The sequence below is a fragment of the Kitasatospora sp. NPDC053308 genome (assembly GCF_055585785.1).
Genome location: NZ_JBVJJY010000012.1, coordinates 167,758 through 224,501 on the forward strand (window position 1 = coordinate 167,758; position 56,744 = coordinate 224,501).

Genomic DNA, 56,744 nt, shown 5'->3' on the forward strand with positions numbered 1-56,744 from the left:
GCGCGGGGTGACGGTGCGGCCGTCCTGGGTCTTGGCGTCGTTCTCGAAGGCTGCGGCCAGGGCGATCGCCTTGAAGGTCGAACCGGCCTGGTAGTCGCGCCGGGTCGCGTTGTCCACGTAGTGCTTCACGTAGTCGACGCCGCCGTACAGGGCGACGATCGCGCCGGTCTTCGGGTCCACGGAGACGGCGCCGGCCTGGGCGGCCGCGTCCTTCTTCCGCTTGTCCGGGTTCAGGGTGTCGTGCAGCTGGGCCTGGACCGAGTCCTGCAGGGCCTGCTGGCGGCCCGGGTCGATGCTCAGCTTGATCGTGTAGCCGCCCTTGGCGAGCTCGGTCTCGTTGATGACCCCGTTCGAGGTCAGGTACTGGGTGGCCGCGTTCACCAGGTAGCCGGCCTGGCCGGACAGGCCCGGGTTGGGCTGCGGGTCCCGGACGTCCGGGAAGGCGGTCGCGGCCCGCTCCTCGGCGGAGAGCCAGCCCTCCTTGACCATGCCGTCGAGCACGTAGTTCCAGCGGTTCACGGCGTTCTGCTTGCCCGCCGCGGTGGCGGTGGCCACGTCGTAGGCGCTCGGCGCGTTGAGCAGCGTGGCCAGGTAGGCGCCCTGCGCGGGGGTGAGGGCGGAGGCGTCGACGCCGAAGTACGCCTGGGCGGCGGCCTGGATGCCGTAGGCGCCGCGGCCGTAGTACGAGGTGTTCAGGTAGCCGGAGAGGATGTCGTCCTTGCTCTCGGTGGCGTCCACCTTGATGGCGATGAACAGTTCCTTCACCTTGCGGGTGATCGACTGCTTCTGGTTCAGGTACGTGTTCTTCACGTACTGCTGGGTGATCGTGGAGCCGCCCTGGGTGCCCTCGCCCTTGGCGGTGTTCACCGCGGCCCGGGCCAGACCCTGGAGGTTGACCGCGCCCTCGTTGTAGAAGTTGCGGTCCTCGGCGGCCAGCGCCGCGTGCTGGGCGGCGGGGGAGACCTTGTCCAGGGTGACGTTCTGCCGGTTGGTCTGGCCGGTGCGGGTGATCACCGAGCCGTCCGCGTAGAGCCAGGTGTTGCTCTGCGCGGTCGCGGCCGCGTGCGCGTCCGGCACCTTCACCAGGGCGATCCCCAGGGCGAACAGGCCGACGCCCAGCAGCACCGCCGAGGCGAAGCCGAGCAGGGTCATCCGCCAGGTCGGTATCAGCCGGCGCCAGCCGGTGCGCTTCGGGCGGCGCTGCTTCTTGCCGCCGGGCCCGCCTCCGACGCTGCCGAGGCTTCCGGCGCCGCCGGGCCCGCCGGCCGTACCGGGCGCACCGGTGGGGCGCTTGAACCGCTTCACCGGCCGGAGACTGATCGACGGCGTGCGACGGCCGCTCTGGGCGTTTCGGGACAAAGCGCGGCCTTTCCTGCGGGCGGACCGAAGCGGCCTGCATGGGCGGGGTGGGGGCATCGGGGGCAGGGACCTTCGTCCCTCCTCCGGTTCTACTGGCCTGGACGAGCAGGACGGGCCGGATGGCTCCGCCGGATCGCCGATCGAGACCGACATCACACGCAAATCGGACGTCGAAGGCCAAAAAATCGGGGAGCCCCTCGCTGCTGCGAGAGGCTCCCCAACTGTCTGTGCGCCGCCAGGGACTCGAACCCCGGACCCGCTGATTAAGAGTCAGCTGCTCTAACCAACTGAGCTAGCGGCGCCTGCTGACCTGGAAAACAATACACGGTCCCGAGGGGTGCCTCGAACCGGCCGGGGTGCCGCCGGCGGGAGCGGTGTCCGATCCGTCCGCTTTCCTTCCGGTTGGGGCGGACTTCGCCGCTGGTTAGGGTGGAACCGTGCCCAGCCCCCAGCCAGCACACCGCACGGTGCGGCCGACGGTCGCCGCCCTGCTGCTGCTCAGCGCCGTGGCGTACACCGCCTGGGTGCTGGAGGTCGTCCTGAGCACCGGTCTCGACCCGGTGCAGGCGTACATCAGCGAACTCGCCGCCGAGGACCAGCCGCTGGGCGGCCTGTTCCGGGCCACCGACCTGGTCGCCGGGCTCTGCCTGTTCGCCGCCGCCGTGGCCGCGCTCGGCACCGGCCTCGCCACCGGACGGGCCGGCGGGCGGGTCGGCGGCCGAGTCGCGGGTCGCGGGGGTCGAGTCGGCGCGCGGCCCGCCGAGCGAGCGGGGGCATCGCGGCGCGGGCGCCGTTGGGCGCTCGCCGGATGGTCCGCCCTGGCCCTGTTCGGCGCCGCGACCGTCGCGGACTCCCGGCTCCCGCTCAGCTGCACCCCCACCAGCGACGAGATGTGCGCCGCCCGGGAGACCGCCGGGCTCGTCCCCGCGACCCACACCGCGCACGCCGTCACCAGCAGCCTCGCGATGGCCGGCGCGCTCACCGCGCTGGTCGCGCTCACCGTCGCCGCCCGCCGCTACGGCTGGTGGCCGCCGGTGCGCCGGCTCGGGCCCTGGCTGCTGGGCGCCGAGCTGCTCGCCACCGGATGGAGCCTCGCCGCGATCGGCGCCTTCCAGTCCGGGCGCGGCACCTGGGCGCTCGGGGCCGGTCAGCGCCTGCAGGTCCTGCTGGTCGCGCTCTGGCTGGCCGTCCTGGCGGTGAGCGTCGCCCGGTCCGCCCGGCGGGACGCGGCGGTGGTTCCGGGGCGGCCGGACCGGGCGGAGCCGCGCCCGGAACGGAGGCCGGCATGACCGCACCCGGTGACCCGCTCGGGCCCGGCGACCCACGCGACCCCGCAGGGCCACGCGACCCCGCAGGCCCGCGCGACCCCGCAGGACCCCGGGGCCCCGAGGGCCCGCGCGACCCCGGCGCCCGGGCGTGCTTCCTGCGCGTCGACGGCGTCCCGCTGCACGTCCGCACCGAGGGCAGCGGCCCGGCCTGCCTGCTCAGCGGCGGTCTCGGCAGCAGCTGGTTCGACTGGGACCTGGTCGTCCCCTTCCTCACCCCCTACCGCACCGTGGTCCGCTTCGACCGGCCCGGTTACGGGCTGAGCGCCGCCGAGCCCGCCACCGGGCGGCCCGCCCCGACAGCGGCCGGGGAGGCCGGGCGGATCCGGGCGGTGCTGGACGGCCTGGGGTTGCACGAGCCCTGCACCGTGGTCGGCCACTCGCTGGCGGCCTTCCACGTGGAGGCCTTCGCCCGGCTGCACCCCGAGCGGACCGCCGGGCTGGTCCTGGTCGACGGCAGCACCGAACCGGCGGCCCGGCCGTACCCGGCGCCCGGCGCGCGCGACCTGGCGGCCCGGGCGGCGGCCGGTGCCGCCACCGCCCTGGCCGTGCCCTACCTCCTCGGCCCGACCGCCCGCCGAATGGCCGCCCGGCAGTCCACCGTCCGCCGCGAGGACCTCGCCCCGAGGGCGCTGGTCCGGCACTGCTACCGCACCGGTCGGGCCCTGCGCGCACTGCTGCGGGAGAACGCGCGCTACCTGGACATGGCGGCCGAGCTGGACGGCCTGCGGCGCACCCGCCCGCTTCCCGAGGACCTGCCGGTCACCGTGCTGGCCGCCGACGACGGCTGCCGGACCCGGCGCACCGATACCTGGCTGGCCGAGCAGCGGGAACTCGCGGCCCTGCTCGGCGCCGACTTCCGCACGGCGGCCCCGGCCGGGCACCTGGTGATGTTCGACCGCCCGGACGCGGTGGCCTCGGCCGTCCTCGACACCTGCTGAGCCGTCCTCGACCGCCCTCGACCGCCCGCCCTCGGCGACCGGCTCGGATGCCCGCCCCCGCCGAGCGGTGCGCACGGGCGCCCCGCCCAGCGGTGCGGATGCCCGTTCGCCCGGGCGCGCCGGGCTTCCGTTCCCCGGGCTCAGTCGCTGGAGCTGCTGAGCCTTCGGACCGCCTGCGGGACGGGCAGGTCCCGGGTCAGTGGGTGGGCGCAGAGCACGAGGAGTTCCTCGGGAAGCCGGAGGAGGTCGGAAGGGGGCGCAGGGGTCACAGGGGCCATGCCTACCCCGTCCGTCCGCCCCGGAAAGACCGAGCGGGAGAGACGGAGCGGGAGAGACCGGGGGAAGACCGAGCCGGGAAGACCGCGAAGACCCCAGGAACGCCTCAGGCCGCCCACCGGAGTGGACGGCCTGAGACCTTGCCATGTGCGCCGCCAGGGACTCGAACCCCGGACCCGCTGATTAAGAGTCAGCTGCTCTAACCAACTGAGCTAGCGGCGCCTGCTGACGTCGAAGACATTACACGGCGCGGGCCCGATCCGCCGAATCGTCTCTGAATGGTCACTCTCCGTGACGTGTGCGGGCGGCGGCTCCGGGTGGTGGCAGGCCGCCTGGTGGTCCGCTCCCGGGGTGTCGCCGAGCAGGGCCGGCCGTTCCTGCTCGCAGCGGGCCCGGTCGCCGGGGGCGGTGAGCCCGGCGTAGCGCGGGCAGCGGGTGCGGAAGGGGCAGCCGGTACGCCGTTCGGTGGGGGACGGCGGGTCGCCGGCGAGCAGGACGCGGTCGCGGGCGCGCTCGGCGGCGGGGTCGGGGAGCGGGACGGCGGAGAGCAGGGCGCGGGTGTACGGGTGACGGGGGCGGTCGAAGACGGCGGAGACCTCGCCCTGCTCGACCGTCCGGCCGAGGTACATCACGCTGACCCGGTCCGCGAGGTGCCGGATCACCGAGAGGTCGTGCGAGACGAACAGGTAGGAGAGCCCGAGTTCCGCCTTGAGCGCCTGCAGCAGGTTGAGCACCCCGGCCTGGATGGAGACGTCCAGCGCGGAGACCGGTTCGTCCAGCACCAGGAGCTTGGGGCGGACGGCGAGTGCCCGGGCGATCGAGACGCGTTGGCGCTGGCCGCCGGAGAACTGGTGCGGGTAGCGGGCGGCGTGGTCCGGGTCGAGGCCGACCTGCCGCAGCAGCTCGGGCACCCGTCGGTCGATCTCCGCGCGGGGGGTGCGCTGGGCGAGCAGGGGTTCCGCGACGATGTCGCCGATCGGCATCCGGGGGTCGAGGCTGGCCATCGGGTCCTGGAAGACGATCTGCAGCTCGGCGCGGAGCCGGTGGGCCTCGGCCCGGGTGAGCCGCGCGGTGTCGTGGCCGAGCAGTTCGATCCGGCCGGTCTCCGGGGCGCCGAGCCGGAGCAGTTCGAACAGGGTGGTGGACTTGCCGGAGCCGGACTCGCCGACCAGGCCGAGCGTCTCGCCCTCCCGCAGGTCCAGGTCGACGCCGTCGACCGCGTACACCTCGCCGACCTTGCGCTTGAACACGGTGCCCTTGAGCAGCGGAAACGTTTTTCCGAGCCCGCTCACCGACAGCACCGGCGCCAGCTCGGAGCGGTCGGCGGCAACGGAGACCGGGGGCAGCTCGGGTACCGGGTAGACCTCGGCGGGTGCGGGCCGGCGCTCGGCGAGCTCCGCCGACCGCACGCACGCGGACAGGTGGTCATCCGCCCCCGCCGCGGCGGGCTCCAGGACGGGCTCCGCCGTGGAGCAGCGCTCCTGCGCCAGCGGGCAGCGCGCCGCGAACGGGCAGCCCGGCGGCAGCTCGGCCATCGGGGCCGGGACGCCGGGGATCGGCACCAGTGGACCGCCGCGCCCGTCCAGCCGGGGCAGCGCTCCGATCAGGCCGAGCGAGTACGGGTGGTGCGGGGCCTCGAACAGCTCGTCCACGCGGGCCGTCTCGACCACCCGGCCCGCGTACATCACCGCGACCCGGTCGGCCGTCCCGGCGATCACCCCGAGGTCGTGGCTGACCAGGACGAGCGCCGCGCCGGTCTCCCGCCGGGCGGTGCGCAGCACGTCCAGCACCTGGGCCTGGATGGTGACATCGAGCGCGGTGGTGGGCTCGTCGGCGAGCAGGATGTCGGGCTCGTTGGCGACGGCCATGGCGATCATCGCGCGCTGGCGCATGCCGCCGGAGAACTCGTGCGGGAAGCTGTCCAGGGCGCGGTCGGGCGCCGGGATGCCGACCAGGTCCAGGAGTTCGGCGGCCCGGCGCCGCGCGGTGGCCTTGTCCACCCGCTGGTGGACGCGGACCGCCTCGGCGATCTGGTCGCCGATCCGGTAGACCGGGGTGAAGGCGGAGAGCGGGTCCTGGAAGACCATGGCGACCCGGCGGCCGCGGATCGCCGCGAGCTCCTTGCCCGGCAGCCCGACCAGCTCCCGCCCGTCCAGCCGCACCGAGCCGCTGACCCGTGCCGTCCCGGGCAGCAGCCCGAGCACCGACAGCGCGGTGACGGACTTCCCGGAGCCGGACTCGCCGACGATGCCGAGGGTCTCGCCGCGCCGCAGGGTGAGGTCCACCCCGCGCACGGCGGGGACCGGGCCGTGCGGTCCGGCGAAGTCGACCCGCAGGTCCCGGACGGCGAGCAGCGGGGTTTCGACGGTGGTGGTCACGGGCGCTTCCTACGGCTGTCGGAACGGCTGCTGCTGACGGAACGGGTGCGGCGCGCACGACGGGGCGCGGCCGCGGAGGTGGGGTCGAGGGCGTCGCGCAGCCCGTCCCCGATCAGGTTGACGGCGAGGACGAACAGCACCAGCAGTCCGGCGGCGAAGTAGAACAGCCAGGGGAACACCGGGGCCTCGCTGGTCCCGGCGGCGAGCAGGGTGCCGAGCGAGACGTCCGGCGCCTTGACCCCGAAGCCGAAGTAGGAGAGTGCCGTCTCGCTCATCACGGCGCCGCCGACCGCGATGGTGGCGTCGATGATGAGGAAGGAGGCGACGTTCGGCAGGATGTGCCGGCTGATGATCCGCAGTGGTCGTACTCCCATGAACCGCGCGGCGCGGACGAATTCGCGCTCGCGCAGGGAGATCGTCATCGAGCGGACCACCCGGGCGGTGATCATCCAGTTGAACAGCGCGAGCAGCAGCACGAAGGCGATCCAGCCGGCGCTCTTCAGTCGCGCGGAGACGATGGTGATGATCAGGAAGGACGGGAAGACGAGCAGCAGGTCCACCAGGAACATCAGCGCCCGGTCGGCCCAGCCGCCGAAGTAGCCGGCGCAGGCGCCGACCACGGAGGCCAGCACGGTGGAGAACAGTGCCACCAGCAGGCCGATGACCAGCGACTTCTGGAGCCCGCGGACGGTCTGCGCGAACACGTCCTGGCCGACCCCGTTGGTGCCGAACCAGTGCTCGGCGGACGGGGGTTGGTGCAGGGCGGAGAAGTCGGGCGTGGCGTAGTCCCAGGGCGTGAGGTACGGCCCGCCGAAGGCGAGCGCGAACAGCAGCAGGACGACGACGGCCCCGACGACGGCGCCGCGGGCGGCGAGCAGCCGGGCGAGGACGAGCCGCCCGCGGCCGGCCGCCCGGGACGTGCCGGGAGTGCCGGGCAGCGCGGAGGCGACGGGTTCCGCAGGCCCGGCAGGCCCGGCCGGTTCGGCCGGCTCGGCCGGCTCGACGGAGAGGGTGGTCATCTCGGGTCTCCTCCGGTCAGGACCGCACGCGCGGGTCGAGGGCGGCGTGCAGAGTGTCGGCGAGGAAGCCGGAGGCGAGCACCACGACGGCGGTGAACAGGTTGATCGCCACGACCGAGTTGACGTCCTGTTCGTTGATCGACTGGATCAGCCACTCGCCCATGCCGTGCCAGCCGAAGATCGTCTCGGTGAAGATCGCGCCGGTGAAGATGCCCAGGAAGCTGTAGGCGAACATGGTCGACATCGGGATCACGGCGGTCCGCAGCCCGTGCCGCAGCAGCGCCCGTCCACGGGTGAGGCCCTTGGCCTCGGCGGTGCGCAGGTAGTCGGAGCCGAGCACGTCGAGCATGGTGCCGCGCTGGTAGCGGCTGTAGGTGGCGAGGCCGCCGAGGGCGAGCGAGATGGTGGGCAGCAGCAGGTGCAGCGCCCAGTCGGCCAGGTGGGTGCCGAGTCCGCCGGCCAGCCCGGGGGTCTCGTAGCCGGTGAACGGGATGACCTCGTGGCCGGCCGCGTCCTTGGCGGCGATGGCGCCGTTCTTGAGGAACAGCGCGACCAGGAAGACCGGAGTGGAGAGCAGGACGAAGGACAGCACGGTCAGCAGCCGGTCGGAGATCCGGTACTGGCGGACGGCGCTCCACGCGCCGGCGGCGACGCCGAGGACGATGCCGAGCAGGCTGCCGAGCAGCAGCAGCCGCAGGGAGACCCAGACCCGGCGGCCGAAGTCGTCCGAGACCGGGGTGCCGTGGATGGTCCGGCCGAGGTCGCCGTGCAGCAGGCCGCCGGCCCAGTGGCCGAAGCGCTCGACGACCGGGGTGTGGTCGTTCAGGTTGAGCGCGGTGAGCTGGTGCTCGACCGATGCGACGGAGGGACGCGGGACCTTGGCGTCGAAGTAGGTGCGCGGCTGCAGGGCGGTCGCGGATATCGCGTACGCCAGGAACACGGCGGCGATCAGCAGCGCCGCGTAGTAGCTCAGCCGCTTGGCGAGGTAGCGGAGCATCAACGGCCGCCCGGGGTGGGGGAGGGGCCGACGCGTCTGGTGGGCATCGGGGTGGTGGCTTTCGGTCGGGCCCGGTTCGGGCGTCAGGCGGTGGAGTCGGCAGGGGGGTCGGGAAAGCGCAGGTCAGAGTGAAGCACCCGGGGACGGCGGGCGTGTTGCGGCAGCGTTGCCGCAGGTGACGTTTGGATCAGGCCTGCGTTCCTCCCCCTGGTGGCGGATCTGATCCGCTGTTACGTTCCTCTGGCTCGATGCCGGATTGAGTGCCCACGCTCAACCCGAGTCATGCCTGTCGCGCCGCAACTCCCGTTCCGCAGACTCCACCAGGGGGACCCCCATGGACGCTTCCACCACGGCCCGCCGCCTCGGCCGGGCCACCGCCCTCGCCGTCGCCGTCGCGCTGGCGGTCACCGCGTGCACCTCGGGCGGGGGCGGTTCGGGCGACGCCGTGGCCAAGAGCGAGCCGCCGAGACAGGACTCCCAGGACATCAACGCCAAGCCGCTGGACCAGGTCAAGGACGGCGGCGAGGTGCGCTTCCCGCTGTACCAGTGGATCACCCAGTGGAACCCGTTCCAGGTGGACGGCCGGTACGGCGACGCCGTCGAGATCATGCGCACGCTGGAGCCGGACCTCTTCACCACCGACGCCTCCGGCGACTTCCAGCCCGTCACCGACTACCTGCAGGAGGCCAAGGTCACCTCGACCTCCCCGCAGGTGATCACCTACAAGCTCAACCCCAAGGCGAAGTGGTCGGACGGCAAGCCGCTGAGCTACCTGGACTTCAAGGCGGACTGGGAGGCCGGCAACGGCAAGAAGGACGGCTACAACATCGCCGACTCGGCCGGCTACGAGCTGATCTCCGCCGTCGAGCAGGGGGCGGACCCGACCGAGGTCAAGGTCACCTTCTCCGAGCCGTACGCCGACTGGCAGAACCTGTTCCGCCCGCTGATCCCGGCGGCGGGCATCGGGACCGCGGAGGACTTCAACCAGGGCTGGGTGGAGAAGATCCCGATCACCGCCGGCCCGTTCAAGGTCGGGACGGCGGACAAGACCGCGCAGACCCTCACGCTGGTACCGGACCCGGCCTGGTGGGGGACGAAGCCCAAGGCCGACCGGATCACCTTCCGGGTGATGTCCCAGTCGGCGACCACGCAGGCGTTCCTCAACAACGAGATCGACTACGCCACGGCCGGCACCGCCGCCGCGTACGGGCAGCTCAAGGGCGCCAAGGACGCCGTGATCCGGACCGCCAGCCCCTGGGACGAGGTGCACATCTCGTTCGGCCAGGGCGGCGCGCTGGCGGACCAGAAGGTCCGCCAGGCGCTCGGGAAGGCGCTCGACCGGTCGGCGCTGATCAAGATCGCGAACAACGGTGTGCCGGTGGAGTTCAAGCCCCTCGGCAACCACATCATCATGCCCAACCAGACGGGCTACCAGGACAACTCCGGTGACTGGGCGAAGTTCGACCTGGGCGCCGCCAAGAAGCTGCTCGACGAGGCGGGGTGGAAGGAGGCCGGCGCCGGGCAGCCGCGCACCAAGGACGGGACGCCGCTGGAGCTGCACTGGGTCGTCAACGACGCCACTCCGCAGGCGCAGTTGGACCTGGCCACCGCCGCCACCGCGATGTGGCTGGCGGCCGGGGTGAAGGTCGACCTCGACAAGGTCCCCTCCAACGACTTCTTCACCAAGTACGTGAACCCGGGCAAGTTCGAGATCGCCAGCTGGCGGAACACCGACTCGTTCCCGCTCTCCATGTCGCTGACCAACTTCCGTCTGCCGGTGGGGGACAACGTCTTCGGCAACTACTCGAAGCTCGGCACGCCGGAGATCGACGCGCTGCTGAAGAAGGCGGCCGGTACCCTCGACCCGGCGGAGGCCGCGAAGCTCTACAACCAGGCGGACGCGAAGATCTGGGAGCTCGGTCACACCGTCGAGCTCTACCAGCGGCCGACCGTGGTGGCCGTGCGCAAGGGCCTGGCCAACTACGGCGCGTTCGGTCTGGCCGGCGTGGACTACACCAAGGTCGGCTGGGAGAAGTAGCCGCCGCTGACACGGCGAGGCGGGCCGCACGGCAGGCGCTGGCGAGCAGCGCGGTGATCACGAGGCCGGTGGCGCGGACACGGGAAGTTCGGCTCTGCCGCCCCCGCTGTCCCGCCACCCGCCTTGACCTTCCGCGTTGCCCGCAGGCCGCCCGTGTCATGGGGCCCCGCAGGGCCCGCGCTCTTCCGACCGGGGATGAATCTAGCGGCGCTCCGGCGCCCCGCCGTGCACCGCGCGGGGCGCGCCCGGAAACCCGTCGTGCTGTCACCCGGTTCGCGCACCGATGCGTCAACTAGGGCTGACGGCAAGGAAAAAAGGGACATACGGGGCCATCTGTCGCCGCGGTGGCGGGCTGCCCGACCGTCGGGGGCTCGTCGTCGGCGCGGCGCGGCTCGTCGGCGGCCCGTCGGCGGCCCGGCGCCCGGGCCCGGCGCACAGGGCCGCGCCGGTGCGTGCGCCGGGCCCCGGGCGCTGCCAGGATGCGGGACGACCCGCCCCTCCCGACCCCGGAGCAGCTCCGATGGCCAGTGATCCCCCCGCCGCGGCGGCCTCCCGCGCGCAGCACGTCGACCCGCCGCCGGTGCGTCGGATGGTCCCGCGCGACCGCAACGAGCCGCACCGGGTCGCCACCCCGCTGGAACTCTTCTTCGACCTCTGCTTCGTGGTCGCGGTCGGCCAGGCCGGGCGGGAGCTCGCCCACTCCCTGGCGGCCGGGCACTACGGCGAGGGGCTGCGCGGTTACGCCCTCGCCTTCTTCGCGATCTGGTGGGCGTGGATGAACTTCACCTGGTTCGCCTCCGCCTACGACTGCGACGACGTGCCGTACCGGATCACCACCCTGGTGCAGATCGCCGGCGTGCTGATCCTCGCCGCCGGGGTGCCACGGCTGTTCGCCACCCAGGACATGGCGCTGTCGATCACCGGCTACGTGGTGATGCGCCTCGCGATGGTGACCCAGTGGCTGCGCGCGGCGGCCGGCGAGCAGGGCGAGGCGCGCCGGGTGGCGGTGCGGTACGCGGTGGGGATCACGCTCTGCCAGGTCGGCTGGGTGGTGCTGCTGCTCCTGCCGCACGGCGCCCGCCCGTACGCCATCGCGGTCGGCGTGCTGTGCGAGCTGGCCGTGCCGGTGATCGCCGAGCTGCGGATGCAGACCTCCTGGCACCCGCACCACATCTCCGAGCGCTACGGGCTGTTCACCCTGATCGTGCTCGGCGAGACGGTGGCGGCGGCGACCGTCGCGGTGCAGTCGGCGGTGGACGAGCACGAGGAACTGGGCCGGCTGGTGCCGGTGGCGGTCGGCGGGCTGCTGATCTGCTTCGCCGCCTGGTGGATCTACTTCGCCCGCTCGGTCCACGAGCACCTGCGCTCCAACCGGCAGGCCTTCGCCTGGGGTTACGGGCACTACCTGGTGTTCGGCTCGGCGGCGGCGATCGGCGCCGGGCTGGAGGTGGCGGTGGAGTCGGCCGTGCACAAGGCGGAGATCTCGGAGACCGCCGCCACCGCGACGGTCACCGTGCCCACCGCGGTCTACCTGGTCACCGTCTGGTTCCTGCACTCCCGGCACACCAAGCGCGGCGCGGCCGCCCAGGCGGTGGCGCCGGTCGGGGCCGCGCTGGTGCTGGCCTGCACCGCGCTCGGCGGCTCCGGGGTACTGGCGGCGGGCCTGGTCTGCGCGCTGATGGTCACGGTGGGCGTACTGATCCACGGGCGGGAGAGCCGGGCCGGCACCGGCTCCTGGACGGCTTAGGCGTTGCCCGGCGGATCTCGCCGGACCGGGCCTATGCGGGGCGGCCCAGCAGCACCGGTTCGTGCCGCGCCAGCCAGGCCAGATAGGCCGGATTGACCTTGGCCAGGTCCAGGTAGGCGGCGCGCAGCTCGCCGAACAGCGCGTCCAGGGCGGGCGGGCTGAGTGTGCGCGGGCGCCAGGTGAACAGCAACCGGACGGCCAGCGGGTCCCCGTCCACCGGGCGGACGACCGTGCCGGGCCCCGGCGGTGAGGTCGGCTGGCAGGGGCGGACGGCCTCGCCGGAGGCGACCAGCTCGGCGGCGGTGGCGTTGTCCCGGACCTGCAGCACCCGGGGGTTGAGCCCGGCCTCGCCGAACACCCGGCGCATCGCCGCGTACTCGTGGTCGGCGGTCGGGTCGACCATCCAGGTGTCCTCGGCGAGGTCGGCGAGCCGGACCACCGGACGGGCGGCGGCGGGGTGTCCGGCGGCGAGTTCGACGTACTGCGGTTCGCGGGCCATCAGCACCCGCTGCTCGGCGTCCGGCGGCACGCGCAGCGGGAAGCCCTCGCTCTCGTGCACGAGGGCCACGTCCAGCTGGTCGGCGGCGACCATCCGCAGCAGCGCGCTGGCCGAGACGTCGACGTGGATGGTGGTGTCGGTGTCCGGCAGCCGCTCGTGCACCCGGCGCAGCCAGGCCGCGACCACGCGGCTGCCGACGCTGCCGATGCGCAGCCGGCGCTGTCGGCCGGGCCCGCTCGCGTCGCGGGCCTCCTGGCGGGCGGCGGCGACCAGGGCGGCCATCTCGGTGATCACCGGCCGGGCCCGGGAGAGCACCGAGTGGCCGAGCGGGGTGGGCCGGCTGCCGGTCTGTTCGCGGGTGAACAGGGTGCCGCCGATGGACCGTTCGATGCGGTGCAGTTGGGTCGTGAGGGAGGGCTGGGTCATGCCGAGCTGGAGCGCGGCCTTGCGGAGGCTGCCGCTGTCGGCGATCGCGCACAGCACCCGGAGGTGTCTCACGTCGAGCTCCACGTCGGGAGCATAGACGTCGTCGAGCCATCCCGCCAAGTACATGACAGCGCATCAAAGTCCGCCGGCCCGAACGCGCGAGAGGCTCCGGCCGGTATGCGACGGTGCTATCACCGGTTGACATCATCCGCGACGGGCCCGAGCGGGTCGAAGCTCGGGGGCACCACCCGCCCCGGCTGACGGCCGGGGCGGCCCCCACCGTGCGCCGCCCCCGCATCCGGCCCCCACCGGCTCCGGCGAGGCGGCGCACCGCGAACTCGGAGCCCCCACATGAAGCGTTCCGTGCTGTCCGCCGCCCTCGGCCTCGCCCTCGCGGCCGGCTCGGCGGCCCTGCCCGCCACCGCCGTCGCCGCGCCGAACGCGCCCGCGGCCCCCGCCGTCCGCGCCTACACCCCGGCGGCGCACGCCGGTTCGGCCGAGGAGGCCGCGCACAACCGGGCGTTCTTCCAGGCGGTGGTGGCCTCGGTCAAGGCCAAGCGGGCCGCCGACCCCTGGCTGCGGACCGTCACCGTCACCTACGACACCGCCAACGCGCCGTCCTTCACCGGCCAGATAGCCGCCGCCGCGCGGATCTGGAACGGCTCGGTGCACAACGTCCGGCTCCAGGAGACCGGCGGCACCGGCGACTTCTCGTACTACGAGGGCAGCGACAGCCAGGGCTCGTACGCCAGCACCGACGGGCACGGCCACGGCTACGTGTTCCTCGACTACCAGCAGAACCAGGAGTACGACTCGGTCCGCGTCACCACCCACGAGACCGGGCACGTGCTGGGCCTGCCCGACGACTACTCCGGTCCGTGCAGCGAGCTGATGTCCGGTGGCGGCCCCGGCCCCTCCTGCACCAACCCCTACCCCGACGCCAACGAGCGCGGCGAGGTCGACTACCTCTGGGCGAACGGCCTCGCGGCCGCGAACTGATCTCTCGACCAACGGAGTTCGGGCACGGCGGGCCGCCCGGCCGGAATCGGGCGGCCCGCCGCTCTGGGTACTTCCCCGCCTCGGAGCCTAGCCGCCACCGGAATGGAATGCCAGGGGCACGGTTGGGTCAAGACCAGGGAAAGCCCGCCCAATTGGGCGTCGGCGCGGGGGTATTGCACGGAGCTATCGCGGATTGACATCATCCGCCCGCCCGCCGGGCTGCCCGAAGCTCTGGGACACCACCCGTTGACCAGGTGTCCCCCCGAGCCGATCCCCAACCGGCCACGGCACCCCAGGAATCGGAGACCCCCACATGAAGCGTTCCGTGCTGTCCGCCACCCTCGGCCTCGCCCTCGCGGCCGGCCTCGCCGTGCTGCCCGCCACGGCCGCGGCGGCCGCCCCGGCGGCCCCGGCCGCGCAGGGCTACACCGCCTCGACGTACGCCGGTTCGGCCGCGGAGACCGCGGACAACCAGGCGTTCTTCCACGCCGTGATGGCCTCCGCGAAGGCCAAGCAGGCCGCCAGCCCGGGGCTGGCGACCGTCGTGGTCACCTACGACGCCAGCTCGGCCCCGTCCTTCCGCAACCAGATAGCCCAGGCCGCCCAGATCTGGAACAGCTCGGTCAGCAACGTCCAGCTGCGGTCCGGCTCGGCCGCCGACTTCCGCTACTACGAGGGCAACGACAGCCGCGGCTCGTACGCCAGCACCGACGGGCACGGGCGCGGCTACATCTTCCTCGACTACCAGCAGAACCGGCAGTACAACTCGGTGCGGGTGACCGCGCACGAGACCGGGCACGTGCTCGGCCTGCCGGACCACTACTCCGGTCCGTGCAGCGAGCTGATGTCCGGGGGCGGCCCGGGCACCTCCTGCACCAACCCCTACCCGAACAGCACCGAGCGCAGCCGCGTCAACTCCCTCTGGGCGCGCGGCTGACGGCCCCCGGTCACCCCGGGGCGCCCCCGAACGGCCCTCAGCGGCTCTGAGCGGCCCCGACGCGCCCGGTACCGACCGCCCCGGCGGCCGGTGCCGGGCGCCGTCGCTCCGGCGGGTCGTCGCCGCGGGGCTGTCGTCGGTGCGGGGCGCTGTCGGTGCCGCGTGCGAGCATGCGGGCGAGATCCGTTCACCCCCGACCGCGAGGTGCCGCCATGTCCCGCTCCGTCCCCGACCGCCTCGACGACCTGCCGTACGCCGAGCTGCTGCGCCCGCACACCGGACCGCTGCGCAGCGACGAGCGGTACGACACCGCCCTCTTCGACGGCGGCGAGCACACCGACGAGTCGGGGGCCGGGGCGGCCTTCCTGGAGTGCGCGTTCACCGGGGTCGCGCTCAGCGGGGTCAAGCTGCGCCAGGCCCGGTTCAACGAGGTCTGGGTGCAGGCCGGCCGCTGGGTGGCCTGCGACCTCAGCGACTCCGAGTGGCAGGACAGCGCCGTCGTCGGCGGGGTGCTGGCCGGGGTCGCGGCGTACGGCTCGGCGCTGCGCCGGGTGGTGTTCCGCGGCTGCAAGCTGGAGGCGGTGAACCTGCGGGCGGCCGTGCTGCGGGACGTGGTCTTCGAGGACTGCCTGCTGCGGGACGTGGACTTCGGCGAGGCGAAGCTGACCGGGGTGTCCTTCCCCGGCTCGACGCTGGAGGAGGTCCGGCTGCGCGGCGCGACGCTGAGCGCGACCGATCTGCGCGGCGCCGTCCGGCTCGGGCTGGCCGACGGCCACCAGGGGCTGCGCGGCGCCGTGATCAGTTCCACCCAACTGCTGGAGCTCGCACCGCAGTTCGCGCAGGCGCTGGGGATCGACGTGAAGGATGTCTGAACAACTCGTTCACCGCGCGGTCGTTCGGCGATGCGGCGGTGAACAGTCCGACAAAGCTTGACCGGCCCCCTGTCCTGACCTTCCCGCCTGCGCCAAGATGCTCGCCGTTCGGGGGCGGAGGCGCGACGTGTATGTACACCTCGGGAAAAGGACGGGTCGGTCACGATGGCTGAGCTGAATCGCAGGAAGTTCATGGCACTCTCCGCGGGTGCCGCGGCCGGGGCGGCGGTGACCGGCGGATCCGCCGTCGCCGGCGCCACCCGGGCGGCGGCCGCGACGCCCAGCACCACCGGCACCATCAAGGATGTCCGGCACGTGGTCATCCTGATGCAGGAGAACCGCAGCTTCGACCACTACTTCGGCACCCTCAAGGGCGTCCGGGGCTTCGGCGACAAGGCCACCATCCAGCTCTCCGGCGGCTACAGCGTCTTCAACCAGCCGAACGGCCTGTTCTCCCGCCAGTACCCGTGGGCCTTCAACCCCTCCGGCGCCGGCGGCAACCCGGAGACCCTGGCCCAGTGCAACGGCGACCTCTCGCACGCCTGGTCCGACCAGCACAAGGCCTGGAACGGCGGCAAGATGGACTCCTGGGTGTCCGCCAAGGGCACCGTGCGCACCCTCGGCTACCTGCAGCGCGGCGACATCCCGTTCCACTACGCGCTCGCCGACAACTGGACCATCTGCGACGCGTACCACTGCTCCGTCCTGAGCGCGACCGGCCCCAACCGCACCTACCACTGGTCCGGCTGGATCGACCCGGCCGGCACCGCGGGCGGCGCGGCCTACGACGGCGGGGACGAGAAGGGGCTGCACTGGCAGACCTACGCCGAGGCCCTGGAGAACGCCGGCGTGAGCTGGAAGGTCTACCAGAACGCGAGCGACAACTTCGGCGACAACGCCCTCGCCTACTTCACCCAGTTCTCCGGCGCTCCGGCCGGCAGCCCGCTCGCCGTCAAGGGCATGGGCTCCGTCCCCAAGGTCACCGGCCGCACCCCGGACGACATCGCGCTCGCCATCAAGGGCGACGTGCTCGCCGGCACCCTCCCGCAGGTCTCCTGGATCGTCGCCGACCAGCAGTCCTCCGAGCACCCCTACGCCACGCCCCAGGACGGCGCGCACTTCGTTCACCTGGTGATGGACGCCCTGAACGCGGACCCCGCCGTCTTCGACTCCACGGTGCTGCTGCTCAACTACGACGAGAACGACGGCTTCTTCGACCATGTCCCGCCGCCGGCCGCGCCGAGCGGCACCGCCGACGAGTTCTACAACTCCACCAACATCGGCCTCGGCTTCCGCGTCCCGCTGATCGCCATCTCCCCGTGGAGCCGCGGGGGCTGGGTCAACTCCGAGACCTTCGACCACACCTCGGTGCTGCGCTTCCTGGAGGTCTGGACGGCCGCCCTCGGCCGACCCGCCACCTGCGCCAACATCAGCGCCTGGCGCCGGAAGGTCTGCGGAGACCTCACCTCGGTCTTCGACTTCGCCAACCCGGTGTACGGCATGCCCGCGCTGCCCGACACCTCGAAGACCATCGGCCTGGCCACCTGCGGCCCGCTGCCCAACCCCTCGCCGAGCAACAACGCGCTGCCCGCGCAGGAGCCCGGCACCCGCCCGGCCCGCGCACTGCCGTACCAGCCGAACGCCAATCTGGACCACTGGGACAGCAACGCGAGCGGCGTCATGCACGTCTGGGTGAAGATGTCCAACGACGGCGCCGCCCGGGCCTCGCACTTCGCCGCGTACGCCAACGCCTACCGCAGCGGCGGCCCGTGGCAGTACACCGTGGACTCCGGCAGCCCCGTCACCGACTTCTTCAACTGCGGCACCAACGGCTTCGGCAACGGCAAGTACGACCTGACCGTGGTCGGCCCGAACCGCTTCCTGCGGCGCTTCACCGGCGACCTCACCCAGCCGGGCAAGGACGTCGCCGTCACCTCGTCCTACGCGCCGGCCCCGGACACCGGCAAGCTCGCGGTCCACTTCCAGCTCGCCAACCAGGGCACCTCGCCGGTGACCTTCACCATCACCAGCAACAACTACCGCACCGACGGCCCCTGGACGTACGCCGTCCCGGCCGGCGGCAGCGTCAGCGACTACTTCAACGCCGTCGCCCGCACCGACGGCTGGTACGACTTCACCGTCACGGTGAACACCGACAGCAGCTGGTCGCAGCGGTTCACCGGCCACCTGGAGACCGGCGCGCCCAGCGTCAGCGGCTGAGCCCACGCCCCACGGCCGCTAGTTCACGCCCCACGGCCGACGGCCCACGCCCCACGGCCGACGGCCCACGCCCCACGGCCGGCGCACCGCGGCCGGCGTCACGCGTACGGGCCCCGGGGGAACCACGGATCGTGGACCTCCCGGGGCCCGTACGGCGTCAGCAGGGTGAGGGGCTGCTGCCCGGCCGCGTACTCGGCCAGCAGCACCGAGCCGTGCCGGGTCTCCAGCTCGGCCCGGACCGGCACCGGCAGCTTGGCCAGCGCCCGCCGCAGCTGCAGGGCGTCGCGTCGGCTGACCGGCTGCGGGGCGCGCAGCACCAGCCGCAGCGGGCTCAGCGGCCCGGTCACCGGTACCCCGCTCGCCAGTTCGTAGCCGACCGCGCCGACCGGGCCCCAGGCCATCCGGTGGTCCGCCACCAGCCGGCCGGCCTCCGGCAGCAGGGCCAGCGCCGGGATCCCGGTGAGCCGCTCCGCCGCCAGCCGCCCGCGCCGCTCGGCCAGCTGCTCGGGCCGCAGCGTCCGGGCCACCGCCGCCCAGGGCGCCAGCGCGTCCAGCCGGTGCCCGGGGCGCGGGCCGCGCACGGTCACCGGGAGCCACAGCTCGGGCGCCGCCTCCGGGTCCCGGGTGCAGTGCCGCGGGTGCGGCAGGTCCGTCGGGTGGCCGGCCACGGCGGGTGCCCGGCCGACCGTCACCCACGGGTGCGCCCGCAGCACCGCGCGCGCCCAGTCCGGCAGCGTGCCGCCCGCGAGCGGCCGCAGCGAGCCGGGGCACTGCATCAGCAGCAGGTCGTGCGGGCCGGGCAGCCGTCCGTCCAGCGCGGCCAGCGGCCCGACCCGGCGGCGCGGTCCGTCGTGCAGTTCCTCGATCGGGTTCCTCACACCGCCACCCTCCGCCCGCTCGGGGCCCCCGACTACGGCCCTTCGACGCGTTCCGCCGGGACCAAGGGCTCAACGTGCGCCCCCGGGCCCCCGGTGTGAGAGTGGGGGCAGCCCGGTATTCCGTCATTCCGTCCGCAGGAGGAGGAGTCATGGGCATCTTCGACAGGTTGTTCCACAGGGCGCCGCACGAGGCCGCCCGGGACGACTCCGCGCAGCGGGCCGCGATCGCCCACGACGAGGCGGCCGACGCGTTCGGCGACGACATCGAGCGGACCCGCGAGACCCAGGACCGGCTCGCCCGGGAGCGGCTCTCCCAGGAGGAGGCGGACCGGCTGGCCGCCGAGAACATGACCGCCGAGGGCGACCCCTGGGACTGAGTGCCCCGCGGCCGTGACGGGACGGATCCCGTCGCGGCCGCGGCGCGCCCGCCGGGTCAGCGCGCCCGCGGCGGCAGCGGGGGGCGCCGCAGGTCCGGCCGGGGCGTGGACTCGGGCGGGGGCGCCGCGGCGGGCGCGTCCTCCAACAGCTCCAGGGCCAGCTGGACGGCGGTGACCAGCTCCGGGTGGCGCCCCCGGGCCCAGTCCCGCGGGGTGCGCAGCACGTGCACGTCCGGTTCGACGCCGCGGTTCTCCACCGACCAGCCGAGCCCGCCGCCGAACCAGGAGGCGTTCTTCGGCACCGAGATCTGGGTGCCGTCGCCGAGGGTGTGGCGCCCGGTCATCCCGACCACCCCGCCCCAGGTGCGGCTGCCGATCACCGGGCCGAGCGCGAGCAGCTTGATCGCCGCGATGATCACGTCCCCGTCCGAGCTGGTCGCCTCGTCGGCGAGTGCCACCAACGGGCCGCGCAGCGCGTGCCGCGGCCAGCGGACCGGGTGGCGGTCCCGGGTGAAGTCCCAGGCCAGGACGTGCCGGGTGAGCTTCTCCAGCACCAGCTCGGAGACGTTGCCGCCGGCGTTGCCGCGGACGTCCAGCACCAGTGCGGGCTTGTCCAGCTCGCGCCGCAGGTCCCGGTTGAACTGCGCCCAGCCGGAGCCGCCGAGGTCCGGGATGTGCAGGTAGCCGCACCGGCCGTCGCTGAACTCCCGCACCAGGGACCGGCGTTTGGCCACCCAGTCCTGGTAGCGGATGGGCCGCTCGTCGGTCAGCGGGGTGACCGCGATCCGCCGGTGCGGGCCGTCCGGGCCGCTGCGCAGGGTCAGCTCCACGGTGGTGCCGCCGGTGCCGGCCAGGAGCGGCAGCGGTCCGCGCACCGGGTCCACCGGGCGTCCGCCGACCGCGAGCAGCTCGTCGCCGTCCCGCACGCCCTGGGCGGCCAGCGGGGCGCGGGCGCGCGGGTCGGAGGACTCGCCGGGCAGCACCCGGTCGACCAGCCAGCGCCCGTCGGGGGAGCGGTGGGCGGTGGCGCCGAGCAGGCCGAGCGGCTGCTGGCCGAGCGTGGGCCCCTCGGCGCGCCGGGACGGGGTGACGTAGGCGTGCGAGGTGCCCAGCTCGCCGAGGAGTTCGCGCAGCAGGTCGGCGAAGTCGTCGGGGGAGCAGATCCGGTCCAGCAGCGGTTCGTACTGGGCGACCAGGGCGGGCCAGTCCAGGCCGGACATCCGCTCGTCCCAGAACTGGTCCCGGACGATCCGGGCCGCCTCGTGGTAGGCCTGGCGCCACTCGGCGGCCGGGTGCACGGTGTGGGTGATCCGGCGCAGGTCCACGCTGGTGCCGGCGGAGGGGGCGGAGACCGGGATGACCCGCAGCGTCCCCGCCGAGTAGACGGCGATCGAGCCGCCGTCCCCGGAGACCGCGTAGCCGTCCAGCTTGTCCACCAGCGTGCTGCGGGTGCCGCGGGCCAGGTCGAAGTGTTCCAGCGAGGGGCGGCCCGAGGTGTCCTCCGGGCTGGCGAAGGTCTGCCCGAGGGTGCCGGAGATCGGCCAGCGCAGCCAGACCAGGCCGCCGCGCACCGCGTCGGTGGCCGAGTACTTGGAGGCGATCACCGGGAACTGCAGCAGCCGCTCGCCGATGCCCTCCGGTTCGACCCGGACGGTGCCGTCGCCGCCGCCGTCCCCGAGCGGGGCGCCGTCCTCGACCGGGGCGGCGAAGGGCGAGGGCGTGTCGGCGGTGAGCGGGACGAGGTACGGACGGCAGCCGACCGGGAAGGAGAGGTCGCCGGTGTGCACGTCGTGGACGGGGTCGAAGCCGCGCCAGGACAGGAAGGCCAGGTAGCGGCCGTCCCGGGTGAACACCGGCTGCTCGTCCTCGAAGCGGCCGTCGGTGACCTCGGTGATCGCCGCCGGCTCCTCGGTGCGGGTGAGCCGGATCCGGCGCAGCGAGCGCCCGGCGACCGGCTGGGACCAGGCGATCCAGTGCGAGTCGGGGGAGAACCGGGCGCTGGAGACCGGCCCGTACTCGGAGGCGGCCAGCTCGCGCACCTCGCCGTCGTCGGCGCGGACCAGCAGCAGCCGCCCGTCCGAGGAGACGGCCGCGAGGCGGCTGCCGTCGGGGGAGGCGGAGAGCTCCAGGACACGGCCGAGCCGGCCGGCGGCGAGCACCCGGTGGCGGTGCTTCTCCCCGCCCTCGTTCCCGGGCAGCGGCATCACCTCGATCGCGTCGGCGCCCTGCGCGTCGGTGATCCAGGCCGCCTCGCCGGTGTGCCCGAGCATCACCGGCAGCCGGGTCCGCACCCCCGGGGTGTCGGCGAGCGCGCGGGCCGGGCCGTCCTTGTGCGTGAGCCAGTACTGGCTGCCGCGCACGGTGATCACCCCGGCCCGGCCGGTCCGGTCGCAGGCGAGGTCCTTGACCTGGGCCGCGGCGCCGACCTGGTACGGGCGGCGGCCGGCCCGGGCGCCGCCGAGCGGGACGTGCAGCCGACGCGGGGCGGGGGCGTCCAGGCCGTCCAGCAGCCAGAGGTCACCGGCGTGCTGGTAGACGATCCGGGTGCCGTCGGTGGCGGCCTCCCGGGCGTAGTAGGAGGCGTGGTCGGTGTGCCGGCGCAGGTCGGTGCCGTCGGGGCGGCAGGAGTAGAGGTTGCCGATGCCCTCGTGGTCCGAGAGGAAGGCGATCCGGCCGGCGACCGGCATCGGGGAGGCGAGGTGCCCGGTGTGGTCGGGCAGGATCCGCTCGCCGTCCACCCAGAGCCGGCCGACGGCGCCGCCCCGGTAGCGCTTCCAGGCGGCCGGCTCGTGCGGGGCGGAGCCGGTGAGCAGGACGGTGTGCTCGCGGCTCATCTGGGCGTCGCCGACCGGGCCCCAGGGCATCCGGCGGCCGGGGGAGCCGTCCGGCGGCAGGGCGTGCGCCCAGGTGTAGTGGCCGAAGGGCTCGTGGAAGGAGGTGACGGCCAGCACCTCGCCGTCCGGCAGCCAGCCGCGCACCCGGGTGTCCTGGCTGCCCCAGAAGCTGAGCCGGCTCGCCTCCCCGCCGTCGACCGGGGCGGTCCAGACCTCGGGGGTGATGCTCAGCCAGCTGGTCCAGGCGAGGGTGGTGCCGTCGGGCGAGAGCCGGGGGTGGCTGACCCGGGTGCGGTCGCAGCTGACCCGCCAGGCCCGGCCGGTGACGGAGCCGCCGTCGTCCAGCGGGGCGATCCAGACGTCGTCCTCGGCGGTGAAGGTGAGCAGGCCGCCGTGCAGGTGGGGGTGGCGGAGGTAGCCGGGCGGGGTCACCCCTCCATCCTTCGACGGGGTGTCACACCCGGCAACCCGGACGCGCGGGGGGTGCCCCCCGGACCGGTCTGGACCATTGACATCGCGCGACCGGATCCACTTCAGTGGTCTAGTCCAGCCAGGGTGCCAGGCCGGGCCGTTCCCCCCACCGGCCCGTGCTCCGCGGTGCCCTCGGACGTCCCCCACGACCGCGCCGTCGCAGGAGCCCCCGCATGCGCAGAAACCTCAGAAACGGCCTCGCGGCCGGCACCGCTTCCGCCGTCGCCGCCGCCGCCCTGGTCGGCGTCACCCTCGGCCTCGCCCCAGCCGCGTCGGCCGGCGAGTTCCTGGTCAACGGCGGGTTCGAGTCCGGCTCGCTCGGCCCCTGGAGCTGCACCGGCGGCGCCGGCAGCGTCGTCACCGCCCCGGTGCACTCCGGCAGCCGCGCGCTGGCCGGCGCCGCCTCGGCGAGCGACACCGCCCAGTGCGCCCAGACCGTGACCGTCGCCCCCGCCACCACCTACACGCTCAGCGCCTGGGTCCAGGGCTCGTACGTCTACCTGGGCGTCGACGGCGGCGGCCCCAGCACCTGGACGCCCGGCACCGGCGGCTCGTACCAGAAGCTCAGCCTCAGCTTCACCACCGGCGCCACCCAGACCAGCGCCACCGTCTACACCCACGGCTGGTACGGCCAGGGCACCTACTACGCGGACGACGTCTCGCTGGACGGCCCGGGCGCCCCCAGCCCCACGCCCTCGCCGACCGCCACCGCCTCGCCGACCGCCACCGCCTCGCCGACCGCCACCGCCTCCCCGACCGGAACCCCCAGCGGCACGCCCACCGGAACCCCGACCGGAACCCCCACCGGCACCCCGACCAGCCCGCCCGCCGGCAGCCACGCCCTGGTCGGCTACCTGCACGCGAGCTTCGCCAACGGCGCCGGCTACACCCGGATGGCCGACGTCCCCGACTCCTGGGACTTCATCGACCTCTCCTTCGGCGAGCCCACCTCCGCCACCTCCGGCGACATCCGCTTCAACCGCTGCCCGGTCACCGAGTGCCCGACGGTCGAGTCCGACGCCGACTTCAAGGCGGCCATCGCGGCCAAGCGCGCCCGGGGCAAGAAGGTGCTGATCTCGATCGGCGGCCAGAACGGCCAGGTCCAGCTGACCACCGCCGCCGCCCGGGACGCCTTCGTCAGCTCGGTCTCGGCGATCATCGACAGGTGGGGCCTGGACGGCCTGGACATCGACTTCGAGGGCCACTCGCTCTCCCTGGACACCGGCGACACCGACTTCAGGAACCCCACCAGCCCGGTCATCGTCAACCTGGTCTCCGCCCTGAAGACCCTCAAGGCCAGGTACGGGCCGGGCTTCGTGCTGACCATGGCGCCGGAGACCTTCTTCGTCCAACTCGGCTACCAGTACTACGGATCCGGCCCCTGGGGCGGCCAGGACCCGCGCGCCGGGGCGTACCTGCCGGTCATCCACGCGCTGCGCGACGACCTCACCCTGCTGCACGTCCAGGACTACAACTCGGGCTCCGTCCTGGGCCTGGACAACCAGTACCACGCGATGGGCGGCGCCGACTTCCACGTCGCGATGACCGACCTGCTGCTCAAGGGCTTCCCGGTGGCGGGCAATCCGGCCATGGTGTTCCCGCCGCTGCCCGCCTCGAAGGTCGCCATCGGCATGCCGGCCACCACCAACGCGGGCAACGGCTACGTCGCCCCCGCCGAGGTGGACAAGGCGCTGAACTGCCTCACCAAGCTGACCGACTGCGGTGCGTACGTGCCGCGTTCGGGCGCCCAGCCGAACCTGCGCGGGCTGATGACCTGGTCGATCAACTGGGACCGGTTCGGCGGCCAGGAGTTCTCCAGGAACTTCGACGGCTACTTCGGCCGCTGACCGCACGCCCCCGGGACCGTGCTTGAACCTGACACCCGTGTGAGGTCCAAGCATGGTCCCCATGGCGACCACACGACTCCGCACGCCGGCACCCCACCGGCCCTTCCCGCTCCCCTCCCTGCTCGCCCTGGCCACCGCCGTCTTCGTCACCGCGCTCACCGAGAACCTGCCCGCCGGGGTGCTGCCCGGCATGGGCGACTCCCTCGGCGTCAGCGAGTCGGCGGCCGGGCAGACCGTCACCGTCTACGCGATCGGCTCCGCCGTCACCGCGATCCCGCTCAGCGCGGCCACCGCCGGCGCGGGCCGCAAGCGACTGCTGCTCACCGCGATGGGCGGCTTCGCCCTCGCCAACACGGTGACCGCGGTCTCCGGCGACTACCCGCTCACGCTGGCCGCCCGCTTCCTCGCGGGCGTCGCCGCCGGCCTCGCCTGGGCACTGCTGGCCGGGTACGCCCGCCGACTGGTCCCGATCGAGCAGCAGGGCCGGGCGATGGCCGTCGCGATGGCCGGCATCCCGGTCGCGCTGGCGCTCGGGGTGCCGATCGGCAGCTTCCTCGGCCGGATCCTCGCCTGGTGGGTGCCCTTCCTGGCCATGACGGCACTGGCGGTCGGCGTGGTCGGCTGGATCACGGCGACGCTGCCCGAGCAGCCCGGGCAGCCGCGGGGCGAGCGGATCCCGGTCCGGCAGGCGCTCACCGTGCCCGGCGTACGGCCGGTGCTCACCGCCACCGTCCTCTACGTGCTCGCCCACACCGTCCTGTTCACCTACATCGCGCCCCTGCTCGACCGGGCCGGCCTCGGCGGCGCCACCGGCGGCGTGCTGTCGGTCTTCGGCCTGGCCTCGATGGCGAGCATCTGGCTCACCGGCGCCCACATCCACCGTCGGCTGCGGCAGTTGACGATCGGCGGCGCGCTGCTGGTCGCGCTGACGGCGGGCACCCTCGCGCTGTGGTCCGGCGACGCGCCGCTGGTGTACCTCGCGGCGCTGCTCTGGGGCCTCGGCTGGGGCGGCGCCCCGACCCTGCTGCAGACCGCCCTCGGCGACGCGGGCGGCGAGCGGGCGGACGCCGCCCAGGCCGTGCTGGTGACCCTGTGGAACCTCGCGATGGCGGGCGGCGGGATGCTCGGCGGCCTCGTCCTGAGCGCCCTCGGCACCCGCGCCCTGCCCTGGACGGTCCTCGCCCTGCTGCTCCCCGCCCTCGCGGTGGTCACCGCCGCGCGCCGCCACGGCTTCCCGCCGGTGCGCGGGGGCCGGCCCGGCCGCTGACCGGCCCGGCCCCGGGGTGCGCGTCAGCGCAGCAGCAGCCGGTTCGACAGCAGCTCGGCGACCAGCTCGGGCGGGGCCGTGGCGGTCGAGCCCGTCGAGTACGGCGGCTGCGGGTCGTACTCGATGACCAGCTGGATCGCCTCCGCGGCCGCGTCCCCGGCCAGTCGGCCGGCGAGCGAGAGCGCGAGGTCGATGCCGGCCGAGACGCCGGCCGCGGTCGCGTACTTCCCGTCGACCACGATCCGCTCCGTCCCGGTGGGCTGCGCCCCGAACGTCGAGAGCCGCTCCAGGCAGCACCAGTGCGAGGTGGCCCGGCGCCCCGTGAGCAGCCCGGCGGCGGCCAGGACCAGCGAGCCGGAGCAGACGGAGGTGGTCCAGGTGGTGGTGGCGTCCACCGCGCGCACCCACTCCAGCACCGCCGGGTCCGTCAGCCGGGCCTCCGTCCCGGGCCCGCCGGGCACCAGCAGCACGTCGGCGGCGTCCACCTCGTCCAGCGCGGCGTCCGCGGTGAGCGCGAGGCTCCTCATGTCCGTGCGCACCGGCCCGCGCCGGGCGGCGGTGAACACCACCTCGGCGCCGGGGATCCGGGACAGCACCTCGTAGGGGCCGACCGCGTCCAGGGCGGTGAAGTCGTCGTACAGCAGGATGGCGACGCGCATCAGTGTCCTCCGTCGTGACTGGGGTGGAAGCGGCGGCGGTACTCGGCGGGCGGGGCGGCCAGCGCCCGGACGAAGGCGCGCCGCATCGCCTCCGGGGTGCCGTAGCCGCAGGAGCGCGCGATCTCCTCGACGCCGTCGTCGGTGTCCTCCAGCAGCCGCCGGGCGGCCTCCAGCCGGACCCCGTCCACGTACCGGCCCGGGGTGACCCCGACCTCGGCGGCGAAGGCGCGGGCGAAGTGCCGCGGGGACAGGGCCGAGCGGCGGGCCAGCGCCTCGACCGACAGGTCGGCCTCCGGGTGCTCGGCGATCCACCGCTGCAGCTCGCGCAGCGGCGGCCGGGCCGCGACCTGGGCGGCCAGCTGGGTGCTGAATTGGGCCTGGTTGCCCGGTCGGCGCAGGAAGACCACCAGGTGACGGGCGATCAGCAGGGCGGTCTCCCGCCCCAGGTCCTCCTCGACCAGGGCGAGCGCCAGGTCGATCCCGGCGGTGACCCCGGCGGAGGTGGCGACGCGGCCGTCCCGGACGTGGATCGGATCGGGGTCCACCTCGACGTCCGGGAACCGCCGGGCCAGCTCCTCGCAGTACGCCCAGTGCGTGGTCGCCCGGCGCCCGGCCAGCAGTCCGGCCTCGGCGAGCAGGAAGGCGCCGGTGCACACCGACACCACCCGCTCGGCCCGCCCGGCCAGCTCCCGGATCCGCGCGACCAGCACGCCGTCCGGACGCTCGGTGCGCTCCGTGCCGGGGATCACGCCGCCGGGCACCAGCAGGGTGTGCACCGGCCCGACCTCGGCGAGGTCCGCGTCCGGCAGCAGCCGCAGTCCGCTGGAGCTGCGCACCGGCTCCCCGCCCGGGGAGGCGGTGACCACCCGGTAGGCGTCCGGCCGCTTGCAGGCGCGGCCCGCGCCCGTGAACACCTCCACGGGGCCGGTCACGTCCAGGCTCTGCACGCCCTCGTAGAGGAGGACCAGCACGCTGCGCGCTCTCATGCGGCCAGCCTCCCAGCGGGCCGGGGTGGCAGCAATGACCTGCTTCCCACCTTTCCTGCCACCCGCGCGGGCGTCACGCGCGGCCGCCGGGGCGGGTACGGCGAAACGCCGGAAGGCCCCTCGCTCTCGCGAAGGGCCTTCCGGCTGTCGGTGCGCCGCCAGGGACTCGAACCCCGGACCCGCTGATTAAGAGTCAGCTGCTCTAACCAACTGAGCTAGCGGCGCCTGCTGACGTGGAGAACATTACCTGGTCAGCGGGCGAAACACACAATCGGCCCGGACGGCCCCGGTCCGCTCAGGCGGTCAGCACCACCTTGCCCCGGACGTGCCCGCCGCCGACCAGCCGGTGGGCCTCGGCGGCCTTCCCCAGCGGCAGGGCCTCGGCGGCCTCCAACCGCAGCCCGCCCGCCTCCCAGAGCCGGACCAGCTCGGTCAGCCGGGCGGCCGTGCGCGGTGCCCGCAGCCCCCGGACGCCGAGCCGCTCGGCCGCCGGGTAGTCGACCACCGTGCCGATCCGGTCCCGGTCGGCGACCAGCTCGACCGAGGCCTCCAGCGCGCCCCGCCCGGCGGCGTCGAAGGCCGCGGTCACCCCCTGCGGCGCCACCGCCCGGACCCGCTCGACCAGCCCCTCCCCGTACGCCACCGGCACCGCGCCCAGCTCGCGCAGGTAGGCGTGGTTGCGCTCGCTCGCGGTGCCGATCACGGTGGCGCCCCAGGCCCGGGCCAGCTGGACGGCCACCGTGCCGACCCCGCCGGAGGCGCCGTGCACCAGCACGGTGTCGCCGGGGCCGACGCCGAGCAGGGTGAGCGCCACGTGGGCGGTCTGGCCCGAGGCGGACAGCGAGCCGGCCTGCTCCCAGGGCATCCCGGCCGGCTTGGCCACCAACTGGGCGGCGTCCACGGTGACCAGCTCGGCCTGGCTGTTCAGCAGCCGGAAGCCGATCACCTCGTCGCCGACCGCCCAGTCCCCGCTGTCCGGCCCCAGCCGGTCCACCACCCCGGCGAACTCGTTGCCGAGGACGAACGGCGGCTCGGCCACCATCCCCGGCGGCCGGAAGCCCTCCCGGATCGCGAGGTCCACCGGCTGCACCCCGGCGGCGTACACCCGCACCCGCACCTCGCCCGGGCCCGGCTCCGGCTCCGGCACCTCGGTGACCCGCAGGACCTCGGGACCGCCGGACCCCGTCACGGTGACCGCCTTCATGACCGCTCCCTCCCCCCGGGCCGTTCCGGCCCGGACCACCCGCCCGACGGCTCCCGTCGGCCGGTCCCGATCCTCGGACCTGAAGTGCGCTTGAGGTCAAGTGCCCGTGCGGTGTGTCGTCACCGATGGGTGCATTGTCAGATTTATCCTGGGCGGCGCTCAGCCGTCCGCCGTACGAGAGGATCCTCCCCGTGGGCCAGCTGCCCCTGTTCTTCCTGGTGCTGCTCGCCTCCGTGGTCACCATGCCGCTCGCGCGCCGGACGGGTGTGCCGCAACCGGTCCTGATGACCCTGCTCGGCATCGTCATGGCGCTCGTCCCGCAGATCCCGGACGTCACCATCGAGCCCGAGCTGATCCTCCCGCTGGTGCTGCCGCCACTGATCTTCGCGGTCGCCCGGCGCTCCTCGGTGCGCTACTTCAAGGCCAACATCCGCTCGATCCTGCTGCTGGCCGTCGCCCTGGTGGTGGTGACCACCGTCGCGGTGGCCAGTACGGTGCACTGGCTGCTGCCCGCCCTGCCGCTCGCCGCCGCGATCGCCGTCGGCGCGCTGGTCTCCCCGCCCGACCCGGTCGCCGCCGTCGCGGTGGCCGGCAGTGTCGGCCTGCCCCGCCGCCTGGTGTCGATCCTGGAGAGCGAGGGCCTGTTCAACGACGTCACCGCGATCGTCATCTACTCGCTGGCCATCGAGGCCGTGGTCAGCGGCGACTTCTCGATCGACCACGCGGTGCTGCGCTTCGTGCTGTCCGCGGTGCTGGCCGTGGTCGTCGGCGTGGTGCTCGGCTGGGTCAACGCCAAGCTCGCCGAGCGCCTGGACGACCCGACCCAGCAGGTCGCGCTCAACCTGCTGGTGCCCTTCGCCGCCTACACCGTCGCCGAGGAGATCCACGGCTCCGGCGTGCTCGCCGTCGTGGTCTGCGCGCTCTACCTCGCCGAGCGGGCCTCCGACGCCGACGCCGTCTCCTACCGGCTGGTCGGCAACGCCTTCTGGGAGGTGGTCGAGATCCTGATCACCGGGGTCGCCTTCGGCCTGATCGGCCTGGAGCTGGCCACCGTGCTCAAGGAGGCCGGCCGCGGCTGGCCCGGCTTCCTCGGGGACGCCGCGGTGGTGATCGCCGTCGTCGTGGGGGTCCGGCTGCTCTGGCTGCTGCCGGCCGGCTGGGTGTCGCGCCGGCTGCGCAGCGGCGACGACGAGGACACCCCGTTCAGCTGGAAGGAGAGCGTGGTCCTGTGGTGGTCCGGCATGCGCGGCGTCGCCACCGTCGCCCTCGCGCTCGCCATCCCGCTCACGCTGCACTCCGGCGAGGAGTTCCCCGAGCGCGGGCGGCTGGTCTTCATCGCCTTCAGCGTGGTGCTCTTCACCCTCCTGGTGCAGGGCCTGACCCTGCCCTGGCTGGCCAAGCGGCTGCGGCTGGACGTCGACCAGGACCGGCACGAACAGGCCGTCCGTCAGCTCTGGTGGCGGGCCGCCAAGGCCGGACTCGCCCGGCTCGGCGAGCTGGAGGAGCAGGACCGGCTGCCGGCCGAGGTCGCCGACCGCCTGCGGGACCGTCAGCACGACCGGCTGGCCCGGCTCTGCCCGGAGAAGTACGCCGAGGAGGAGGCCGCCGAGGCCAAGCTCCGGCTGGCCCAGTGGCGGGCCGCCCGGGACGTCGAGCAGGAGATGATCGCCGCCTCCCGCCGGGAGATGCTCGTCGCCCGCAGCGAGCTCGGCGCCGACCCGGAGCTGGTCGACCAGGTGCTGCGCGGGCTCGACCTGCGGTCGGACCGGAAATGACGGCCCGACAGCGGTGGCCGGGCGGAATGTGCGCGACCACCCCCGGGGTTGCATAGGCTGAACCCGGGCAGGCCGTCAACGGAGTCGGCGCACCACCCGTACCCGCACGACCTCGCACGGACCCTCATCGCCGGGTCCCACGCCTGGCCCTGCCGGTTTCTGCACCCAGATGAATCGAGGACCCACCGATGTCGGAGACCCGCGCCGACGCCCGCACCCCGCTGGACCGCACCCCGCAGTGGGCCGCCCTGGCCAAGCACCGGGCCGAGCTGGGCGACACCCACCTGCGCGAGCTGTTCGCCGCCGACCCGGAGCGCGGCCGCCGCCTCACCCTGCAGGTCGGCGACCTGCACGTGGACTACGCCAAGCACCTGGTCACCGACGAGACGCTGGAGCTGCTGCGCGACCTCGCCGCCGCCACCGGCGTCGCCGCGCTGCGGGACGCCATGTTCCGCGGCGAGAAGATCAACAACACCGAGCACCGCGCCGTCCTGCACACCGCCCTGCGCGCCCCGCGCGGCGCCGTGGTCGAGGTCGACGGCGAGAACGTGGTGCCCGCCGTGCACGCCGTCCTCGACAAGATGGCCGCCTTCGCCGAGAAGGTCCGCGGCGGCGAGTGGCGGGGCCACACCGGCAAGCCGATCCGCACCGTCGTCAACATCGGCATCGGCGGCTCCGACCTCGGCCCCGCGATGGCCTACGAGGTGCTCCGCTCGTACACCAAGCGCGACCTCGACGTCCGCTTCGTCTCCAACGTGGACGGCGCCGACCTGCACGAGGCGGTCCGCGACCTCGACCCGGCCGAGACGCTGTTCATCGTCGCCTCGAAGACCTTCACCACCATCGAGACCATCACCAACGCGGTCTCCGCCCGCGACTGGCTGCTCGGCGGCCTCGGCGCCGGCACCGAGGCGGTGGCCAAGCACTTCGTCGCGCTGTCCACCAACGCCCAGGGCGTGCAGGACTTCGGCATCGACACCGCCAACATGTTCGAGTTCTGGGACTGGGTCGGCGGCCGCTACTCCTACGACTCGGCGATCGGCCTCTCGCTGATGATCGCCATCGGGCCGGACGCCTTCCGCGAGATGCTGGACGGCTTCCACCTGGTCGACGAGCACTTCCGCACCGCCCCGCCGGAGCGGAACGTCCCGCTGCTGCTCGGCCTGCTGGGCGTCTGGTACGGCGCGTTCTTCGACGCCCAGGCGCACGCGGTCCTGCCGTACTCCCACTACCTGTCCAAGTTCACCGCCTACCTGCAGCAGCTGGACATGGAGTCCAACGGCAAGTCGGTGACCAGGGACGGCACCCCGGTGGACTGGCAGACCGGCCCGGTGGTCTGGGGCACCCCCGGCACCAACGGCCAGCACGCCTACTACCAGCTGCTGCACCAGGGCACCAAGGTGATCCCGGCCGACTTCATCGGCTTCGCGAAGCCGGTCGCCGACCTGCTCCCCGGCCTGGTCGCCCAGCACGACCTGCTGCTGGCCAACTTCTTCGCCCAGACCCAGGCACTGGCCTTCGGCAAGACCCCGGAGGAGGTCGCCGCCGAGGGCGTGCCCGCCGAGCTCGTCCCGCACAAGACCTTCAAGGGCAACCACCCGACCACCACCATCCTGGCCGGCGAGCTGACCCCGTCGGTGCTCGGCCAGCTGGTCGCGCTCTACGAGCACAAGGTGTTCGTCCAGGGTGCGATCTGGAACATCGACTCCTTCGACCAGTGGGGCGTCGAGCTGGGCAAGGTGCTCGCCAAGCGGATCGAGCCGGTGCTGCTCACCGGCGAGGGCGCCGAGCAGCTGGACAGCTCCACCGCCGAGCTGGTCGCCCGCTACCGCGCGCTGCGCGGCCGCTGAGCCCCGGTCGGGCCGTCCGCTCCGGCGGGCGGCCCGGACCGCTCCACCGCCGGAGCCGGAAACGCCCGAAGGCCCCTCGCTCTCACGAGGGGCCTTACGGCTGTCGGTGCGCCGCCAGGGACTCGAACCCCGGACCCGCTGATTAAGAGTCAGCTGCTCTAACCAACTGAGCTAGCGGCGCCTGCTGACAGAGAAGACTCTAGCAGCGCCGCGCGTCCGGACCAAAATCGAATACCGGTCGCCCCGCGTTCACCCCCCGGCCACGACGGCCGTGCCGACGGGCACCGCCGCGCCCGGCTCCCGCGCCGCCCGGACGCAGGCCCACAGCACCACCGAGGCGCCGGGCAGCCAGGGCTCCCGCTCCTCGGGGGCGACGATCCACCGGCCGGCGCCCTGGCCGGGGGAATCCGGGCTGTCCACCATCCGCTGCAGCGGCGGGACGGTCACGGTGTCGCCCTTGCCGTGGCACAGCAGCGGCGGCACGTCCCGGGCCCACTCCTCCCAGGCCAGCAGCCGGCGCAGCCGGGGCGCCGCGCCGGGCTGCACGAACAGCAGGGTGCGCCCCCGGTGGCTCGCCACCGGACCGCAGCCCGGACCGGAGGACCACAGTTCGTCCAGCACCCGGCGGCCGAACAGGCCCGGTATGCTGATCACGTCGAAGGCGCGCCCGCAGGGCAGTACCGAGGGCGCCCACGGGCGGGCCTCCCAGAGGGCCCGCATGCTGTGCGGGTACTCGCTGGCGGAGGCGAGCCAGGCCTCCCCGGCCACGCTGACGTACTCCACCGACTGATGCGTCCGGATGTCCACGCACAGCAGCGTGCGCCGTGCGCGCCCCCGGCAGGGCGGAAAGCGCCGTTCGCCGGACACGGCGGCGGGACATCGCGTACCCTCCGCCCCCGGCATATGCCGGGGGCCGGGGATCAGTCCTCGTGGCGGCGCGGCTGGAGCAGGGTGCGGCCGTACTCGATCATCTTGGCGGCGTAGTCCGGGGTCCAGTCCGCCCGTACGGCGACATCGGCGTCGGACAGCGCGTCGAACCGGCGCGGGTCGGCGAGCTGGGCGGCGGCGACCGCCTGGAAGTCGGTGGCCCGCTCGGCGGCGGCCCGGAAGGCCAGGGCCAGCTCGGTGGAGCGGCGCAGCAGCTCCGCCGGGTCCTCGATCGACTCCAGGTCGAAGAATCGTTCCGGCTCCGGTTCGGCGGACTGCGGCTCGAACAGCAGCTGCGCCGGACGCAGACGCCTGGTGGGCTCGGTCGACTCTGCAGGGGAGTCGGGCATGGACGGACACCTCCGGGGTCTCGGTGGGGCGGGCGAAGCTGCTCCGGGCTGCGCCGCCCGGGGTGTGGCCGTCGTCCATTGTCTCGCGGCGGGGCCGGGTAACGGAACGGTGCGCGTGCGGGCGCTATTCCCGGGCGCGCGCCGGGGGCGTGCTCCGTGCGCCGCGTATCAGGATCGCGTGCGAACCGGTTGTCCCGGTGTCCGGTCGTCGTACCGAAGGAGACCCCGATGCGTGTCCGCCAGGCCCTGCCGGCCCTCGTCCTCGCCCTGCCGCTGCCGCTCGCGACGGCCCCGGCCGCCACCGCCGCCGAGACGGCGGTGGTGGTGCAGGGCCCGTTGAGCGTCCCGGGCGGCCCGTCGAAGGCGACCTGCCCGGGCGGCACCCACCTCACCGGCGGCGGGTACCAGCTGCCGGCCGGGGCGAACGACACGGTGACCCACAACGGCCCGTCCCCGGACGCGACCGGCTGGTACGCGCAGGCCGACCACACGGCCGTCACGGCCTTCGCGGTCTGCGAGACCGAGGACTGAGCCGGGAGCCGCTACCGCAGGTGGACCCGGTGGCCGCTCAGGTGCTCCAGCACCTGGTGGTTCGCCTCCCAGCCGTCCGGGAAGGCCACCGGGACGCCCAACTGCACCGGCTCGGTGGCCGGGTGCTCGTCCAGCAGCTCGGCGATCCCGGCCCGGGCCACCACGATGCAGGCGTGCCGGTGGCGGGAGGCGAGCACGCAGAGCCGGCCGGTCTCCAGGTGGAAGGCGGTCGCGTCGGGGCGGCCGGAGAGCGGGTGCAGCACCACGGTGACGTCGTACTCGCGGCCCTGCAGCCGGTTGGCGGTGTCCACCGTGACGGCCGGCCCGGCCGTGCCGTCCACCGGGACGCCCGCCTTGAGCAGGGCCGCGCGGACCGCCGCCGCCTGGTCGCGGTGGGCGGTGCCGACGGCGATCCGGTCCGCCGTGAGCGGCGCCTCGCCCTGCTCGGACCGCGCCGTCAGCCCGCGCTCCAGCAGCCGGCGGACGGTGGCCGCGACCGCCGCCACCGCCTGCGGGTCGGTCCGTACGGTGTGCCGGGCGGGCAGCTCCAGCAGCGCCCAGCCGTGCTCGGCGGCCCGGTCGATCGCCGCGTCCAGGGCCGAGCCGTCGGGGCGGACGGCGGCCGTCAGCCGGCGGTCGTCCGGCCCGGTGCCGGAGCGGAACGGCGTGTACGGGTAGAACGCGCGGGAGACCAGCGGCGCCGCGCTGGCGGGCAGCCGCCAGGAGACCGGCAGCCGGTGCGGCTCGATCTGCGGGTTGTGCGCCAGCAGGGTCACCACGGCACTGCTGGACGGGTCGTACGACAGCCCCGCCCACTGCTCGGTGCCGACCACGGTGAACGGGTCCAGCTGGCCCGGGTCGCCGACGAACAGCGCCCGCTCGAACAGCCGGGCCACCGCGAGCAGGGCGTCCGAGCGCATCTGGTACGCCTCGTCGACGATCGCGTGCCGCCACGGCGCCTCGGCCCGCACCCACTGCCACTTGGCCGAGGTGGAGATCACCACGTCGTGCTCGACCAGCTCGGCGACCTTGTCGGAGGGCGTCACGTTGGCGTGCTTCAGCACCTCCGGGCCTGGCCGGGAGTCCGCGGCGTGCAGCCGGCCGATCGTCAGGTCCGGTGCCTTCTCGGCCAGTCGGCCGACCAGGTCGTCCACCTGGCCGTTGGTCTGGGCGACGATCATCAGCCGCTCACCGGCCTGGACCAGCTCGCGGGCGGCCCGCACCACGAGCGTCGACTTCCCGGCGCCGGGCGGGGAGTCCACCACCACGCCGCGCGGGGCACCGGCCTGCGGGCGGACGGTCGCCGCCAGGATCCCGGCCACGGCGGCGTCGGCGGCGGCACCGGGGTCGTGCGCGGGGCCCGGCTCGGGCGACGTTGCGGTCATCACTCCCACTCCTCGGAGGCGGACGGCGCGGGTACGGGCGCGGCACCGGGCGGGCCGCCGTGCGTCCACGGGGTGTCGTCCGGCTCCGGCAGCGGGGCGGACTGGCGGACCGTCAGCTCGAACAAGGTGAAGGTGACCGCCTCGCCGGGCTCGGGCAGGCTGCCCGGATCCGGCTCCTTCTTGCGGCCCATGCCGGACAGCATCCGCAGGGTGACGGTGCCCTCGGCGGCGTCCACCGCGACGATCTCGGCCTTCTGCGCCGACGGGCCGTGCACCCGGTGGGCCTCGCGGCCGAGGTCCGCGTGCGGACGGTCGGCGGTGCGCACGGTCACCAGCGGGCGGGGCTTCGGGGAGCGCCCGGTGGTGTCCCAGTCCGGCACCACCTCGGTCACCACACCGGCGAACGCCTCGCCGGCCAACCGGTGTTCGGCCATCGCCAGCGGGTCGTCCAGCGCCTCCTGGACGTCCAGCCGGGTCTGCTCGCGCTCGCGCTGGGCGAGCTTGCGGGCGGCGGTCACGGCGTCGTCCTGCCGGGGCTGCGGCGGCTCGCCGGCCGCCAGGCGGTCCCGGTGGCCGGTGTAGGACCAGCGGTCGCCGGTCCAGCGCTCCTCCAGGTGCCCGGCCGGCGGCAGGGTGCGCAGCAGGTCCAGGCCCTGCCAGACGTCCCGCCAGGTGGGCAGCAGCACGGCCGTCAGCAGCTCCGCCAGCTCTTCGACCGCCGCCCGTACGGCCGCCCGGGCGCGTTCGGCGGCGGCCTCGTCGCGCTGCTCGGTGCTGTGCCGCAGGGCGCCCGCGGCGGCGTCGTAGCGGCCGATCGCCGGGGCGAGCAGGGCCTCGTCGAAGCGGGGGTCGGTGGTCGGGCCGGCCGGCGGGTGCAGCAACTGGCCCGCGTCGTCCCGGGCGGACTCGGCCAGTTCGGCCGCCTCGGCGCCGGATAGGCCGGGCGGCGGGCGGTGCCAGGCCAGTTGGGCGGCCAGGTGCTGGTCCTCCAGGTGGCTCTGGCCGGTGGCCCAGTGCCGGGCCAGCAGGCCCGTCATCGGCAGCAGCAGGCTGGAGCCGGGCACCTGGGCGCGGTCGGTGAGGTGGGTCAGCCAGCGGCCGAGCAGCGGCACCCGGACCGGCGCCGGGTAGGGGCCGGGATCCGCGTCCTCGACGGTCCGGCGGAAGCGGGTCGAGCGGCCGATCAGGGCGAGGTGGTGCACGCCCGCGCTGTTGGGCACGATCAGCTGCGGGGCGTCCGTGCACAGCTCGCGGAACACCTGGGTCTTCTCGCCCGTCTCCGGGTCCTTCTCGGAACCCTCGATCTGCTCGACGTCCTCGGCGAAGGACTCGAGGTAGGGCAGCAGGTCGGCGGCCAGCTCGGCCAGGAAGTCGGCGCGCAGGGTGCGGTTGAGCGGCTGCGGCACCAGGTGCAGCCGCGGCGCGTCCCGGTCGGTGCCCATCATCACGGCCAGCGGAGCGCCGGACTCGCCGGCCGCGGTCAGCGGGACCAGCACCATCGGGCGGTCGGACAGGTGCCGGTGCCGGACGGTGGCCAGCGGCTGCGCCCGGCCGCTGCGGACGGCCTCCAGCCGGGCCAGGGTGGTGAGCAGGCTCATGCGGTCGTTCCCGGGGCTCCCGCGGTTTCCAGGACCGCCGCGGCCGCGAGGACCGGCGTGCTCGCGAGGAGCGGCACGGCCGCCCGGACGGGCGCGGCTTCCGGGGCCGTCGCGGCCCGCCGGCGGGCGGCGGTCCCCAGGGCCTCCGCGCGCAGGGCGGCCGCGTAGGCCAACCGCTCGGCGGCGTCGTCCGCGGCGTCGTCCCCGGCGGCACAGTCCGGGACGGTGCCGTCCGCCCTGCCGTTCGGCACCGTGCCGTCCGTCGCGGGGCCGCCGCCCGTCGTTCCGGAGGCGGCGGCCAGGGCGCCGGTGACCGTCCGGATGCTGCCCAGCTCGCCGCGCACGCCCCGGCCGAGCTGCTCGACCCGGTCGTCGCGGCGGGCCCGGGCGCGGCAGTGGAAGCCGAGTTCGCAGGTGGAGAGGCAGTCCGGGCTGTACGCGGCGGGCACCGCCTCGACCGAGGCGGCCAGGTGCTCGTCGGTCCGGGCCGGCGTGCCCGTCTCGTCGGAGGCCAGGTCGAAGCCCGCGCCGGCCGGCAGCGCGTCCAGCAGCCGGCCGATCCCGGTCATCCGGCTCAACTGGCGGCGGGTGGTGGCCAGCTCGCGGCGGACGTCGACGGCGACCGCCGTCGGCTGGTTGCCGAAGTCCTTCGGGCAGACCAGCAGCACGCTCGTCCGGGGGCTGCCGGGCAGCCGTTGCTCGGTGTACGGGTCCTCGCCGACGGGCACCCCGGCCGCCGCGGCGGCGGCCTGCTGCAGCGCCAGCACGTACACGGCGGCCTGCCGGGCGGCGGCGCCGACCTTGGCCGGGTCCGCGCTGCCGTCGAGCACCGGGAAGGACTTGATCTCGACCACCGTGCACCGCCCGCCGTGCACCACCAGCGCGTCCGGCTCCAGGTAGGCGGTGCTGCCGGCCACGTCGAGCCGCAGCATCGGGTGGTCCAGCAGCGTCCAGGCCGCGGGGTCGCCGGCGGCCCGGGCCAGCGCCTGGGCCGTCCGTTCGGCGCGGACGGCCGGACCGGAGCGCTGCAGCAGGTCCGGCACCTCCAGCGGGGCGTGGCCGTCCACCGGGAGGTCGAGGTGGCGGCGCAGCGGCTCCAGGAGCGCGGCGTAGTCGTCCGCCTTCAGCCGCGACTCGAAGATCACGCCGCGGGCGATCGCGAAGGGGGACTGCCCGAAGGGGGCGGGGCGGCCGAGCCGGGCGGCCAGCGCCGACTTGTCGATCCCGGCCGCGTCGAGCACCGCGCGGCGGTGGCAGCCCGGATTGGCGGCCAGCGCGGCGAGGGAGCGGGCGTTCAGACTGCGCTGCGGGGCCGGTCCGCGCAGTTCGGCGAGCCGCTGGGCGAGCGGCTCCGCCGACCCGCCGGGCGGGACGTTCGTCGAGACGTTCATGGTGCGGCCCAGTGTCGCATCCGGGTCCGACAACGCGGTCCCGGACCGGCCGCCGGACGCCCGGTGGACGTCCGGTGGATGGCCGGAACCGGTGCCCTCCGGGCCGGCGGCGCGGGCCCGGCCGCCCGGACCGGCCCGCGATCGTGTCCGCCGTCCGGGTGGGGGATCATGGAACCCGGTGCTCAATGGTGAGACCGACCGTTGCCGCCGCCCTGCTGCGAGGAGCCTCCATGCCCGCCCGAATCGTGCTGGTCCGCCACGGCGAGACCGAGTGGTCCGCCACCGGCCGTCACACCGGCCGCACCGACATCCCGCTGACCGAGGAGGGCCGCGCGATGGCCCGGGCCCTCGGCGCCCGCCTGGCGAAGGCTCCCTGGAACGGGCTGCCGGACGCGCTCGTCTACACCAGCCCGCTCGGCCGCGCCAAGGAGACCGGCACGCTGGCCGGCTTCGGCGACCGCGCCGTGGAGCGCCCGGAGCTGATGGAGTGGGACTACGGACAGTACGAGGGCCGCACCGGCGCCGACATCCGGGCCACCGACCACCCCGGCTGGCTGATCTGGCGGGACGGCGTCCCCGGCGGCGAGAAGCTCTCCGAGGTGGCCGCCCGCGTGGACGGCCTCCTCGCCGGCCTCCACCAGGAGCACGGCGTCCCGGAGGCGGACACCACCGTGATGCACTGCGCCGACCAGGACGTCGTGCTGTTCGCGCACGGCCACCTGCTGCGCATCCTGGCCGCCCGCTGGCTGGGCCTGCCGCCCGAGTTCGCCCAGCGGTTCAAGCTCGGTACGGCGGCGCTGTGCGTGCTGTCCTGGGAGTACGGCGCCCCGGCGGTGGAGATCTGGAACGACCTCTCGCACCTGGACGGGCTGACCGCCGGGCACTGACGCCCTCGGCGTCGCGGCGCCGGCGGCGCCCCGCCGCGCGCGGCACCGGGCGGCCGTCGCGCCGCTGCCGCCGCGATCGCCGCTGCTGCCACCGATCGCGGGCCCGGGCGGCCGGCGCGCGGCTAGGCGGCCGTCGCCCGGTCGTACTCGGCCAGGAACCGGCGCACCTCGGGCACCGCGGCGTGCGGGCGCAGCCGTCCGGCGGTGTCCGCCAGCATGCTCCGGATCCGGGCCGAGCGGACGTCGCCGAACAGCGCGACGGCGGACGAGCCGTGGTACGCCGCACCCGGGAGGTCCCCCCGGCCGAGCCGGTCGTGGGCCAGCTCGGCGGTGTACAGCACCCGGTTCCGGACGAAGTGCGGCTCCTGCAGCGTTATGGCCAGCCCGGCCTGTTCGCTGGCGCGGTCCCAGTCGCCGAGCGCGGACCAGCACTGGGACTGCAGCCCGGCGATCTCGGCCTCGCCGAAGAAGGACATCCACTCCGGATCGGCCTCGCTCGGGCCGCGGTCGAACAGCGCGTACGCCCGGCCGAGCGCGCGTTCGCAGGAGGTGCGGTCCTGCAGCAGCGCCCAGGCGCCGGCCTCGCGCATGGCCAGCAGGGCCAGCAGCCGGTCGGAGCCCAGTTCCCCGGCGGCGACCTGCCCGGCCTGGGAGGCGCGCAGCGCCTCGCGCGGCCGGCCCGCGTCCCGGGCCAGGAAGGCGCTGTTGCAGAAGACATGGGCCTCCAGCGCGGAGTCCCCGGCCATCCGGGCGGTGGCCAGCGCCTCGGAGTAGAACGAGCGGGCGTCCGCCAGCCGGTTCGAGTCGTGGGCCAACCAGCCCACCGAGATGGCCAGTTCACCGGCTCCGGCCTGTAGCCGGCGCTCCGTCTCGGCGCTGTACTCGCCCTCGTTGAGCAGCACGTACGCATTGCGCAGCGACTGCCCGGCGAGTTCGTACAGCGCGTCGGCGCCGTGCGCGTCATCGGCCAGCCGGATGTCCCGGACGGCCTGTTCGACCCCGAGCACCTCGGCGGCGCCGACCCGGCGCAGCGCCGGCACCGGGCCCCGACCGGGCACCACGGCGTCGGTCGAGAGCAGTGCCGGTGCGGCGAACTCCGCACCGTGAAGGGCGCCTTGGCCGGTGAGAGCACCGGAGGCGCCATCGGTACCGGCCCGTCGGCCGGCGGCCACGGCCGACCGGTCGATGCCGATCACGGTGGCCAGCGCGGTGGTGCCGCCGGCCAGGAACGTACGGCGACGCACGTCGTCGTTCTCCTCGTCGAAATAGGGCGATCCATCGGGCCCCTGGGGCACCGCTCCGGGCCTCGGCCACGGCGGGCCGTCCGGTCCGGCTGGATCCGCGTACGGCGAGGCAGCGTAGGGGAGTTGGGTGGAGAGTGGGGAGCGCGGGGCGGGCAGGGGCGGGAACGGCGGGTGGAGCGGGGGCGGCTCGGCCCGCCCGGCGCCGCCGTCCGCCCAGCGGCGGCGGACGGCGGCCCGGGGGGCGAAGCCGAGGTCGGTGAGCGTGCGGTCCGGCCACATGTGCCGGAAGACCCGCTCGTAGGCGTAGTTGGGGCAGCGGATCTCACCGGACTCGACCCGCCCGATGTAGCGGGCGTCGCAGGAGACGTGCTCGCCGATCTCGCGGGCGGCCCGGCGCACCGCCATCGCGAACTCGCCGGGCGAGCGGTCGCCGCGCAGCGCGCGCATCACGGTGTTGGGGGACGGTCGGTTCGGCTCGGCCGGTGGGGTGGCTGCCATGGCGCCGAGAGTACTCGGAGTCACCGACCGACCACATGGGGTTCGCGGGATATGTACGGACAATAGCGGGCGAAACGGGCGATGTTGCGGGATATCTGCCATGAAATGCCATGCCTTGCTGTAAGGCGCCCCGTGGCCCGGGGTGCATCCTCGGCGTTGTCCTGATACGAGGAAGCCCAGGCCGTCGCCCCGGCCCGTCCCAGCCCGGTGGCCCCTCCGGGCGGCTGCGCTTCCGGATCCGACGAGGTACAGGAGGGCTCGTGATGGCCACCGGACTGCCGCAGTACCGACCCGTCGCCAGGGGCGGTCTCGCCGGCGCAGCCCCCGCCCTGCTGCCCGAGCCCGTCGACGACCGGATCCCCGGCCGGGGTCCGGTCGAGGGCGGCCGGGCCCCCTGCGGCGGCCCCCGGCGCGAGCGCGCCGTGCCCGACGAGGGCACCCTCCTCACCACCGTCGACACCGTGACCGTCGCCCTGCGGCACGGCCTGGAGGCCGTCGACATCCTGAGACTGCGCCGCGCCTGCGGCGCCGTCCTGCAGAGCCGCAACGGCAGCACCGTCTCCTTCCTCGTCCCGGCCGGCACCTGGGAGACCTGGCACCTGCCCGGCAGCTCCTGTTCGGCGGGCGCGCTCGTCCCCGCCGCCACCGACCTGCGCTGGGTCATCCCGCCCGCGGGCCCGGGCTGCGCCGCCCGCCCCACCGACGCCTGGGTGCTCCGTTCCGCCCTCTGCGAGGCCGCCTGCACGCTCACCGCGGGCGGCCTCGGCCCGTTCTAGCGGGCGTGCCGCGCGGATCCAGCCGGGCCCGCGAGCGCCGCTCGCCCCTCCGGCCGGTTCCCCCCGGTACGCCCCTGACCAGGGCGGCCCGGCGCCCGTGGCGGCAGCCGTGCCCGCGCCCGCGGCGACGGCGAGCTTTGCGCCTACGGCGGCGACGGCGAGCTTTGCGCCTACGGCGGCAGCGGCCTCTGCGCCTACGGCGGCAGCGGTCTTCGCGCCTCCGGCGATAATGGCGGGCATGGGACGAAGCAACAGGGCCGCGCGCGGCAGCGAGACGGCGGCCCCCACCGGCGCGGGCGGACGTACCCACGCCCAGGGCCCGCTCTCCCGTCCCGTCGGCTCCGGCCTGGCCGAACTGCGGCCCGACCGCGACCGTCCGGCCGCATGGTCGCTGCTGATCGACGGCGCCCCGCAGTCGCTGGTCGACCTCGCCGACCCGACCCACCTCGGCTTCGAGTACCAGCGGCGGCTCGGCCACCTGATCGACCTGGTCGCGGCACCGGGCCGCCCGCTCACCGTGCTGCACCTGGGCGGTGGCGCCCTCACCCTGGCCCGCTACACCGCCGCCACGCGGCCCCGCTCCCGCCAGCAGGTCGCCGAGATCGACACCGCGCTCACCGAACTCGTCCGCACCGAACTCCCGTTGGAGCGCGGCTGGCAGATCAAGGTGCGCGGCGGGGACGCCCGCAGCGTGCTGGAACGCACCCCCGAAGGCACCGTCGACCTGGTCATCACCGACGTCTTCTCCGGCGCCCGCACCCCGGCCCACTGCACCACCGTCGAGTTCACCACCCTCGCCGCCCGCGCGCTCGCCCCCGGCGGCTGGTACGCCGCGAACATCGCCGACGGCGGCGCCCTCCCCTTCGCCCGCTCCCAGGTCGCCACCCTCGGTGCGGTCTTCCCCGAACTCTGCCTCATCGCCGACCCCGCCGTCCTGCGCGGCAAGCGCTTCGGCAACCTCGTCCTGGCCGCCGCCCACACCCCCCTCCCGGTCCCCGAACTCACCCGCCGCGCCGCCTCCGACCCCGCCCACGCCCGCGTCGAACACGGCCGTACCCTCACCGACTTCGCCGCCGGAGCCGCCCCGGCCACGGACGCCACCGCCGCCCCCTCCCCGGAACCACCCCCTGGCGTCTTCCGCTGACCCGCGACCATCCGGCCGTCCGCGTACCCGCCCCGGTCCCCCTCTTCCCGGGTCCCACTGACTCGGCCGCTGCTCGGTGACGGCGTGCGGCGTGCCGGACGCCCGCAGGGGGCGGCCCGCCTTCCGCTGACCTGCGGAGACCCCACCGGCGCTGGCCGCCTGCTCGTCGGGGCGCCCGCATTCTTCCGGTGGCCCACGGTGCCGCGTGTCGAACGCTCGCCGGGTGGCCCGGTCCCGGGCGCGTTCCGCCGACCTGCGGCCCGGTCGGGCGCGCGCTCGGCGGTGTGCCGGGTGCCGAACGCTCGCGGGGCCGTTCGCTCCGTACGGCCGTCATGTCGTCCGAGCCGACCCGGGGCGGCTTCCGCGGACGTACGCAGACCCACGAGGGAGTCCGCGCGCAGGCCGGGGCGCCCTTTCTCCGGGGGCCGCGGACGGGCGAGCACCCGTAGCCTCCGCCCGGTCGACTCAGCGACTGGGCCGACCTGCGAAGGAGTCGCCGCCGGCCGGGAGTCCCGGTCCTCCGACGAGCGCCCGAGCTCCCGAGCCCTGCGCCGACCTCCCCGCGTGGACGCCGCGCCTCCGCTGCCTCGGCCCGTACCGGCCTCGGGACAGTCGCCGCTGCGGCCGCCCCGCCGCTGCGGCACCGGGCGGGCCTCCGCCGGTGCCCTGCTTCCCGGTGGCTTTCCCAAAGCCGCTGGCGCGCGGACGAGTTGCCGCCCGAGAATGACCCCTGTCGCACAGTCGTCGACGGTCCGAGGGGATGCCGTGCAGATCAGACCGGCCCGGCCGGAGGAGGCCGCGCTGCTCACCGGGGTCGCGCTGCGGGCCAAGGCGTACTGGGGCTACGACGAGGCGTTCATGGCCGCCTGCCGGGAGGAGCTGACCGTCGACGCCGCCGTGATCGAGCGGGCGTGCACGGTGGTGGCCGAGGAGGGCACCCGGGTGCTGGGGTTCGCCTCGCTGGTCGGTGGGCCGCCCCAGGGGGCACTGGACATGCTCTTCGTCGAGCCGGAGCTGATCGGCCGGGGTGTCGGCCGGGCCTTGTTCGCCCGGATCAGGGAGCTGGCGTCGGGGCTCGGGCTGCGGCGGTTCACGATCGCGTCCGATCCGCATGCCGAGCCGTTCTACCTGGCGATGGGGGCGACCCGGATCGGCGGCGTCCCGTCCGGCTCGGTTCCCGGGCGTGAACTCCCGCTCCTGGCGCTGGAGCTGGGCCGCCCGCCGGTGTAGCCGACCCGTGCCCGTGTCCGGCCCCGCCCGTGGCCCGGTCCCGTGTCCGGCCGGTGCGCGCTCAGTGCCCGCGCGGCAGACCGCGGTGCTTGCACATGGCCGCCCCGGTGAGCAGGAGTCCGGCGGCGATGGGGGCGAGGACGGCGGTCGCGGTGGCGGAGCCGTTGTCCACGGCCGTCACGGTGGCGGTGTCGGCGATCGCGAGGGTCTCGGGTGTCCCGCCGGAGGCGGGCTCGCCGGGGCCGGCGAGGGGGGCCGGGTCGCGGCCGGGCGGGGTGGCGGTCTCGGAGGCCGTCGCCGGGACCGGGGACGCCTCCTGGGCCTCGCGCTGCCGCGGCACGGTGGGGCCGGCGGTGCCGGGGTGCGACCGGTCGGCGTCGGGCAGTGCGGTGGGTTCGCCCTCGCGGGAGGCGCGGGTTTCGGCGGGCCGGTTCCGGTCGGGGGCGGTGTCGAGCAGGCCGGAGGCGATCGCGAAGGCGTCGGGAACGGCCGCCCGCTGGCCGGGCAGCGGCAGTCCGCCGGCCCGGATCCGTTCCTGGAGCGCACCGCCGACCGTCCGCGCCGCTCCTTCGACGGTGCTGGCGCCGGTCAGCTCCCCCACCGGGCCGGGGGGCCGGTCCGTCGCGTCAGCGGCCGACTGTCCCCGTCCGCCGGCAGGTCCGGCTGACGGCCCGTCGAGTGCGGGTCCGCCGAGCGCGGGGCCGCCTAATGCCGGTGCACCCTGCAGGGCCCGGCGGACGGCGGGTTGGGCCGGTTCCGGCAGCGGTTCGCCGCAGGACGTCGAGGCCGCGTACGCGCCGGTGGCGCCGAGGCCCCAGAGTTGTGCGAGCAGGGCCCAGCCGGCCGCGACGGCGCGGGGGCGGGGCAGCCACCGGGCGATCCCGCGCCGGGCTCCGTCGACTCCGCGGGGGGCGGGTTCCTGGGCCTTGCTCGGGTGATTGGCTCGCACGTGAGTCGAGAACGAGCGGACGGGTGGTGAGGTCACGCCCGCCGTCACGCACAGTCATCGCGCGAGTGGCCCCGGGGCCGCCGCCCTCGGGGCCACCGACCGCGCGGCGGTCAGGAGTTGGGACGCAGGGTCCAGGTGACCGTCATCACACCGGTGACGGCGCCGTCGGCGCGGGTGATCTCGACGGTGACAGGGAACTCCGGGCGGCCGCCCTCGTCCAGCTCGGCGACGATCTCGGCGGCCGGGCGGCCGAGCACGGCGGTGGCGGTGACGACGCCCATGGCCAGCTTCTTGTACGCGATCTCGGCGTTCACGGCGAGCGGCACGGCCCGGCCCAGCTGGTCGCCGAAGGCGGCGAGCACGATGCAGCCGCTGGCGGACTCGGCGAGCGTGAACATCGCGCCGGCGTGCGGGCCGCCGACGTGGTTGTGGAACTCGGCCTGGTCGGGCAGCCGGAGCACGGCGCGCTCGGGGGTGGTCTCCAGGTACTCGAGCTTCAGGGTGCGCGCCATCGGCACGGTGGAGTCGAGCATCTGGCCGATCGTAGGTGTGGTCATGGCGACGATGTTACTAGCCGGTAGCTTCCGGCGGCAGAGGTCACCCGGAAAACCCGGTCCACCGGCCGTACTTGAGCGAACGCGAAAACGCCCGAGGGGCCGACCTCTTGAAGAGATCGGCCCCTCGGGCTCTGGGGTGAGTGACGGGACTCGAACCCGCGACCACCTGGACCACAACCAGGTGCTCTACCAACTGAGCTACACCCACCATCTGTCCGGTCCGTTCCCGCTCCCGCGTTCCCGTTCCGACAGGAAGAACTCTACAGGATCCGAGAGGGTGCTCGCGCCAGGGTTTCGTCCCGGCGGACGCGGGCACCCCCGGGGCCCTGCGGCCGGCAGCTCGGCGGGCCCGAGGGGGTGCCCGCCGGGCGGCCCCGGATCAGACCGTCGGCGTCCGGTACTTCCCGGCGATGGCGCGGGCGGTGTCGGCGTCCGGGCCGGGCTGCGGGACGAACACGGCCTCGCGGTAGTACCGCAGTTCGTCGATGCTCTCCCGGATGTCGGCGAGCGCCCGGTGGTTGCCGCCCTTCTGCGGGCTGTTGTAGTACGCCTTCGGGTACCAGCGGCGGGCCAGCTCCTTGATCGAGGACACGTCCACGATCCGGTAGTGCAGGTGCTTCTCCAGGGAGGGCATGTCCCGCGCCAGGAAGCCGCGGTCGGTGGCCACGGAGTTGCCGCACAGCGGCGTCTTCCCGGCCTCCGGCGCGTGCTCGCGCACGTACGCCAGCACCCGCTCCTCGGCCTCGGCCAGGGTCACGCCCTGCTCCAGCTCCTCCAACAGGCCGGAGGCGGTGTGCATCGCGCGCACCACCTCGGGCATGTTCGCCAGCGCCTCGGCCGGCGGCCGGATGATGACGTCCACGCCCTCGCCGAGGACGTTCAGCTCGGAGTCCGTCACCAGCACCGCGACCTCGACCAGGGCGTCCCGGTCGAGGTCGAGGCCGGTCATTTCACAGTCGATCCATACCAAACGGTCATTCACGCAACTCACCCTACGGCGCGATCACGCGCCGCGGGGACCGGTGGAGCCGAGCGGGGTGCCGTCGTGGCCTCGCCCTGGTGCTCCTCCGTCCCGCCGTGCGCGCCGTGGCCGTCCGGGCGCTCGCCCTCCAGGCCGCCCCGGACCGGGTGGCCGTCGCGTCCGGTACGGGCCTCGCGCGCAGCCCGGGCACCCTCGGCCGCGGCACGGCCGCCCTGGGGGCGGACCTGCGGCGCCCGCGCCTGACGGCCGCGGGGGTCGCCCGCCCCGGGCGCCGGTTGCCCGGCGGGGGCGGGCAGCCGTCCGGCCGGGCCGTGGCCGCGTCCGGCCGCGCCCGGTTCCTCGGCGGACCGCTCGACCGCGCTGCGGTGCCCCTGGCCCTGGCCGCGGGCCCCCGGCTGGGGGAGCCCGTCCTCCGCCGCCGCGTGCTCGGCGGTGCGCGGGGGACGTCCCGCCCCGGCGCCCGGTCCGGCCTGCGGCGGCACCAGCGGCGGCCGCGCCGGACCGCGCCCGCCCGCACCCTGCTGCCCGGGGTGCGGCTGCTGCGCGGCCTGCTGGTGCGGGTACGGCTGACCGGTGCGGGCGTGGAAGGCCTGGCCGGGCGACGTCCCGGCCTGTCCCGGACCGTAGCCGACCGGCTGACCGTGCGCTCCCGGCTGGCCGTGGCCGCCCGACTGCCCGTGCGGCACCGGCTGCCCGTGCGGACCGACCGGTCCCGGCATCCCGGCACCGGCCGCGAACGGCTGCGCCGACTGCGCGCCGTGCGGCCCGCCGAACAGCGGCCCGCCCGGCGCTCCGGCCGCCGCGTGCGACAGCGCGCCGGGCAGCCGCAGGTCACCGCCGTGCGCACCGGCCGCCGACGGCGGCTGCTGCCCGGGCCGGCGGGCCCGGTAGCTGGTCCGGTACGCGGCCGGGGAGACCCCGAGCTGGCGGCGGAAGTGCCCGCGCAGCGCCACCGGCGAACGGAACCCGCACCGGCGCGCGACATCGTCCACCGACAGCTCCGAGGTCTCCAGCAGCCGCTGCGCCTGGAGCACCCGCTGGGTGATCAGCCACTGCAGCGGCGCGCTGCCGGTGAGCGTGCGGAACCGCCGGTCGAAGGTGCGCCGGCTCATGTAGGCGCGAGCCGCCAGCACCTCGACGTCGAACTGCTGGTTGAGGTTCTCCAGCGCCCAGGTGACCACCTCGGCCAACGGGTCGTTGCCGATCTCCTCCGGTAAAGACTGATCGATGTACTGGGCCTGTCCTCCGCCGCCGCGGCGGCTGGGCACCACCAGCCGGCGGGCCAGCGCGTTGGCCGCCTCGGCGCCGTGGTCGCTGCGCACCACGTGCAGGCACAGGTCGATGCCGGCGGCGGTGCCGGCCGAGGTGAGCACGTCGCCGTCGTCGACGAACAGCTCGCGCGGGTCGACGTGGACCCGCGGGTAGCGCTTGGCCAGCGTCGGCGCGTACATCCAGTGGGTGGTGGCCGGGCGGCCGTCGAGCAGGCCGGCGGCGGCCAGCACGAAGGCACCGGTGCACAGGCCGATGATCCGCGCGCCCTCGTGGTGGGCCTTGCGCAGGGCGGTGATCGCCTCGACCGGCGGGGGCTGGGAGATCGAGCGCCAGGCCGGTACGACGATCGTGCCAGCCCGGGCGAGGGCCTCCAGGCCGTACGGGGCGGAGAGGGTCAACCCGCCGGTGGTGGCCAGCGGGCCCTCCTCGCCGGCGCAGACCAGCAGGCGGTAGCGCGGCACGCCGGCGTCCTGGCGGTCCACGCCGAAGACCGAGAGCGGGATGGAACTCTCGAAGATCGGGGCGCCGCCGAAGATCAGCACCGCGACGGTCTCCCGGCGGCGCCGGCCGGACAGCTTGCGCGGCGTGGCCGACGTCGCCGGGGCCGGGACGCCGTTCGCACCGGGACCGCCGTGGCCCAGCGGGCCGTGGCCGGGGGCGGTGCCGAGCGCCAGGCCGCCGAGCGGGCCGCCGACGGCCGCGGAGCCGCCGTTCAGGCCCGGAGCGGCGCCGGGGTGGGCGGGGTGGCCCGCGTGGCCGGGATGGCCGGGATGGCCGGGATGGCCGGGGTACTCGCCGCCGTAGGCCGGAGCGTGGCCGAGGAGGCCGCGGCTGACGGGCTGTCCGCCCGTCGACGGCCCACCGGGTCCGCCAGGCCCGCCCATGGCTGACGGCCCGCTGCCCGCCGTAGGACCGCCGTTGACGGGGTGTCCACCGCCGACGCCGTGTCCGCCGGGCGCCGGATGGCCCCCGTACGGCGGCTGGCCCCCGTACGGCGTCGCCGTGCCGTGGTCGGCGGACGGGATCGCGCCCGGACCACCGGCGGGGGAGTGCGCTGCGGGGTACGAGGGGTGCGGGGCCGCGCCCGAGGGGGCCGGGGCACCGGAGCTGCGGGTGCTGGCGGCGATCGCGGAGGTGCCAGTGCTTCTCGCGGGCCGACCCGCGGTGCCGGCCACCGCCTGGCCGCTGTCAGGACCCGCGTCGCTCCTGCTCACCCTGCTCAAGGCGCTCAAGCCCCCTCGGTGGTGTGGTGTGGGTGGTGCGGCACTGCTCGCCAAGATCGAAATCTATCGGGTGGACCGTTGCCGTTGTGACAAGTTCACCATCCGACGCTATGTCGACATGGCAATTTGGCGTGATGCATTCGATCACGAAGCGTGGCACCCGTCGACCCTTCTGGGAAGAGGGCCGGGGCAACGGTGGCTGGTTGTCGCGGGGCCGTTCCTGGGGCGTCCGCCCCTCGTGCACCCGATCCGAGGGTCTGGACTGCGGATTTGCCCAAGCGGGAGGGATCGGCGCGAAATTGACCGAAAATCGGCGGTGCACGAGAGGGCGCACGGACGTCCGACGTGCGCCTCCCAGGCTTCATCCGGCCAAGCCTGGCGCGGTGGAACCGCTATCCGGACGGCCGGGTTACGGTCCCGCCGTGCACACCGAGCGCCGGCTCGAACGGGCCAACCACAACGCCGCCGCGTCCTGGCCCCCCAGGCCCGTGCGCACGGGTGGCGGTCCCGTAGCCTCCCGGGCCTGACGGCGGTCCGCTGCGCCCGCGCCCCGGACGACGCGCACCGCTTCGTGGCCACCCGTCCGTACGCCGAAACCGGCGTGGTGGAGCAGCAGTTGGCGGGTCTGCTGAGCGAGTGGTCGACCGCGTGCTGCACCCTGGAGGGCCCGTGCGGAGGGCCCGTGCGGAGGGCCCGTGCGGAGGGCCCGACCTCACCCGCTCCGGCGCGGTCCGCACGGCGGCCACGCCGACCATGGTCCGGGCCCGGGCGCGGGCGCATCGACCGCGCTGCCCGCGGTCTCCCAGGCACACGGGGAGGAAGGCTGACGGTGGATGAGGCCACCGACGGGGACGGCTTCGCACTGGTCGAACCGGCAGTCGTGGAGGGTTCCCGCTGCCCGCCCGCCAGCCGTGGGTCCGCAGCGAAGCGCTCCCGGAGCGACTGCTGCACGAGCCCGACTGGCGGGCGTGGCCAGGCTGCGCCGACGCCGCGGTGGCGGGTACCTGCCTCACCTACGACGACGGCCGCGCCACCGGCGTGTGCTGGGTCGCGACCCTGCCCGACCGGCGTGGCCGCGGCGTGGCCGGGGCCGTCGTGCGGACCGTCCTGGTGCCTTGCGCACCCGGACTCGGCGAACCGCTCTACCGCAGGCTGGGGTTCACCGAGCAGGGCCGTACGTGCTGGTGGACCCGCACCCCGGCAAAGGGCTGACCACCGGGGTGTCCTGGCTCCGGGGGGCTGCGGCGCCCGGCCGGGGTGCCGGCGAACTGGCCGTCAACGGGCCGGCGGCTGACGGGCCGGCCCCCTGACGGACTGGCCGCTAACGGGCCGCGGCGACGGCTGTCGTGGCCGGGGCGGTCACCGCCCCTGTTACGGCGGTCGCCGGGGGAGCCGTCCTGCTCGACGCGGGTCCGCCGGCCGTCGGGCGCAGCGGCGTCGGACGCGTGATCGGCGCCGTTCCGCGGTCGCCCCCGTCCGCGTCGCCGCCCGCGTCCGCGCCCGGGACGGCTCCCGGGGCCATGCCCACGACCGCGTCCGCGTTCGCCTCGGGACCGGTCCCCGCCCGCGGCCCGGAGGCCGTCCCCGGACCGGTGCGGTCGTCGGCGATGAGGGCAAACCCGCCGGATCGGTTTCGGACACCGGAGCGGGCTCCCGCGCCCGCCGCGGCGGCTGACGCGGGGTCCGTCCCGGCGTTCGCGGGAGCGGGCGCATTCGGGCCCTCCGGGGCGGTCGCCAGCGGCTGTGCGCCGGACCGTGCGCCGAACTGCGCCGTCGCCCGCCCCGACGCCCCGGCCGCTGCCCGGCGCGGCGCTCCGCCGGCCCGGCTCCCCGGCCGCGGCGAGGGCGCGTTGCGCGCGGCGAGCACCTGGCCGACGGCCTCCGGCAGACCGGCCGCCTTCAGCGTCGGCCGGTAGCCGCTCTCCGCCCACGGCCGGCCGTGGTGCAGCCAGACGCTGCGCAGCCCGGTCAGCTCGGCCCCGGCGATGTCGGCGGGCGCGTGGTCCCCGATCATCCAGGTGTGTGCGGCCCAGTCCCCGGTGGGCGCGACGCCGCAGCGCCGGGCGGCGGTCTCGAAGATCAGCGGGTCCGGCTTGAGGCAGTCCGCCTCCTCGGAGATCACCCAGCCGTCGACCAGCGGCCCCAGCCCGGTCCGGCGGATCTTCTCCAACTGCGGCCGGGTGCCGCCGTTGCTGACGATCCCGAGCGTCCACCCCGCGGCCCGTGCGGCCCGCAGCGCCTCGATGTGCCGGGGCGGGCAGTGGATGTGGGAGTTGATGCCGCGTCGGTAGTGGGCGAGCAGGAAGTCGGCGGAGACGTCCAGGCCGTAGCGCCGCCGGACCGCGGACAGTACGGTGCTGCGCGGCACGTAGCCGCCGCCGTCGATGGTGACGAACCAGTCGAGGTCGCCGGGCGGCAGGTCGTGCTCGGACAGGAAGTCCTGCGCCCAGGCCCGGAAGGCGGCGTCCCGGGGCAGCAGCGTGTTGTCGAGGTCGAACAGGAGCAGGGGCATGCCGAGCATGGTGCCAGCGGGCGGGCCTATGCACCTGGCAAATGCCAGAGCACGTCGCGAAGCCGTACGAAGTGGCTGATTCGGGCTCCGTCACCTGACGTACGGATCGTGCGTCGGCCCGGTACCGGGCGGTGCGGGGGCGGGCCGGTGGGACGGCCCGCGACCGCCGGGGCGTGACGGTTCGCGACGTGCGGCAACGGATCGTCGCCGATCAATGACAGTCCGGTCACGGTGTCCCGTGGGCCTGTTGCGCCGCCCGGTCCGCTCAGTCAAGCTCCAGGGAACCTCCTTTCCGGAGGGGGCGCGATCGCCTGCGGGCAGGGCGCACTGCCACGGCGGGCGCATCCTTCTTTCGCGGGAACAACGTCGCTCCGGGGCTTCGCCGCTGGGCTGGGCCCCCTGCCCGTCGTATTCTGAAAGGAACAGGTCACATACGGTGCTGCGCGGCGCAGACCGACGTCTTCCCGTGGGCGGATCTGCCGAACGGGCAGCGTTGTCCTCTCCTGTCGGCCCCTCTCCATCGAAGAGCCGTGAGCCATGGCTGGTTTTGAGCCTCCCCGACCGGTCGAACCGGACACGCCCCGCAGCACGGGCGCAGCGACCGGGAGAGACGGGATCCGTAAGAACCTCGGGCCGGGGGACGGGTATGCCACCGAGCACCTCGACGGCGGCGCGGACGTGCGTGGCGACGGAGGCTCCGGCACCGACGACGGGCACGGCGACGCGACCGTCGACGAGGCGGGTGGGGTGGCCGGTGAGGGGTACGGCGACGCGGTCCCTGGCGCACCGGGCGACGTACGTCCCGAGCCCTCGGGGCGCGTCCCGTCCGGGCGGACCGGCGACGGCGACGACGGGGTCGGCGACGACGGGTTCGGCGGTGCCGGCGCAGCGGCCCGGCCGTCGGAGCCGGACCGTGCGAGCGATGCGCCCCATGCGCTCGGACGCGCGCTGCGTGGCCTCGCCCGCCGTGGCAGCCTCGCCCGTCGCGACCGGCCGGGGCCGCGCCCGCGGCGCGGCGAGCCGCCGGCCGACCCTGCGGGGTCTCCGGTGAGCGGCCGCCTGGGCCCGGGCGCCGAGCGCCCGGAGGCGGCCTCGGGCGCGGCCGGAGCCTTCGGCGGACGTGCCGAGCCCTCGGCGGAGGAGGCCCCGGCGCCGTCCCTCGACCCGACCTTCCAGCACGGTGTGGTGGTGGGCTTCGACGGTTCGCTGTCGAGTGAGCGCGCCCTGGCCTACGCGGTGGGCATGGCACGTCGTTCGCAGTGCGGCCTGGTGATCGTGCACGTCGCCAACCGGCTGCCCGCCACGGTCTGGGCCGGCTGCGAACCGCCCGTCTTCGTCGACCTCCCCGACCACCGGACCGAGGTCCTGGGCCTGGAACTCGCCTGCGCGGACTTCCTCGCCGGGGTGCCGTGGATCCTGGTCGAGCGCGGCGGTGACATCTGCCACGAGATCGAGGAGGTCGGCCGTGAGTACGCCGCCGACGCGATCGTCGTCGGCACGACGCACGGTCTGCTCGGCAAGATCTTCGGTTCGGTCTCCGGACGACTGGCGCGGCGGGCCAACCGCCCGGTGATCGTGATCCCCTGAGGGTGCGTCCGGTCGCCTCCGGCCGCCTTCTCCGGTTGTCCTCTCCTGGTACCTCCTCCACCGTGTCCTGTCGCCCCGCTCCTCAACACCGTCGGAGGAGCGGGGCGTTGTCGGCCCGGTGGGCTCGGCTCAGGACGTGATGCCGAGCTCCCGGGCGATGAGCATGCGCTGGACCTCGGAGGTGCCCTCCCCGATTTCCAGGATCTTGCTGTCGCGCCAGAAGCGGGCGACGGGGAATTCGTTCATGAAGCCGTACCCGCCGTGGATCTGGGTCGCCTCGCGGGCGTTGTCGACGGCGGCCTCGGACGAGTACAGCTTCGCGATCGCGGCCTCCTTCTTGAACGGTTCACCATGCAGCATCCGGGAGGCGGCGTCCCGCCAGGCCAGGCGGGAGGTGTGGGCGCGCAGCTCCATGTCGGCAAGCTTGAACTGGACGGCCTGGTTGGCGCCGATCGGCCGGCCGAAGGCCCGGCGCTCGCCGGCGTACTTCACGGACTCGTCCACGCACCCCTGGGCCAGGCCGGTGGCCAGGGCCGCGATCGCGATGCGGCCCTCGTCGAGGATCCGCAGGAACTGGGCGTAGCCTCGGCCACGCTCGCCCAGCAGGTTGGCCGCGGGAACGCGGCAGTCGGTAAAGGACAGTTCGCGGGTGTCGGATGCGTTCCACCCGACCTTCGAGTACTTCTTCGAGACCTGGAACCCCGGGGTCCCGGTGGGCACGATGATGGAGGAGATCTCCCGCGTGGGCGAGCGGAATTCGCCTTCTTCACTCGAACGAGCGATCGGTTCGGTGAGCGCGGTGACGGTGACCAGGCCGGTGATGTCGGTGCCGGAGTTGGTGATGAAGCACTTGGTGCCGTTGATGACCCACTCGTCGGTGGCCTCGTCGTACCGCGCGGTGGTGCGGGTGGCGCCGGCGTCCGAGCCGCCCTCCGGCTCGGTGAGGCCGAAGGCGCCGAGCAGTTCGCCCGAAGTCAGGCGCGGCAGCCACTCGCGCTTCTGCTCCTCCGAGCCGAACCGGTAGATCGGCATCGCACCGAGCGAGACGGCGGCCTCCAGGGTGATCGCCACCGAGGAGTCGACGCGGGCGAGCTCCTCCAGGGCCAGGCCGAGGGCGAAGTAGTCGCCGCCCATGCCGCCGTACTCCTCCGGGAAGGGCAGGCCGAAGAGCCCCATCCGGCCCATCTCGCGGACGATCTCGTAGGGGAACTCCTCCCGCTCGTAGAACTCGCCGATCTTCGGCGCCACCACGTCCTGGGCGAACTCCGCGACGGTGCGCCGCAGTTCCTCGTACTCGCTGCTGATTCGGTGGTCGAGCATGGTGATCCTCCTGGTGCCAGGCCGGGGCGGCCGCGGGCGTGAGCGGGACGACCGGCGGTCGTCTGACGGTCTGACGGTCGTACGGTGCGGTCGAGCGATGAGCGGTGCGGGACGGGCGTGGTGCGGGACGGGAGTCGTGCGGGGCACCGGCCGGACCGGAGGGGTGCGGCCGGCGCCGGAGCGGATGGGCGGGTCAGCCCCGGGCGGCGCCGAGCAGCGCCTGGACGGTGCGGGAGGGGCTCGGGCGGCCCAGGCGCTCGGCCATCCAGCCGCTGGTGGCGACCAGGGCGCGCAGGTCGACACCGGTCCGGATGCCGAGCCCGTGCAGCATCCAGACCAGGTCCTCGGTGGCCAGGTTGCCGGTGGCGCTCTTCGCGTACGGGCAGCCCCCCAGGCCGCCCGCCGAGGCGTCCACCGTGGTGACGCCCTCGCGCAGCGCCGCCAGGGTGTTGCTGAGCGCCTGGCCGTAGGTGTCGTGGAAGTGCACGGCGAGCCGGTCGGCCGGCACGCCGGCCCGGGCGAAGCCGGTCAGCAGGGCGCCGACCTGGCCCGGGGTGGCCACGCCGATGGTGTCGCCGAGGCTCAGCTCCGAGCAGCCCATCTCCAGCAACTGCACGCCGTAACGGACCACTTGGGGGACGGGGACGGGCCCCTCCCAGGGGTCGCCGAAGCACATCGAGAGGTAGCCGCGGACGGCGACCCCGGCCTCGGTGGCGCGCGTCACGACCGGGCGGAACATCGTCATGGCCTCGTCGGCCGAGCGGTTGAGGTTGCGCCGGGCGAAGGTCTCGGTGGCGCTGGCGAACACCGCGATGTCACCGGCCCGGTGGGCGAGCGCGCGGTCCAGGCCGCGCTCGTTGGGCACCAGGACCGGCAGCCGCAGGCCGGAGTGACGTTCCGGCAGGCCCGCCAGGCGGGGCATCAGCTCCTCGGCGTCCGCCAGCTGCGGCACCCACTTCGGGTGAACGAAGCTGGTGGCCTCGACGGTGCGCAGGCCGGCCGCCGCGAGCCGGGCGATGAACTCGGCCTTGACCTCGACCGGCACGAGGGAGCCCTCGTTCTGCAGGCCGTCGCGCGGTCCGACCTCGTGGATCCGGACCTCCTCGGGCAGGCCGGGAGCGCGGACCGGGTCGGGCAGGCCCAGATCGAGGGCGTCGGGCTCGCGCGCGGGGGCCGGGTCGGGGGTGGTCACGACCGCACCTCCGCGGGCTCGACCGGGGCGGCGGCCGGTTCGACCGGGGGGTCCCCGGCCGCGTCGGCGGAGGCGTCCTCGACCGGGGCGACCACCACCAGCAGGTCCTCCATCGCGACGGTGGCGCCGGCGGTGGCCCGCAGTTCGGCCACCACGCCGTCGTGCGGCGCGGCGATCACGTGTTCCATCTTCATCGCCTCCAGCACGAGCAGGGGCTGGCCCTTGCGGACGGTCTCGCCCGCCGTGGTCTTGACGACGGTGACGGTGCCGGGCATCGGGGCGGTCAGGGCGCCGTGGTGCGCGCCGGCCCCGGCGGCGCTCTCGACGGCCGGGTCGTAGGCGTGCAGCGGCCAGGCGTCGCCCTCGACGCCGAGCCAGGTCACCGGTCCGGCGGCGAGGCCGGGGGTGGCGTCGGTGGCCAGCGAGAACGTGGTCTGCAGGCCGTCGACGGTCAGGTGCAGCCGGTCGCCGGCCAGGGCCGCGCGGGCGCGGTGCACCGGTCCGTCGCCCAGCCGCAGCTCCACCTCGCGGGTGCGGCCGGCCGGATTGTCAGTGGCGTCGGCTACGTTGCCCGCAGTGATCGAACGGATGCGCACCGAGACCGGGTCCTGGCCGGGGGTACGGAGTCGGTGGGTGGTCCAGGCGGGGGTGCCGCCCAGGCGCCAGCCGGAGGGAAGGGAGAACGGGTCGGTCCAGCCGCCGGGGGCGGCGGTCGGGGTGAGTTCCAGGTGCCGTGCCAGCGCGGCCGCGTAGTAGAGGAGGTGAGCGGGCGACGGCGGTTCGGCCGCCGCGGTGTCGGTCCCGTTCCCGGGGTGGGCGGGCGCCGCGGCGCCGGCCGGGGCGGTCGCGTTGACGGGGGAGTACGGCGCGGTGAGCAGGGCCGGGTGCTGCTGGGCGGTCTGCTCCACCAGGCCGGTGTCCAGTCGGCCGGCGACGACCTCGGGGTGTGCGAGGAGTCGGCGCAGGAAGCCGGTGTTGGTGGTGACGCCCAGGATGCGGGTGTCGGCC

Annotated in this window: 43 protein-coding genes, 5 tRNA genes and 1 pseudogene (2 of these 49 only partly in view); 20 read left to right on the forward strand and 29 right to left on the reverse strand. The window is 74.8% G+C overall.

Translation table 11 applies throughout. From position 1 onward, the window contains the following. Both ACZ6Y7_RS25480 and ACZ6Y7_RS25485 read right to left on the reverse strand, forming a co-directional pair. A protein-coding gene (locus ACZ6Y7_RS25480; RefSeq protein WP_465760238.1) for a transglycosylase domain-containing protein crosses the window boundary here: on the reverse strand, positions 1-1,305 show its 5' portion. Its footprint begins 1,068 nt before the window's first position; only the first 1,305 of its 2,373 coding nucleotides appear in the window; it begins with the start codon at positions 1,303-1,305; the stop codon falls past the left edge of the window. Between the two features lie 282 nt (positions 1,306-1,587). Further along, a tRNA-Lys gene (locus tag ACZ6Y7_RS25485) sits at positions 1,588-1,661 on the reverse strand. A 135-nt stretch (positions 1,662-1,796) separates the two neighbouring features. On the opposite strand from ACZ6Y7_RS25485, the gene ACZ6Y7_RS25490 reads away from it, so the two are divergent. Both ACZ6Y7_RS25490 and ACZ6Y7_RS25495 read left to right on the forward strand, forming a co-directional pair. Continuing rightward, positions 1,797-2,648 (forward strand): DUF998 domain-containing protein, encoded by an 852-nt coding sequence (locus ACZ6Y7_RS25490; RefSeq protein ID WP_465760239.1) that lies wholly within the window; start codon positions 1,797-1,799, stop codon positions 2,646-2,648. After that, positions 2,645-3,625 carry an alpha/beta fold hydrolase gene (locus ACZ6Y7_RS25495; RefSeq protein ID WP_465760240.1) on the forward strand — a complete coding sequence of 327 codons (981 nt, stop codon included), beginning with the start codon at positions 2,645-2,647 and terminating at the stop codon, positions 3,623-3,625. Before ACZ6Y7_RS25490 ends, ACZ6Y7_RS25495 begins: the two co-directional genes overlap by 4 nt. A 424-nt stretch (positions 3,626-4,049) precedes the next feature. Here ACZ6Y7_RS25495 and ACZ6Y7_RS25500 read toward each other — a convergent pair. The 4 genes from ACZ6Y7_RS25500 to ACZ6Y7_RS25515 form a co-directional block, all read right to left on the reverse strand. Continuing rightward, a tRNA-Lys gene (locus ACZ6Y7_RS25500) sits at positions 4,050-4,123 on the reverse strand. Further along, on the reverse strand, positions 4,114-6,279 hold the full coding sequence (locus ACZ6Y7_RS25505; protein ID WP_465760241.1) for an ABC transporter ATP-binding protein: 2,166 nt from the start codon (positions 6,277-6,279) through the stop codon (positions 4,114-4,116). Before ACZ6Y7_RS25505 ends, ACZ6Y7_RS25500 begins: the two co-directional genes overlap by 10 nt. Beyond that, positions 6,276-7,298: an ABC transporter permease gene (locus ACZ6Y7_RS25510; protein ID WP_465760242.1), complete on the reverse strand. Its 1,023-nt coding sequence runs from the start codon at positions 7,296-7,298 to the stop codon at positions 6,276-6,278. The genes ACZ6Y7_RS25505 and ACZ6Y7_RS25510 overlap by 4 nt, the downstream gene beginning before the upstream one ends. 16 nt (positions 7,299-7,314) lie before the next feature. Next, on the reverse strand, positions 7,315-8,295 hold the full coding sequence (locus ACZ6Y7_RS25515) for an ABC transporter permease (protein ID WP_465760243.1): 981 nt from the start codon (positions 8,293-8,295) through the stop codon (positions 7,315-7,317). Between the two features lie 334 nt (positions 8,296-8,629). Between ACZ6Y7_RS25515 and ACZ6Y7_RS25520 the strand changes: the two genes are divergently transcribed. Together ACZ6Y7_RS25520 and ACZ6Y7_RS25525 are read left to right on the forward strand one after the other, a co-directional pair. Beyond that, positions 8,630-10,333: an ABC transporter family substrate-binding protein gene (locus ACZ6Y7_RS25520; RefSeq protein WP_465760244.1), complete on the forward strand. Its 1,704-nt coding sequence runs from the start codon at positions 8,630-8,632 to the stop codon at positions 10,331-10,333. Positions 10,334-10,853: 520 nt separating this feature from the next. Continuing rightward, positions 10,854-12,080 (forward strand): low temperature requirement protein A, encoded by a 1,227-nt coding sequence (locus ACZ6Y7_RS25525; RefSeq protein WP_465760245.1) that lies wholly within the window; start codon positions 10,854-10,856, stop codon positions 12,078-12,080. 31 nt (positions 12,081-12,111) lie between these two features. Here the strand turns inward: ACZ6Y7_RS25525 and ACZ6Y7_RS25530 are convergent, their stop codons facing one another. Next, positions 12,112-13,089 carry a LysR family transcriptional regulator gene (locus ACZ6Y7_RS25530; RefSeq protein ID WP_465760246.1) on the reverse strand — a complete coding sequence of 326 codons (978 nt, stop codon included), beginning with the start codon at positions 13,087-13,089 and terminating at the stop codon, positions 12,112-12,114. A gap of 267 nt (positions 13,090-13,356) precedes the next feature. Between ACZ6Y7_RS25530 and snpA (ACZ6Y7_RS25535) the strand changes: the two genes are divergently transcribed. The 4 genes from snpA (ACZ6Y7_RS25535) (at position 13,357) to ACZ6Y7_RS25550 (ending at position 18,033) form a co-directional block, all read left to right on the forward strand. Next, the gene (gene snpA, locus ACZ6Y7_RS25535; protein WP_465760247.1) at positions 13,357-14,004 is read left to right on the forward strand and encodes a snapalysin; all 648 of its coding nucleotides are present in this window, start codon (positions 13,357-13,359) and stop codon (positions 14,002-14,004) included. Between the two features lie 313 nt (positions 14,005-14,317). Beyond that, positions 14,318-14,941: a snapalysin gene (snpA, locus tag ACZ6Y7_RS25540; protein ID WP_465760248.1), complete on the forward strand. Its 624-nt coding sequence runs from the start codon at positions 14,318-14,320 to the stop codon at positions 14,939-14,941. A 212-nt stretch (positions 14,942-15,153) separates the two neighbouring features. Then, a complete protein-coding gene (locus ACZ6Y7_RS25545; RefSeq protein WP_465760249.1) occupies positions 15,154-15,813 on the forward strand; it encodes a pentapeptide repeat-containing protein in 660 nt (219 codons plus the stop codon). Between the two features lie 165 nt (positions 15,814-15,978). Beyond that, positions 15,979-18,033, forward strand: coding sequence for a phosphocholine-specific phospholipase C (locus ACZ6Y7_RS25550; protein ID WP_465760250.1), 2,055 nt, complete (start codon positions 15,979-15,981; stop codon positions 18,031-18,033). A gap of 98 nt (positions 18,034-18,131) precedes the next feature. On the opposite strand, the gene ACZ6Y7_RS25555 is transcribed toward ACZ6Y7_RS25550, so the two are convergent. After that, the gene (locus ACZ6Y7_RS25555) at positions 18,132-18,911 is read right to left on the reverse strand and encodes a phosphoribosyl-dephospho-CoA transferase MdcG domain-containing protein (protein WP_465760251.1); all 780 of its coding nucleotides are present in this window, start codon (positions 18,909-18,911) and stop codon (positions 18,132-18,134) included. Positions 18,912-19,060: 149 nt separating this feature from the next. On the opposite strand from ACZ6Y7_RS25555, the gene ACZ6Y7_RS25560 reads away from it, so the two are divergent. Beyond that, a complete protein-coding gene (locus ACZ6Y7_RS25560; RefSeq protein ID WP_465760252.1) occupies positions 19,061-19,288 on the forward strand; it encodes a hypothetical protein in 228 nt (75 codons plus the stop codon). 56 nt (positions 19,289-19,344) lie between these two features. On the opposite strand, the gene ACZ6Y7_RS25565 is transcribed toward ACZ6Y7_RS25560, so the two are convergent. Further along, positions 19,345-22,554: a S41 family peptidase gene (locus ACZ6Y7_RS25565; RefSeq protein WP_465760253.1), complete on the reverse strand. Its 3,210-nt coding sequence runs from the start codon at positions 22,552-22,554 to the stop codon at positions 19,345-19,347. Positions 22,555-22,766: 212 nt separating this feature from the next. Here ACZ6Y7_RS25565 and ACZ6Y7_RS25570 point away from each other — a divergent pair, with 212 nt between their 5' ends. Continuing rightward, complete coding sequence (locus ACZ6Y7_RS25570) at positions 22,767-24,440, forward strand: chitinase (protein WP_465760254.1); 1,674 nt, start codon at positions 22,767-22,769, stop codon at positions 24,438-24,440. A gap of 61 nt (positions 24,441-24,501) precedes the next feature. Then, positions 24,502-25,707 (forward strand): MFS transporter, encoded by a 1,206-nt coding sequence (locus tag ACZ6Y7_RS25575; RefSeq protein WP_465760255.1) that lies wholly within the window; start codon positions 24,502-24,504, stop codon positions 25,705-25,707. A 23-nt stretch (positions 25,708-25,730) separates the two neighbouring features. Here the strand turns inward: ACZ6Y7_RS25575 and ACZ6Y7_RS25580 are convergent, their stop codons facing one another. The 4 genes from ACZ6Y7_RS25580 to ACZ6Y7_RS25595 all read right to left on the reverse strand — a co-directional run bounded on the left by ACZ6Y7_RS25580 (position 25,731) and on the right by ACZ6Y7_RS25595 (position 28,556). Further along, a complete protein-coding gene (locus tag ACZ6Y7_RS25580) occupies positions 25,731-26,366 on the reverse strand; it encodes a DJ-1/PfpI family protein (RefSeq protein WP_465760256.1) in 636 nt (211 codons plus the stop codon). Next, entirely contained in the window at positions 26,366-27,352 is a 987-nt protein-coding gene (locus ACZ6Y7_RS25585; protein WP_465760257.1) for a GlxA family transcriptional regulator, read from the reverse strand. The genes ACZ6Y7_RS25580 and ACZ6Y7_RS25585 overlap by 1 nt, the downstream gene beginning before the upstream one ends. Positions 27,353-27,503: 151 nt before the next feature. Then, positions 27,504-27,577, reverse strand: a tRNA-Lys gene (locus ACZ6Y7_RS25590). Between the two features lie 70 nt (positions 27,578-27,647). Continuing rightward, positions 27,648-28,556 carry an NADP-dependent oxidoreductase gene (locus ACZ6Y7_RS25595; RefSeq protein ID WP_465760258.1) on the reverse strand — a complete coding sequence of 303 codons (909 nt, stop codon included), beginning with the start codon at positions 28,554-28,556 and terminating at the stop codon, positions 27,648-27,650. Positions 28,557-28,747: 191 nt separating this feature from the next. Here ACZ6Y7_RS25595 and ACZ6Y7_RS25600 point away from each other — a divergent pair, with 191 nt between their 5' ends. Both ACZ6Y7_RS25600 and pgi read left to right on the forward strand, forming a co-directional pair. After that, complete coding sequence (locus ACZ6Y7_RS25600) at positions 28,748-30,331, forward strand: Na+/H+ antiporter (protein WP_465760259.1); 1,584 nt, start codon at positions 28,748-28,750, stop codon at positions 30,329-30,331. A gap of 188 nt (positions 30,332-30,519) precedes the next feature. After that, positions 30,520-32,181: a glucose-6-phosphate isomerase gene (pgi, locus tag ACZ6Y7_RS25605; protein WP_465760260.1), complete on the forward strand. Its 1,662-nt coding sequence runs from the start codon at positions 30,520-30,522 to the stop codon at positions 32,179-32,181. Between the two features lie 107 nt (positions 32,182-32,288). On the opposite strand, the gene ACZ6Y7_RS25610 is transcribed toward pgi, so the two are convergent. The 3 genes from ACZ6Y7_RS25610 to ACZ6Y7_RS25620 all read right to left on the reverse strand — a co-directional run bounded on the left by ACZ6Y7_RS25610 (position 32,289) and on the right by ACZ6Y7_RS25620 (position 33,458). Further along, positions 32,289-32,362 (reverse strand) — tRNA-Lys (locus ACZ6Y7_RS25610). 68 nt (positions 32,363-32,430) lie between these two features. After that, positions 32,431-32,988: a bifunctional DNA primase/polymerase gene (locus ACZ6Y7_RS25615; protein WP_465760261.1), complete on the reverse strand. Its 558-nt coding sequence runs from the start codon at positions 32,986-32,988 to the stop codon at positions 32,431-32,433. Between the two features lie 113 nt (positions 32,989-33,101). Then, positions 33,102-33,458, reverse strand: coding sequence for a hypothetical protein (locus ACZ6Y7_RS25620; protein ID WP_402219894.1), 357 nt, complete (start codon positions 33,456-33,458; stop codon positions 33,102-33,104). A 228-nt stretch (positions 33,459-33,686) separates the two neighbouring features. On the opposite strand from ACZ6Y7_RS25620, the gene ACZ6Y7_RS25625 reads away from it, so the two are divergent. Beyond that, the gene (locus ACZ6Y7_RS25625; protein WP_465760262.1) at positions 33,687-33,989 is read left to right on the forward strand and encodes a hypothetical protein; all 303 of its coding nucleotides are present in this window, start codon (positions 33,687-33,689) and stop codon (positions 33,987-33,989) included. Positions 33,990-34,000: 11 nt separating this feature from the next. On the opposite strand, the gene ACZ6Y7_RS25630 is transcribed toward ACZ6Y7_RS25625, so the two are convergent. Genes ACZ6Y7_RS25630 through ACZ6Y7_RS25640 form a run of 3 tightly spaced genes read right to left on the reverse strand, consistent with a single transcriptional unit; the run spans position 34,001 to position 38,363 of the window. After that, a complete protein-coding gene (locus ACZ6Y7_RS25630) occupies positions 34,001-35,374 on the reverse strand; it encodes an AAA family ATPase (protein WP_465760263.1) in 1,374 nt (457 codons plus the stop codon). Further along, on the reverse strand, positions 35,374-36,972 hold the full coding sequence (locus tag ACZ6Y7_RS25635; protein WP_465760264.1) for a hypothetical protein: 1,599 nt from the start codon (positions 36,970-36,972) through the stop codon (positions 35,374-35,376). Before ACZ6Y7_RS25635 ends, ACZ6Y7_RS25630 begins: the two co-directional genes overlap by 1 nt. Next, positions 36,969-38,363: a hypothetical protein gene (locus tag ACZ6Y7_RS25640; RefSeq protein ID WP_465760265.1), complete on the reverse strand. Its 1,395-nt coding sequence runs from the start codon at positions 38,361-38,363 to the stop codon at positions 36,969-36,971. Before ACZ6Y7_RS25640 ends, ACZ6Y7_RS25635 begins: the two co-directional genes overlap by 4 nt. 230 nt (positions 38,364-38,593) lie before the next feature. Between ACZ6Y7_RS25640 and ACZ6Y7_RS25645 the strand changes: the two genes are divergently transcribed. Next, complete coding sequence (locus ACZ6Y7_RS25645; protein WP_465760266.1) at positions 38,594-39,250, forward strand: histidine phosphatase family protein; 657 nt, start codon at positions 38,594-38,596, stop codon at positions 39,248-39,250. Between the two features lie 122 nt (positions 39,251-39,372). Here the strand turns inward: ACZ6Y7_RS25645 and ACZ6Y7_RS25650 are convergent, their stop codons facing one another. After that, complete coding sequence (locus tag ACZ6Y7_RS25650; RefSeq protein ID WP_465760267.1) at positions 39,373-40,992, reverse strand: tetratricopeptide repeat protein; 1,620 nt, start codon at positions 40,990-40,992, stop codon at positions 39,373-39,375. Positions 40,993-41,255: 263 nt separating this feature from the next. Between ACZ6Y7_RS25650 and ACZ6Y7_RS25655 the strand changes: the two genes are divergently transcribed. The 3 genes from ACZ6Y7_RS25655 (at position 41,256) to ACZ6Y7_RS25665 (ending at position 44,142) form a co-directional block, all read left to right on the forward strand. Then, positions 41,256-41,768 carry a hypothetical protein gene (locus ACZ6Y7_RS25655; RefSeq protein ID WP_465760268.1) on the forward strand — a complete coding sequence of 171 codons (513 nt, stop codon included), beginning with the start codon at positions 41,256-41,258 and terminating at the stop codon, positions 41,766-41,768. Between the two features lie 238 nt (positions 41,769-42,006). Beyond that, on the forward strand, positions 42,007-42,912 hold the full coding sequence (locus tag ACZ6Y7_RS25660; protein ID WP_465760269.1) for a spermidine synthase: 906 nt from the start codon (positions 42,007-42,009) through the stop codon (positions 42,910-42,912). Positions 42,913-43,677: 765 nt separating this feature from the next. Next, positions 43,678-44,142, forward strand: a complete 465-nt coding sequence (locus ACZ6Y7_RS25665; RefSeq protein ID WP_465760270.1) for a GNAT family N-acetyltransferase — start codon at positions 43,678-43,680, stop codon at positions 44,140-44,142. Between the two features lie 61 nt (positions 44,143-44,203). Here ACZ6Y7_RS25665 and ACZ6Y7_RS25670 read toward each other — a convergent pair whose 3' ends face one another. The 5 genes and pseudogenes from ACZ6Y7_RS25670 to ACZ6Y7_RS25690 all read right to left on the reverse strand — a co-directional run. Next, positions 44,204-44,743, reverse strand: coding sequence for a hypothetical protein (locus tag ACZ6Y7_RS25670; protein ID WP_465760271.1), 540 nt, complete (start codon positions 44,741-44,743; stop codon positions 44,204-44,206). A gap of 458 nt (positions 44,744-45,201) precedes the next feature. Continuing rightward, the gene (locus ACZ6Y7_RS25675) at positions 45,202-45,648 is read right to left on the reverse strand and encodes a DUF4442 domain-containing protein (RefSeq protein ID WP_465760272.1); all 447 of its coding nucleotides are present in this window, start codon (positions 45,646-45,648) and stop codon (positions 45,202-45,204) included. Between the two features lie 132 nt (positions 45,649-45,780). Next, positions 45,781-45,856 (reverse strand) — tRNA-His (locus tag ACZ6Y7_RS25680). 171 nt (positions 45,857-46,027) lie between these two features. After that, positions 46,028-46,630: an oligoribonuclease gene (gene orn, locus ACZ6Y7_RS25685; protein WP_465760273.1), complete on the reverse strand. Its 603-nt coding sequence runs from the start codon at positions 46,628-46,630 to the stop codon at positions 46,028-46,030. 872 nt (positions 46,631-47,502) lie between these two features. Beyond that, a pseudogene (locus tag ACZ6Y7_RS25690) lies at positions 47,503-48,543 on the reverse strand (helix-turn-helix domain-containing protein); the annotation flags it as partial. A gap of 1,575 nt (positions 48,544-50,118) precedes the next feature. On the opposite strand from ACZ6Y7_RS25690, the gene ACZ6Y7_RS25695 reads away from it, so the two are divergent. Next, entirely contained in the window at positions 50,119-50,337 is a 219-nt protein-coding gene (locus tag ACZ6Y7_RS25695) for a GNAT family N-acetyltransferase (protein WP_465760274.1), read from the forward strand. Positions 50,338-50,446: 109 nt separating this feature from the next. Here ACZ6Y7_RS25695 and ACZ6Y7_RS25700 read toward each other — a convergent pair whose 3' ends face one another. Beyond that, positions 50,447-51,637 carry an HAD family hydrolase gene (locus ACZ6Y7_RS25700; RefSeq protein WP_465760275.1) on the reverse strand — a complete coding sequence of 397 codons (1,191 nt, stop codon included), beginning with the start codon at positions 51,635-51,637 and terminating at the stop codon, positions 50,447-50,449. Between the two features lie 1,047 nt (positions 51,638-52,684). Here ACZ6Y7_RS25700 and ACZ6Y7_RS25705 point away from each other — a divergent pair. Beyond that, a complete protein-coding gene (locus tag ACZ6Y7_RS25705; RefSeq protein ID WP_465760276.1) occupies positions 52,685-53,224 on the forward strand; it encodes a universal stress protein in 540 nt (179 codons plus the stop codon). Positions 53,225-53,353: 129 nt separating this feature from the next. Here the strand turns inward: ACZ6Y7_RS25705 and ACZ6Y7_RS25710 are convergent, their stop codons facing one another. The 3 genes from ACZ6Y7_RS25710 to ACZ6Y7_RS25720 form a co-directional block, all read right to left on the reverse strand. After that, positions 53,354-54,544, reverse strand: a complete 1,191-nt coding sequence (locus ACZ6Y7_RS25710; protein ID WP_465760277.1) for an acyl-CoA dehydrogenase family protein — start codon at positions 54,542-54,544, stop codon at positions 53,354-53,356. A gap of 193 nt (positions 54,545-54,737) precedes the next feature. Next, entirely contained in the window at positions 54,738-55,736 is a 999-nt protein-coding gene (locus tag ACZ6Y7_RS25715; RefSeq protein WP_465760278.1) for a hydroxymethylglutaryl-CoA lyase, read from the reverse strand. After that, positions 55,733-56,744, reverse strand: partial view of an acetyl/propionyl/methylcrotonyl-CoA carboxylase subunit alpha gene (locus tag ACZ6Y7_RS25720; protein WP_465760279.1) — the end only. 1,292 nt of this gene lie beyond the right edge of the window; the window shows 1,012 of its 2,304 coding nt (coding positions 1,293-2,304); the start codon falls outside the window, past its right edge — the gene reads right to left on this strand; it ends in the stop codon at positions 55,733-55,735. The genes ACZ6Y7_RS25715 and ACZ6Y7_RS25720 overlap by 4 nt, the downstream gene beginning before the upstream one ends.

Bases quoted from the DNA above. Each gene is read 5' to 3' on its own strand.
- ACZ6Y7_RS25495 (WP_465760240.1), top strand. From the start codon at position 2,645: ATGACCGCACCCGGTGACCCGCTCGGGCCCGGCGACCCACGCGACCCC.
- ACZ6Y7_RS25510 (WP_465760242.1), bottom strand. From the start codon at position 7,298: ATGACCACCCTCTCCGTCGAGCCGGCCGAGCCGGCCGAACCGGCCGGG.
- ACZ6Y7_RS25515 (WP_465760243.1), bottom strand. From the start codon at position 8,295: ATGCTCCGCTACCTCGCCAAGCGGCTGAGCTACTACGCGGCGCTGCTG.
- ACZ6Y7_RS25520 (WP_465760244.1), top strand. From the start codon at position 8,630: ATGGACGCTTCCACCACGGCCCGCCGCCTCGGCCGGGCCACCGCCCTC.
- ACZ6Y7_RS25525 (WP_465760245.1), top strand. From the start codon at position 10,854: ATGGCCAGTGATCCCCCCGCCGCGGCGGCCTCCCGCGCGCAGCACGTC.
- snpA (WP_465760247.1), top strand. From the start codon at position 13,357: ATGAAGCGTTCCGTGCTGTCCGCCGCCCTCGGCCTCGCCCTCGCGGCC.
- snpA (WP_465760248.1), top strand. From the start codon at position 14,318: ATGAAGCGTTCCGTGCTGTCCGCCACCCTCGGCCTCGCCCTCGCGGCC.
- ACZ6Y7_RS25545 (WP_465760249.1), top strand. From the start codon at position 15,154: ATGTCCCGCTCCGTCCCCGACCGCCTCGACGACCTGCCGTACGCCGAG.
- ACZ6Y7_RS25550 (WP_465760250.1), top strand. From the start codon at position 15,979: ATGGCTGAGCTGAATCGCAGGAAGTTCATGGCACTCTCCGCGGGTGCC.
- ACZ6Y7_RS25560 (WP_465760252.1), top strand. From the start codon at position 19,061: ATGGGCATCTTCGACAGGTTGTTCCACAGGGCGCCGCACGAGGCCGCC.
- ACZ6Y7_RS25570 (WP_465760254.1), top strand. From the start codon at position 22,767: ATGCGCAGAAACCTCAGAAACGGCCTCGCGGCCGGCACCGCTTCCGCC.
- ACZ6Y7_RS25575 (WP_465760255.1), top strand. From the start codon at position 24,502: ATGGCGACCACACGACTCCGCACGCCGGCACCCCACCGGCCCTTCCCG.
- ACZ6Y7_RS25580 (WP_465760256.1), bottom strand. From the start codon at position 26,366: ATGCGCGTCGCCATCCTGCTGTACGACGACTTCACCGCCCTGGACGCG.
- ACZ6Y7_RS25585 (WP_465760257.1), bottom strand. From the start codon at position 27,352: ATGAGAGCGCGCAGCGTGCTGGTCCTCCTCTACGAGGGCGTGCAGAGC.
- ACZ6Y7_RS25595 (WP_465760258.1), bottom strand. From the start codon at position 28,556: ATGAAGGCGGTCACCGTGACGGGGTCCGGCGGTCCCGAGGTCCTGCGG.
- pgi (WP_465760260.1), top strand. From the start codon at position 30,520: ATGTCGGAGACCCGCGCCGACGCCCGCACCCCGCTGGACCGCACCCCG.
- ACZ6Y7_RS25620 (WP_402219894.1), bottom strand. From the start codon at position 33,458: ATGCCCGACTCCCCTGCAGAGTCGACCGAGCCCACCAGGCGTCTGCGT.
- ACZ6Y7_RS25625 (WP_465760262.1), top strand. From the start codon at position 33,687: ATGCGTGTCCGCCAGGCCCTGCCGGCCCTCGTCCTCGCCCTGCCGCTG.
- ACZ6Y7_RS25630 (WP_465760263.1), bottom strand. From the start codon at position 35,374: ATGACCGCAACGTCGCCCGAGCCGGGCCCCGCGCACGACCCCGGTGCC.
- ACZ6Y7_RS25635 (WP_465760264.1), bottom strand. From the start codon at position 36,972: ATGAGCCTGCTCACCACCCTGGCCCGGCTGGAGGCCGTCCGCAGCGGC.
- ACZ6Y7_RS25640 (WP_465760265.1), bottom strand. From the start codon at position 38,363: ATGAACGTCTCGACGAACGTCCCGCCCGGCGGGTCGGCGGAGCCGCTC.
- ACZ6Y7_RS25645 (WP_465760266.1), top strand. From the start codon at position 38,594: ATGCCCGCCCGAATCGTGCTGGTCCGCCACGGCGAGACCGAGTGGTCC.
- ACZ6Y7_RS25650 (WP_465760267.1), bottom strand. From the start codon at position 40,992: ATGGCAGCCACCCCACCGGCCGAGCCGAACCGACCGTCCCCCAACACC.
- ACZ6Y7_RS25655 (WP_465760268.1), top strand. From the start codon at position 41,256: ATGGCCACCGGACTGCCGCAGTACCGACCCGTCGCCAGGGGCGGTCTC.
- ACZ6Y7_RS25660 (WP_465760269.1), top strand. From the start codon at position 42,007: ATGGGACGAAGCAACAGGGCCGCGCGCGGCAGCGAGACGGCGGCCCCC.
- ACZ6Y7_RS25675 (WP_465760272.1), bottom strand. From the start codon at position 45,648: ATGACCACACCTACGATCGGCCAGATGCTCGACTCCACCGTGCCGATG.
- ACZ6Y7_RS25700 (WP_465760275.1), bottom strand. From the start codon at position 51,637: ATGCCCCTGCTCCTGTTCGACCTCGACAACACGCTGCTGCCCCGGGAC.
- ACZ6Y7_RS25710 (WP_465760277.1), bottom strand. From the start codon at position 54,544: ATGCTCGACCACCGAATCAGCAGCGAGTACGAGGAACTGCGGCGCACC.